The 57,671-nt window shown below is 47.0% G+C and carries 53 protein-coding genes and 1 other RNA gene (1 of these 54 running past the window's edge); 46 read left to right on the top strand and 8 right to left on the bottom strand.

All coding sequences use genetic code 11. The annotated features are described in order from the left end of the window. Positions 1-818, bottom strand: the 5' portion of a protein-coding gene (locus tag B5E64_RS08635) for a sensor histidine kinase (protein WP_087168119.1). Its footprint begins 454 nt before the window's first position; the window shows 818 of its 1,272 coding nt (coding positions 1-818); its start codon is at positions 816-818; the stop codon falls past the left edge of the window. 92 nt (positions 819-910) lie between these two features. Here B5E64_RS08635 and B5E64_RS08630 point away from each other — a divergent pair, with 92 nt between their 5' ends. Together B5E64_RS08630 and B5E64_RS08625 are read left to right on the top strand one after the other, a co-directional pair. Continuing rightward, a complete protein-coding gene (locus B5E64_RS08630) occupies positions 911-1,159 on the top strand; it encodes a hypothetical protein (protein ID WP_087168118.1) in 249 nt (82 codons plus the stop codon). Between the two features lie 70 nt (positions 1,160-1,229). Then, entirely contained in the window at positions 1,230-1,817 is a 588-nt protein-coding gene (locus tag B5E64_RS08625; RefSeq protein WP_087168117.1) for an adenylyltransferase/cytidyltransferase family protein, read from the top strand. Between the two features lie 90 nt (positions 1,818-1,907). Here B5E64_RS08625 and arcC read toward each other — a convergent pair whose 3' ends face one another. Next, positions 1,908-2,843 carry a carbamate kinase gene (gene arcC / locus B5E64_RS08620; protein WP_087168116.1) on the bottom strand — a complete coding sequence of 312 codons (936 nt, stop codon included), beginning with the start codon at positions 2,841-2,843 and terminating at the stop codon, positions 1,908-1,910. 280 nt (positions 2,844-3,123) lie between these two features. Between arcC and nrdD the strand changes: the two genes are divergently transcribed. The 4 genes from nrdD (at position 3,124) to B5E64_RS08600 (ending at position 7,992) form a co-directional block, all read left to right on the top strand. After that, positions 3,124-5,250 carry an anaerobic ribonucleoside-triphosphate reductase gene (gene nrdD, locus B5E64_RS08615; RefSeq protein WP_087168115.1) on the top strand — a complete coding sequence of 709 codons (2,127 nt, stop codon included), beginning with the start codon at positions 3,124-3,126 and terminating at the stop codon, positions 5,248-5,250. Between the two features lie 29 nt (positions 5,251-5,279). Then, complete coding sequence (gene nrdG / locus B5E64_RS08610) at positions 5,280-5,873, top strand: anaerobic ribonucleoside-triphosphate reductase activating protein (RefSeq protein WP_087168114.1); 594 nt, start codon at positions 5,280-5,282, stop codon at positions 5,871-5,873. Between the two features lie 375 nt (positions 5,874-6,248). Continuing rightward, entirely contained in the window at positions 6,249-6,689 is a 441-nt protein-coding gene (locus B5E64_RS08605) for a MarR family transcriptional regulator (RefSeq protein ID WP_087168113.1), read from the top strand. Beyond that, on the top strand, positions 6,679-7,992 hold the full coding sequence (locus tag B5E64_RS08600) for an MATE family efflux transporter (RefSeq protein WP_087168112.1): 1,314 nt from the start codon (positions 6,679-6,681) through the stop codon (positions 7,990-7,992). The genes B5E64_RS08605 and B5E64_RS08600 overlap by 11 nt, the downstream gene beginning before the upstream one ends. Before the next feature lie 26 nt (positions 7,993-8,018). Here B5E64_RS08600 and B5E64_RS08595 read toward each other — a convergent pair whose 3' ends face one another. Next, a complete protein-coding gene (locus B5E64_RS08595) occupies positions 8,019-8,432 on the bottom strand; it encodes a hypothetical protein (protein WP_275532795.1) in 414 nt (137 codons plus the stop codon). A gap of 165 nt (positions 8,433-8,597) precedes the next feature. Between B5E64_RS08595 and B5E64_RS08590 the strand changes: the two genes are divergently transcribed. The 4 genes from B5E64_RS08590 to B5E64_RS08575 are packed head-to-tail and all read left to right on the top strand — an operon-like array spanning position 8,598 to position 11,898. Continuing rightward, positions 8,598-9,137, top strand: coding sequence for an RNA polymerase sigma factor (locus B5E64_RS08590; protein ID WP_162610168.1), 540 nt, complete (start codon positions 8,598-8,600; stop codon positions 9,135-9,137). Then, positions 9,125-9,898: a hypothetical protein gene (locus tag B5E64_RS08585; protein ID WP_087168109.1), complete on the top strand. Its 774-nt coding sequence runs from the start codon at positions 9,125-9,127 to the stop codon at positions 9,896-9,898. The genes B5E64_RS08590 and B5E64_RS08585 overlap by 13 nt, the downstream gene beginning before the upstream one ends. Before the next feature lie 12 nt (positions 9,899-9,910). Continuing rightward, the gene (locus B5E64_RS08580; protein ID WP_087168108.1) at positions 9,911-10,783 is read left to right on the top strand and encodes an ABC transporter ATP-binding protein; all 873 of its coding nucleotides are present in this window, start codon (positions 9,911-9,913) and stop codon (positions 10,781-10,783) included. Beyond that, positions 10,780-11,898, top strand: coding sequence for an ABC transporter permease subunit (locus tag B5E64_RS08575; RefSeq protein ID WP_087168107.1), 1,119 nt, complete (start codon positions 10,780-10,782; stop codon positions 11,896-11,898). Before B5E64_RS08580 ends, B5E64_RS08575 begins: the two co-directional genes overlap by 4 nt. A gap of 54 nt (positions 11,899-11,952) precedes the next feature. Here the strand turns inward: B5E64_RS08575 and B5E64_RS08570 are convergent, their stop codons facing one another. Both B5E64_RS08570 and B5E64_RS08565 read right to left on the bottom strand, forming a co-directional pair. Next, positions 11,953-13,134 (bottom strand): metallophosphoesterase, encoded by a 1,182-nt coding sequence (locus B5E64_RS08570; RefSeq protein ID WP_087168106.1) that lies wholly within the window; start codon positions 13,132-13,134, stop codon positions 11,953-11,955. Positions 13,135-13,188: 54 nt separating this feature from the next. Continuing rightward, positions 13,189-13,737 carry a prolyl-tRNA synthetase associated domain-containing protein gene (locus B5E64_RS08565; protein WP_087168105.1) on the bottom strand — a complete coding sequence of 183 codons (549 nt, stop codon included), beginning with the start codon at positions 13,735-13,737 and terminating at the stop codon, positions 13,189-13,191. Between the two features lie 165 nt (positions 13,738-13,902). On the opposite strand from B5E64_RS08565, the gene B5E64_RS08560 reads away from it, so the two are divergent. The 8 genes from B5E64_RS08560 to truA all read left to right on the top strand — a co-directional run bounded on the left by B5E64_RS08560 (position 13,903) and on the right by truA (position 22,059). Beyond that, a complete protein-coding gene (locus tag B5E64_RS08560; protein WP_087168104.1) occupies positions 13,903-15,660 on the top strand; it encodes an ABC transporter ATP-binding protein in 1,758 nt (585 codons plus the stop codon). Further along, complete coding sequence (locus B5E64_RS08555) at positions 15,653-17,389, top strand: ABC transporter ATP-binding protein (RefSeq protein WP_087168103.1); 1,737 nt, start codon at positions 15,653-15,655, stop codon at positions 17,387-17,389. The genes B5E64_RS08560 and B5E64_RS08555 overlap by 8 nt, the downstream gene beginning before the upstream one ends. Positions 17,390-17,683: 294 nt before the next feature. After that, a complete protein-coding gene (locus B5E64_RS08550) occupies positions 17,684-18,472 on the top strand; it encodes an ABC transporter ATP-binding protein (protein ID WP_087168102.1) in 789 nt (262 codons plus the stop codon). Between the two features lies 1 nt (position 18,473). Then, positions 18,474-19,667: an ABC transporter permease gene (locus B5E64_RS08545; protein ID WP_087168101.1), complete on the top strand. Its 1,194-nt coding sequence runs from the start codon at positions 18,474-18,476 to the stop codon at positions 19,665-19,667. A 132-nt stretch (positions 19,668-19,799) separates the two neighbouring features. After that, positions 19,800-20,057 (top strand): YlmC/YmxH family sporulation protein, encoded by a 258-nt coding sequence (locus B5E64_RS08540; protein WP_087168100.1) that lies wholly within the window; start codon positions 19,800-19,802, stop codon positions 20,055-20,057. Between the two features lie 76 nt (positions 20,058-20,133). Then, a complete protein-coding gene (gene nrdR, locus B5E64_RS08535) occupies positions 20,134-20,589 on the top strand; it encodes a transcriptional regulator NrdR (RefSeq protein WP_087168175.1) in 456 nt (151 codons plus the stop codon). 160 nt (positions 20,590-20,749) lie between these two features. Further along, positions 20,750-21,313: a TetR/AcrR family transcriptional regulator gene (locus tag B5E64_RS08530; RefSeq protein ID WP_087168099.1), complete on the top strand. Its 564-nt coding sequence runs from the start codon at positions 20,750-20,752 to the stop codon at positions 21,311-21,313. Continuing rightward, positions 21,310-22,059, top strand: coding sequence for a tRNA pseudouridine(38-40) synthase TruA (gene truA / locus B5E64_RS08525; protein WP_087168098.1), 750 nt, complete (start codon positions 21,310-21,312; stop codon positions 22,057-22,059). Before B5E64_RS08530 ends, truA begins: the two co-directional genes overlap by 4 nt. Positions 22,060-22,102: 43 nt before the next feature. On the opposite strand, the gene B5E64_RS08520 is transcribed toward truA, so the two are convergent. Continuing rightward, entirely contained in the window at positions 22,103-22,546 is a 444-nt protein-coding gene (locus tag B5E64_RS08520; RefSeq protein WP_087168097.1) for a GNAT family N-acetyltransferase, read from the bottom strand. 117 nt (positions 22,547-22,663) lie between these two features. On the opposite strand from B5E64_RS08520, the gene B5E64_RS08515 reads away from it, so the two are divergent. From B5E64_RS08515 to B5E64_RS08430, 18 genes are all read left to right on the top strand, one after another. Beyond that, positions 22,664-23,419, top strand: a complete 756-nt coding sequence (locus B5E64_RS08515) for an exodeoxyribonuclease III (protein WP_087168096.1) — start codon at positions 22,664-22,666, stop codon at positions 23,417-23,419. A gap of 9 nt (positions 23,420-23,428) precedes the next feature. After that, positions 23,429-25,186 (top strand): DUF4037 domain-containing protein, encoded by a 1,758-nt coding sequence (locus tag B5E64_RS08510; RefSeq protein WP_087168095.1) that lies wholly within the window; start codon positions 23,429-23,431, stop codon positions 25,184-25,186. Then, on the top strand, positions 25,161-25,775 hold the full coding sequence (locus B5E64_RS08505) for a DUF4125 family protein (protein WP_204229570.1): 615 nt from the start codon (positions 25,161-25,163) through the stop codon (positions 25,773-25,775). Before B5E64_RS08510 ends, B5E64_RS08505 begins: the two co-directional genes overlap by 26 nt. A 41-nt stretch (positions 25,776-25,816) precedes the next feature. After that, positions 25,817-26,347 (top strand): isochorismatase family protein, encoded by a 531-nt coding sequence (locus tag B5E64_RS08500; RefSeq protein ID WP_087168094.1) that lies wholly within the window; start codon positions 25,817-25,819, stop codon positions 26,345-26,347. 213 nt (positions 26,348-26,560) lie between these two features. Further along, positions 26,561-27,448: a sugar ABC transporter permease gene (locus B5E64_RS08495; protein WP_330677477.1), complete on the top strand. Its 888-nt coding sequence runs from the start codon at positions 26,561-26,563 to the stop codon at positions 27,446-27,448. Between the two features lie 3 nt (positions 27,449-27,451). Beyond that, on the top strand, positions 27,452-28,327 hold the full coding sequence (locus B5E64_RS08490) for a sugar ABC transporter permease (RefSeq protein WP_087168093.1): 876 nt from the start codon (positions 27,452-27,454) through the stop codon (positions 28,325-28,327). 30 nt (positions 28,328-28,357) lie between these two features. Next, positions 28,358-30,295 (top strand): type I pullulanase, encoded by a 1,938-nt coding sequence (gene pulA, locus B5E64_RS08485; protein WP_087168092.1) that lies wholly within the window; start codon positions 28,358-28,360, stop codon positions 30,293-30,295. 10 nt (positions 30,296-30,305) lie between these two features. Beyond that, positions 30,306-32,234, top strand: a complete 1,929-nt coding sequence (locus tag B5E64_RS08480; protein WP_087168091.1) for an amylo-alpha-1,6-glucosidase — start codon at positions 30,306-30,308, stop codon at positions 32,232-32,234. Positions 32,235-32,260: 26 nt separating this feature from the next. Continuing rightward, positions 32,261-34,519, top strand: coding sequence for a glycogen/starch/alpha-glucan phosphorylase (locus tag B5E64_RS08475; RefSeq protein WP_087168090.1), 2,259 nt, complete (start codon positions 32,261-32,263; stop codon positions 34,517-34,519). A gap of 29 nt (positions 34,520-34,548) precedes the next feature. Continuing rightward, on the top strand, positions 34,549-36,003 hold the full coding sequence (gene malQ, locus B5E64_RS08470) for a 4-alpha-glucanotransferase (RefSeq protein WP_087168089.1): 1,455 nt from the start codon (positions 34,549-34,551) through the stop codon (positions 36,001-36,003). A gap of 6 nt (positions 36,004-36,009) precedes the next feature. Further along, the gene (locus tag B5E64_RS08465) at positions 36,010-37,770 is read left to right on the top strand and encodes a glycoside hydrolase family 13 protein (protein ID WP_087168088.1); all 1,761 of its coding nucleotides are present in this window, start codon (positions 36,010-36,012) and stop codon (positions 37,768-37,770) included. Positions 37,771-38,143: 373 nt separating this feature from the next. Next, positions 38,144-39,262, top strand: a complete 1,119-nt coding sequence (locus tag B5E64_RS08460; protein ID WP_162610167.1) for an Rpn family recombination-promoting nuclease/putative transposase — start codon at positions 38,144-38,146, stop codon at positions 39,260-39,262. A gap of 57 nt (positions 39,263-39,319) precedes the next feature. Next, a complete protein-coding gene (locus B5E64_RS08455) occupies positions 39,320-39,994 on the top strand; it encodes a response regulator transcription factor (RefSeq protein WP_087168086.1) in 675 nt (224 codons plus the stop codon). Next, positions 39,982-41,166, top strand: a complete 1,185-nt coding sequence (locus B5E64_RS08450; protein ID WP_162610166.1) for a HAMP domain-containing sensor histidine kinase — start codon at positions 39,982-39,984, stop codon at positions 41,164-41,166. Before B5E64_RS08455 ends, B5E64_RS08450 begins: the two co-directional genes overlap by 13 nt. A gap of 118 nt (positions 41,167-41,284) precedes the next feature. Beyond that, the gene (locus B5E64_RS08445) at positions 41,285-42,367 is read left to right on the top strand and encodes an ABC transporter permease subunit (RefSeq protein WP_242960132.1); all 1,083 of its coding nucleotides are present in this window, start codon (positions 41,285-41,287) and stop codon (positions 42,365-42,367) included. Beyond that, complete coding sequence (locus B5E64_RS08440; protein ID WP_087168083.1) at positions 42,364-43,020, top strand: hypothetical protein; 657 nt, start codon at positions 42,364-42,366, stop codon at positions 43,018-43,020. Before B5E64_RS08445 ends, B5E64_RS08440 begins: the two co-directional genes overlap by 4 nt. Next, on the top strand, positions 43,017-43,898 hold the full coding sequence (locus B5E64_RS08435; RefSeq protein WP_087168082.1) for an ABC transporter ATP-binding protein: 882 nt from the start codon (positions 43,017-43,019) through the stop codon (positions 43,896-43,898). The genes B5E64_RS08440 and B5E64_RS08435 overlap by 4 nt, the downstream gene beginning before the upstream one ends. 75 nt (positions 43,899-43,973) lie before the next feature. Next, positions 43,974-44,651 carry a hypothetical protein gene (locus B5E64_RS08430; RefSeq protein ID WP_087168081.1) on the top strand — a complete coding sequence of 226 codons (678 nt, stop codon included), beginning with the start codon at positions 43,974-43,976 and terminating at the stop codon, positions 44,649-44,651. 86 nt (positions 44,652-44,737) lie between these two features. On the opposite strand, the gene B5E64_RS08425 is transcribed toward B5E64_RS08430, so the two are convergent. Further along, positions 44,738-45,619, bottom strand: coding sequence for a YitT family protein (locus B5E64_RS08425; protein ID WP_087168173.1), 882 nt, complete (start codon positions 45,617-45,619; stop codon positions 44,738-44,740). Between the two features lie 202 nt (positions 45,620-45,821). Here B5E64_RS08425 and eno point away from each other — a divergent pair, with 202 nt between their 5' ends. The 8 genes from eno (at position 45,822) to B5E64_RS08385 (ending at position 52,528) form a co-directional block, all read left to right on the top strand. Next, a complete protein-coding gene (eno, locus tag B5E64_RS08420) occupies positions 45,822-47,126 on the top strand; it encodes a phosphopyruvate hydratase (RefSeq protein WP_087168080.1) in 1,305 nt (434 codons plus the stop codon). A 113-nt stretch (positions 47,127-47,239) separates the two neighbouring features. Next, a complete protein-coding gene (gene secG, locus B5E64_RS08415) occupies positions 47,240-47,482 on the top strand; it encodes a preprotein translocase subunit SecG (protein WP_087168079.1) in 243 nt (80 codons plus the stop codon). 94 nt (positions 47,483-47,576) lie between these two features. Continuing rightward, positions 47,577-49,715, top strand: coding sequence for a ribonuclease R (gene rnr, locus B5E64_RS08410; protein WP_087168078.1), 2,139 nt, complete (start codon positions 47,577-47,579; stop codon positions 49,713-49,715). Positions 49,716-49,718: 3 nt separating this feature from the next. Then, on the top strand, positions 49,719-50,186 hold the full coding sequence (gene smpB, locus B5E64_RS08405) for an SsrA-binding protein SmpB (RefSeq protein WP_087168077.1): 468 nt from the start codon (positions 49,719-49,721) through the stop codon (positions 50,184-50,186). Positions 50,187-50,216: 30 nt separating this feature from the next. After that, positions 50,217-50,459 carry a hypothetical protein gene (locus B5E64_RS08400; protein WP_087168076.1) on the top strand — a complete coding sequence of 81 codons (243 nt, stop codon included), beginning with the start codon at positions 50,217-50,219 and terminating at the stop codon, positions 50,457-50,459. A gap of 29 nt (positions 50,460-50,488) precedes the next feature. Next, positions 50,489-51,310 carry an alpha/beta hydrolase gene (locus tag B5E64_RS08395; protein ID WP_087168075.1) on the top strand — a complete coding sequence of 274 codons (822 nt, stop codon included), beginning with the start codon at positions 50,489-50,491 and terminating at the stop codon, positions 51,308-51,310. 87 nt (positions 51,311-51,397) lie between these two features. Beyond that, positions 51,398-51,751: a transfer-messenger RNA gene (ssrA, locus tag B5E64_RS08390) on the top strand. Between the two features lie 258 nt (positions 51,752-52,009). Further along, positions 52,010-52,528 (top strand): hypothetical protein, encoded by a 519-nt coding sequence (locus B5E64_RS08385; protein WP_087168074.1) that lies wholly within the window; start codon positions 52,010-52,012, stop codon positions 52,526-52,528. Positions 52,529-52,629: 101 nt separating this feature from the next. Here B5E64_RS08385 and B5E64_RS08380 read toward each other — a convergent pair whose 3' ends face one another. Continuing rightward, a complete protein-coding gene (locus B5E64_RS08380; RefSeq protein ID WP_087168073.1) occupies positions 52,630-53,004 on the bottom strand; it encodes a PH domain-containing protein in 375 nt (124 codons plus the stop codon). Between the two features lie 159 nt (positions 53,005-53,163). On the opposite strand from B5E64_RS08380, the gene B5E64_RS08375 reads away from it, so the two are divergent. Next, on the top strand, positions 53,164-55,626 hold the full coding sequence (locus B5E64_RS08375; RefSeq protein ID WP_087168072.1) for a glycoside hydrolase family 3 protein: 2,463 nt from the start codon (positions 53,164-53,166) through the stop codon (positions 55,624-55,626). Between the two features lie 85 nt (positions 55,627-55,711). Continuing rightward, positions 55,712-57,304, top strand: a complete 1,593-nt coding sequence (gene hcp / locus B5E64_RS08370) for a hydroxylamine reductase (RefSeq protein WP_204229571.1) — start codon at positions 55,712-55,714, stop codon at positions 57,302-57,304. Positions 57,305-57,671: the final 367 nt, after the last annotated feature.

The following is a 57,671-nucleotide window of genomic DNA, read 5'->3' as shown; positions in this document are numbered from 1 at the left end:
CCGAATTCCAGGCGGAGAGGGCCATCTTCTGTCTGCAGCGCATCGGAAAGTCCACGCAGGATCAGATAGTATTCTTTCTTGATTTCATGAATATCATTCGCGATAATCAGGGCATCTTTGGCTGCATCCTTTGTACTTGAATCCGAACGAAGACGCTCAAAGAGCTGATATGCAGAATGCATGGTCGACTCTACCAGGGAGGTGTTTTTCTCCATCCAGATGACTTCCTCCTGAAGGCGGGCTGTCAACAGAGAAAGATTCCGGTAGTAGTCCTGCTGCTCCTTTTTCAGAAGTACCAAATGGTATCTGCGGAACACCGTCATGAAAATCAGAATCAAAGCAGTCCGGAACATAGCGGTCATCAAGATTCCGGATTGCGAAGAAAGGGAAAATGCATTAATATTAAGACGTAGCATCAGTTCCCCGAAATTTGCCGCATAGTCACAGAAAAGCAAAGCGGCGGTGTCCATCAGGACCGAGGATTTTCGGATTTTCACGATATAGACAGTCAGAAGGACACCATAAAAAAGATAAAAAAACAGTTCCGGGACTGCCAAAGAAAAGGAAATATTGAAAGATGATTCCCTGAAGCTGCCCAGAAAAGCCCGTGAAAACATTACAAGGACGCCTGAAAGAGCAGACACCGGGAGAACCGGAAAATCCGGGGCAAGCATGGCAAAGGATGCCAGAAAGACGATTCCCAGTGAAACGCTGAATTCAGGAGAAAAAATATTGATGTAAAACTGTGCTGCCGCCACCGTGATCAGGCTGTAAAACAAGGTGTGCAGAAAAAGATCAAAATATTTCGGAGATTTCATTGATGCTTTTCCTCCGTTTCGTTATTCTGTCATAATTGACAGGATCAATGATTGGCATGAAAATATTCTATCATAAAAAGGGAGAAAAGAACATGGTAAAACGGGAAGATTTGTATGGAATCGCATATTATAAAAAAGCTGTGTATTACGGAAGTACCAAACCGGATCTTCGATTCCGGATCGCCTGGAACAAAAAGGACGATACACTGGAGGCGGCGGTATGGAAGGAGCCGTACTGTTATGATGTGACGCCGGAAGAAGAGATCGAAAGAAAAGTGTTTTCCGCAGATGACGAAGGACTGTGTCAGATTACAGACTGGATCAACGAAAAAGCAAACTAAAGGCTTTACTTTTCGGAAAGCTGTGATATAGTAAAAAAGATGTGAAATGAGCGTAAAGGAAGTTTGAAAGATGGCAGAGAAAACAGGAGTAATCCACGGCAGGTTTCAATGCCTGCATCTGAAACATATGGAGTATCTGCTTGCGGCAAAAAAGCAGTGCGACAGACTGATTATCGGAATATCCAATCCGGATGCAGGTTTTATCAGAACCAATATTCATGATACAAACCGTTCCAGACCGGAGAATAATCCGTTTACGTATTTTGAACGGTACGAAATGATTCGTGAGGCAATGCTGGAGTTTCACGTTCCGCGGGAAGAGTTTGAGATTGTTCCGTTCCCGATCAATACGCCGGAGCTGATTTTCCAGTATGCGCCGAAAGATGCAGTGTACTATATGAGTATCTGCGACGGATGGGGCGAGGACAAGTACCGGACACTGACCGGACTGGGACTTCAGGTGGAAGTTCTATGGAACCGCCCGCTTGAAGAAAAAGGAACGACCGGAACGGAAGTGAGGCATCTTATTATTGAAGGAAAGCCATGGGCCCATCTGGTTCCAAAGAGTGTGTACCGGTATATTACGGAACATCATCTGGATGAACGGATCATCCGCCTGGCCAGGGAAGCGGAAGAAAAACAGAATAAAACGAAATAGTACAAGCCGGACGGGCAATGCAGAGAATGCATTCCTTCCGGCTTGTTGCAGTTTACGGACAAAACTGTCCGTGATTACGTGATGAATTTTCTAATCCTGACAGATCACGGTTCCGGTGCGGCCTTTCAGAGCATCGCGGAGAGATTCCTGGCAGGTGATAAAGGCACGGCGTCCTTCTCCCTTCTCGATGAAAGAGACAGAAGCACGGAATTTCGGAAGCATATTGTAGACGCCGAAATGTCCCTCTTCCATATACTGTTTTGCCTGGGAAACCGTAATTTCTCCAAGCTGTTCTTCCTGGTCAGTTCCCCGGTTGATAAATACCTTTTCCACGCTCGTCAGAATGATCAGAGCATCGGCACCGAGTTCTTCCGCAAGCTTTCCGGCAGTCAGGTCCTTCTCAATTACGGCACTTGCACCTTTCAGATGATGATCCTGTTCCAGAACCGGAATACCACCGCCGCCGCAGGCAATAACTACCTGATCTGCGTCGGAGAGAGTGCGGATCGCATCCATCTCTACAATCTTTACCGGATTCGGGGCAGATACGACACGGCGGAAACCTTTTCCGGGCTCCTCCACAACGTAATTGCCTTTTTTACGCTCAATGGCGGCATCTTCCGCGGACATGTAACGTCCGAGTACCTTGGTAGGAGTATAGAACGCCTCATCGTACGGGTCTACCGTTACCTGGGTCAGTACTGTGCTGACCGTGCGGTAGATTCCACGTGTCAGAAGCTCCTCGCGGATGGCATTTTGAAGGTCAAAACCGATATATCCCTGTGTCATTGCAGAGCAGACTGACATCGGGGCCGGTGTATAGTCCGGATGATTCTTGCCGAATTCGTTCATGGCAGTGTGGATCATGCCAAGCTGAGGGGCATTGCTGTGTGTGATGACAACCTGATAGCCGTCCTGTACAAGATCCGCGACGGACTTTGCCGTTTGCTTGACCGCAACCTGCTGCTCCGGCAGAGTCGTTCCCAGTGCCCGGTGTCCCAATGCTACAACCACTTTCTTTTTCATACGCATTACCTCTATTTCTCTATGATGTTTCGTGTCTGTGATACAGAAATTATATAATTTTTCCATGGAAATTGCAACCTTCAAAGGGGCCGCAGACCTTGATTTTACAGGGAAAAAGAAATAGTTAGAAAATTGTATGAAATACCATATATAGTGGAATAATAGAAAAATCACAAGATATGGTAGAAAAAACGGATGCACTCTGCTATAATGTGGATTGTTGCTGAAAAGATGAAAAAGGCGGCTTTGAGAAATTTACTGATACAGCGAGGTATAAGATATGAAAGTGATAAAAAGAGACGGACGGGAAGCTGAGTACGACAGAAACAAAATCGTCCATGCAATACAGAAAGCGAATAATGAGGTGGAGAAAGAGGACCGGATTTCCGAAGAAAAAATTTACGACATTGTTGCGTCCATCGAAAACAGAAAGCTGGAGAGTATGGCTGTGGAGGATATCCAGGATATCATTGAGCAGAAGCTGATGGAAGAGGAAAAATATCATCTGGCCAAGAAATATATCATTTACCGCTACACAAGAGCGATGGTGAGAAAGTCCAATACAACGGACGATTCCATCCTTCGGCTGATCCGCGGAGAGAATTCTGAATTAAAGACAGAGAATTCAAACAAGAATTCCACGCTGGCATCCACCCAGAGAGATTATATTGCAGGGGAAGTGTCCAAGGACCTGACAAAGAGGGTGCTTCTTCCGGAGAAAATTGTAAAGGCTCATGAGGACGGTGTGATCCATTTCCATGATATGGATTACTTCCTTCAGCCGATTTTCAACTGTTGTCTGGTCAATATCGGCGATATGCTGGACAATGGCACAGTTATGAACGGCAAACTGATTGAGTCTCCAAAAAGCTTCCATGTCGCATGTACTGTTATGACGCAGATTATCGCGTCTGTTGCGAGCAGCCAGTATGGCGGACAGTCTGTCGATATCCGTCATCTTGGAAAATATCTGCACAGAAGCTATGAAAAATATATGAGAAAATACAGAGAAAAATATACAGGCATCATTTCCGAAGAGATGATGGAACAGCTGGCCAACGACAGACTTCAGGATGAGCTGAGATCCGGTGTACAGACGATACAGTATCAGATCAACACCCTGATGACAACAAACGGACAGTCTCCGTTCGTGACCTTGTTCCTGAACCCGGATAAGTCTCATCCGTACGCAAAGGAAAATGCCATGATTATTCAGGAGATTCTGCGCCAGAGAATCGAGGGAATCAAAAATGAATCCGGCGTCTATGTGACACCTGCATTCCCAAAGCTTGTCTATGTTCTGAATGAAGATAACAATTTAAGCGGCGGCGAGTATGATGATCTGACAAGGCTGGCAGTGAAATGCTCAGCCAAGAGAATGTATCCGGACTATATTTCCGCAAAGAAGATGAAAGAAAACTACGAAGGAAATGTATTCTCACCGATGGGATGCCGCTCCTTCCTCTCACCGTGGAAAGATGAGAACGGAAATTACAAATGGGAAGGACGCTTCAATCAGGGCGTTGTCAGCCTTAACCTTCCTCAGATTGGAATTCTGGCCGAAGGAGACCAGGAGAAGTTCTGGCAGATTCTCGATGAAAGGCTTTCCCTTTGCTTTGAGGCTCTGATGTGCCGTCATAAAGCGCTGGAAGGAACAAGTTCCGATGTCAGCCCGGTACACTGGCAGTACGGAGCGATCGCCCGTCTGGAAAAAGGCGAAAAGATCGACAAATATCTGCATGGAGGATACTCTACATTAAGCCTTGGATATATCGGACTTTATGAAGTGACCAAACTGGTGACAGGAGAAAGCCAGACGACAGAAGAAGGACAGAAGTTTGCTCTAAAGGTGATGAAGAGGCTCCGTAACGCGACCGATACATGGAAAGAGACAACAGGACTTGGATTCGGACTTTACGGAACACCGGCAGAGAGTCTGTGCTACCGTTTTGCCGAGATTGACAAGAAAAAATTCGGAAGCATCACAGATGTGACCGACAAAGGATACTATACGAACTCTTATCATGTGGATGTACGTGAAAAGATCGATGCGTTCGACAAATTTACATTTGAAAGCCAGTTCCAGACAATCAGCACCGGAGGATGTATTTCTTATGTAGAGATTCCGAACCTGAATAATAATCTGGAAGCGGTGGCGGAAGTTGTGAAGTTTATCTATGACAACATCCAGTATGCAGAGTTTAATACGAAGTCTGACTACTGTCAGGAATGCGGATACGATGGAGAAATCATGATCAATGATGATTATGAGTGGGAATGTCCGGTCTGCCACAATAAAGATCAGTCAAAGATGAATGTCACAAGAAGGACCTGCGGATATCTGGGAGAAAATTTCTGGAATCCGGGAAAGACAAAAGAGATTAAAAGCAGGGTAATGCATCTGTAAGAATCAGGCGGTAAAGGAGTATTTGCGGTATGTATTATGCAGATATAAAAAAATGGGATGTGGCAAACGGACCCGGTGTAAGAGTATCCCTTTTTGTCAGCGGATGCACGCACCGGTGTAAAGGCTGCTTTAATGAGGAGGCGTGGGATTTCCATTATGGAAATCCCTTTACCGGAGAAACAGAAGACGAAATTTTGAAAGAGCTGGAAAAAAGTTATTATCACGGATTTACCCTTCTTGGAGGGGAACCTTTTGAGCACGAAAATCAGAAGGTTCTGGCACCGTTTTTAAAACGGGTCAGAGAAAAGTTCCCGGGGATCTCCATCTGGTGCTATTCCGGGTATGTCTTTGACAAAGAGATTCTTGCGGACATGCTCCCGAAATGGGAAGAGACAAAAGAAATGCTCCGGTATATTGATGTCCTTGTGGATGGAAGATTTGTGGAGGAGTTAAAACAGGTCAATCTTTTGTTCCGGGGTTCCGCAAACCAGCGCCTGATCGATGTGAAGAAGTCTATGGAGAAAGGCAGCGTGGTTCTCTGGGAACAGCCGGAATATGTTCATGTGGAAGTGAAGGAAAATCCGAATGCTGTAGGAATTCCGCCGGAAGTCAGCGGGAAATAACAGAAGATAAAATACAAAGAAAACAGGGGATGTCATCCGGACGGTTCACGGAGAACCGGGGAGCATCCCCTGTAGTGCGTAGGAAACAAATCCTATCAGGATGCGTATTTCAAAAGAGAGTATTTTTACCGGACTGAACAATTTGAAGGTACACACGATTTCAGATCCCCGATATGATGAGTACTTCGGATTCACCAGTTCGGATGTAAAATCACCTTACCACGCACACACAGGACAAAGATCGAGGACAGGAAGTGAGATGTGATATTGTTTCTTGACATCCTCTTTTTTTACTCTTATAATAGTCTGTGGACATACTATTATGGTATAAAAAACGAATGATTAAAAATAAATGTTTTGAACGGAGGGAATGCTATGAATGTCAATGCGCAGTATTACGCAGCCTGGGCAAAGGGGAACGGGCTATATGTACAGTGGGCGGCCAGAGAGGGGATCGGTTATCCGGAAATGATTGTCCTGTATTCCCTGTACACCATGGGACGTCTGACTCAGAAGCAGATCCGGGAGGATTTTGGGCTGCAGAAGCAGACGGTGAATACTGTGATCCATGATCTGAAAGAGAGGGAGCTGGTGATGCTGACAGCCAGTGAGATGGATCGAAGAGAGAAATGGGTGGATCTGACAGAGAGCGGCAGACGGTACGCCGGGGAGAAAATCGATCCGCTCCTTCATACGGAGGAGGAGATTTACCGTAAAATCGGGATAGAACGGATCCGGCAGATCAGTGAGACGATGGAGCTGTTTAATCTCATGTTTGAAAGGAAGTTGAAGGAGGACAGGAAACATGAGCGATAGAAGAGTTTTTCTCAAGTATGTCATTCCGGCGGTACTGTCCTTTGCCCTGTCCGGCGTCTATTCTATCGTGGACGGCTTTTTTGTCGGGAACAGTATCGGCGATATGGGACTTTCGGCCATTAATGTGGCCTATCCGATCGTGGCAGTTATTCAGGCGTCCGGAACAGGGATCGGCATGGGCGGTGCGGTGTATTATTCGATCTATATGGCGGAAAAGAAAGAAAAGCGTGCGCGTGAGTTCAGTGCCTGTGCGCTTTGGATGCTGATTCTGGGAAGTATCCTTCTGACGGCCCTGACATTTCTGCTGACAACGCCGCTTCTCAGGCTTCTGGGTGCGCAGGGGGAACTGTTAAGACTTGGTGAGGACTATATTTCTGTCATTGCACTGGGAGCGGCTTTTCAGGTGCTTGGTACGGGGCTGGTACCGTTTATCCGAAATCATGGAGGACCGTTCTATGCGATGATTTCCATGATTGCAGGATTCGGAAGCAATATTGTACTGGATTATCTTCTTGTATGGGTTTGGAATGGAGGCATCACAGGGGCGGCGCTTGCGACCGTCATAAGTCAGGGAGTGACGATGCTGATTGCGTTGATCTACCTGATCCGGAAGAAGAAGCTTACGGTAAAAATATCCCGTTCAGGTGCAGGGTCTGCAGCCGCAGCCATAGTGAAAATCGGGATTGCCCCGTTCGGACTTTCCATGACGCCGAATATTTCTCTGATCATCATAAACCGGTTTTCCATCCATTATGGCGGGGACGAAGCAGTGGCAGTGTATGCCTGTATCGCCTATATCATCTGTATTATTTATCTGATTTTACAGGGAGTCGGTGACGGAAGCCAGCCATTGTTCAGCCGTTATTATGGAGAAGGAAACAGGGAAAAGATGAAAAAGATGCGGAGATACGCCTACGGATTTGCCATGCTGCTGGCGCTGGCAGGCTGTGTGGTCATGTTTGCTGTCAGGGGGAGTGTTGGAAATATGTTTGGATCTTCCCGGGAAGTAAACCAGGAGATTGCGAAGATTATGCCGGTCTTTCTTGTTTCGGTTCCGTTTGTGGCGGTCAGCCGGATCACCACGGCTTATTTTTATGCAACGGAAAAGACGGGAATGTCTTATGTGCTGACGTTTATGGAGCCGGCGCTGATGCTTGTACTGATGCTGATTCTTCCGCCGCTGCTGGGAGGGCAGATCATGATCTGGTGGAGCACAGTATTTGCAAGAGTGCTGTCCGCATGTCTCGCGCTGCTGATGAAGCAGCATGAAGATCAAAGAAATATGCCGCCTCAGATGTTTTGAGGCGGCATATTTCGATGAAAAGGTATTTATCGAAAAGATGTCTGGTTTTTGAAAAACTGCGGAAGATATTCTTTGTGTGCCTCCAGAAGTTCATCCACAACGATATTTGCGAGTTCATCACTCGGACAGAGCGGATTGAAGTTCAGGGCAGCAACAGCAAGGTTCCGGTCACCTTTTACGGCGGCTTCAATCGTCATGCGTTCGAACGCTTTAATCATATGCACATAACCGCTGATGGAAACTTTCAGTTCCCCGGTTGCAAGCGGTTTTGGTCCGTCCGCTGTGATACGGCATGCAACTTCAACTGCGGAATCAGCCGGGAGATCCAGGATTGCTCCGTTGTTTCTGACGTTGACATACTGGATATCTCCGGTGTCATGGTAGAGTGTACGATACGTGATATGGTAGGACAACTGGTTGCGATTGCCAAAATGTACCACAATCCCAAAGAAAAGATTATTGAAATGACACTATAACTACAAATGGAAGAAGAAAAATTTCAGATGCCGGTCAGGCGGAGAAATTTTTCTTCTTTTTTTAATCCTTTTTCTCTTCTGATTCGTTATACAATATGTAAGACGTTTTATAAAAATGAGGCTATAACCATGACAGACAGAGAACGAATACGGCGTATTCAATCCGGGGAACCGGAGCAGATGAACGAGTTGATTGAAACATATTATCAGGAAATATTTCAATATTGTTATTCCAGAACAGGACGGGAAAGCGCGGCATATGACTGCGCGCAGGAAACGTTTCTACGTGTCATCCGGTACCTGAACCGCTATGTGGAGCAGAAGAAATTCCGGGCGTATTTATTTGGAATCGCAAGGAGTGTCTGCATTGATTTTTTCCGGAAAAAGGCGGAGGCTGAATTAGGATATGAGGACGGTTACGAAGAACGGCTCCGGGAGGAAGACTTTGCCGACCAGGTATCAGAGCAGGTGATGCTGCAAAAGGCAATGCAGTGTCTGAAGCCGGAACAGAGAGAAGTGCTGGATCTTTCGTATTTCCATGGGCTGAAAGCAAGAGAGATTGCCTATGTAACGGGAGAAAAGACAGCAACCGTGAAGAGCAGGATCCGCCAGGGACTGAAAAATCTGAAAACTATTCTGGAAGAGGAGGGATACAGATGGAACGGATAAAAGAAGTAGAGAGGCTTCTGCGACAACAGAAAAAACCGGAGCCGGAAAGGGAAGCACTTGAAGCGTGCAAGATGCAGATGGCAGAAGAGTTAAGGCAGAATGTAATTCTGCCGTCCCGTCCGATTCTTGTGAGACTTTGTGAGACGGCCGCATATTGTTCCAGGTGGACATGGGGAGCGTTGCTCTTTTTCTGTGCGGCGGCGGTCTTTCTGATGTTTGAGGTACCATATGAGAATGCCCTTGTGGTATGCTCCCTTCTGACTCCGCTTCTGGGAGCGCTTCTTGTGCCGGAACTGGCAAGGAGCTTTTCGGAAGGAATGTGGGAGATGGAGCAGGTATGTTTTTACAACCTGGGCGAGATCATGGCGTTTAAAATGGTAATTCTCGGAGGGGTATCCGGAATACTGATTGCATTCGGTGCAGCGGCAACCCGGATGGAAACCGGAAGCTTTCTGGACTTTGAACTGTGGATCTGTCTTCCGTTTCTGGCAGTCAGCTCTCTGAGCTTTTTTCTGCTTCGGAAAATCAGGAACAGACAGGCAGAGTACGGGATTATTGGAATCGACATTATGGCAGCAGGGATCATTGTCTGTATGTGGAGCGCGAAAGAAGATATTTACCGTCTGATGGAAAAACAGCAGACAGGGATGATATTACTTTTGATTCTGGCGGCTCTTTTTGGGAGTCTGATTATAAATGGAATGAAATTTTTCCGGTCAGTACAAAACGGTGAACTGTTGTGGGAAGAAAAGATTGGTTAGAAGGGAGAAGGCATGGAACTGAAATTACAGCATGTGACAAAACGATATGGGACAAAAACAGCAGTGGATGACATAAACATGACGCTGCGGGAGGGGATCTATGGTCTCCTTGGAGCAAACGGAGCGGGCAAGACTTCTTTGATGCGTCTGATCTGCCTGATTCAGAACCGGAGCGGCGGGGAGATTACCCTTGACGGAAAAGAAATCATGGAACTGAAAGAAAAATACCGGAGCTTTCTTGGCTATCTCCCGCAGAATTTCGGCTATTATCCGGAATTTACCGCACAGAAGTTTTTGCTTTATATGTCTGCTCTGAAAGGACTGAACAAACATGCGGCAAAGCGGAGAATAGAAGAACTGCTGGACGTGACGGGCCTTGAGGGAGATCGAAATAAAAAGATCAAAACCTTTTCCGGCGGTATGAAGAGAAGGCTTGGAATTGCCCAGGCAATGCTGAACAATCCGAAAATCCTGATTCTTGATGAGCCAACAGCAGGGCTGGATCCAAAGGAACGGGTGCATTTCCGAAATCTGATCAGCTCTTTTTCAAAGGATAAGATTGTTCTTTTGTCTACTCATATTGTGTCGGATATCGAATATATTGCGGATGAGATACTGGTGATGAGAGAAGGAAAACTGATCCGAAACGGAGAGCCGGGAAGATTGCTTGCGGATCTGCGAGGGAAAGTCTGGGAGTGCCTTGTGCCGTTTGAAGAGGCAGCAGAGATGGAACGGCGCTTTACGGTAGGGAATCTGAAAAATGAGGAGAATGGCTGTCTCCTTCGGATTGTGTCGGAGACGTGCCCGGTTAATGGCGCGAAAGAAGTGACGCCGTCACTGGAAGATATTTACCTTTATGATTTTCAGAGGGAGGAAGAAAAATGATTTCGATTGTGAGTCTGGAAATACAGAAAATACTGAAGCGTAAGTTTATTTTGATTCTGCTTGCTATTTACAGTGCTATCCTGCTTTTTATGGCGTATGCAGGACATCCGGACCGTTATACACCGATTCTGACGTCGGAGGGGAAGGTGCTGGAAGGAACGGAAGCTGTGCAGTATGAAAAGAAACTTGCGGAAAAATACGACACGCTTTCTGATGCGGATGTGCAGGAAATTCTGGCGGAGAATGCAAGAATTCTCGCAGAATACACGGATGAAAATCAGATGATAGGCGATGACTACTATCGGTACGCAAACGGATTTTACGGCGCTGTGGCGTCTGTTTTTACCGATGAAAATGGAAACTACAATCACCTTCCGGCGGATCAGGTCTATCCGGGCCAGGACGGGCTGATGCAGGGCGGTTTTACAAATGGAATGGATATGCTGCTGAGCTTTCTGGCAAGCTTTCTTCTACTGGCCCCGCTCCTTTTGATTGTTATGATTTCTCCGGTGTTTGCGGAAGAATATACATCGGGAATGGATTCGCTTATTTTGTCCTCGCGTTTTGGGAAAACACGGTGCGCAAGAGCGAAGATCCTGGCGTCTTTTCTCTGCTCCGCCGGGATCTTTGCAGTGACAAGTCTGTATTTGACGCTGCTTACGATTGGCTATTTTGGAACGGACGGACTTTTTGTGGACGCGCATCTTTGTGCAACCGGAATGATCGGAAATGCACCGTTTGATCTGCCTTACTGGAAAGCAGTTCTGATTCTTGCGGTTATGGGATTTGCAGGCCTTCTGATGATCACCGGATTTGCGCTTGCGGCATCGGCGCTTGGAACGTCTTCTTTTGTCAGCGTTCTTGTCACTCTCGCGTTTTTTGCGCTTCCAATGTTTTTGTGGGGCGTATGGGATATTCCGTGGCTTAACCACATTCTGGAAATGTGTCCGGTTAATCTTCTGTCTCCGGCCAAGATTTTCAATCTCCCGGCCTATGAGATCGGAACAACGAAGATACAGGTTTATCAGATGGGAATAATTGCTGCTGTCTGCTTTACGCCGGTCTGTGCAGTCTGTTCCTATTTCGGATTTCAAAAACATCAGGTGCGCTCCTAGGAGACACCTGATGTTTTTTGTTTTAACAGGAAACGTCGTTCCCTGTAAAAAATGTTAAGACTGAAAACGGACATCAATCATACAGATTTCGCTTTTGGTAGCAACCCGCATGTTCGGACCAAAGACTCCCACACCGGAAGTTACAATATTATGCATGGAGCCTTTTTGAAGGTAACCACAGGAATTTTCCCATACAAGGTTTGTGATCAGATTGACCGGAAAGATCTGGCCGTCATGAGTATGGCCGCACAGATCCAGATCAACACCGGCATCCGAAAGCTCAGACAGTTCCCGCGGTTCATGATCGATGACGATAACCGGCTTATTCGTATTCAGATCCCGTGTAATCTCTTCCGGGGTTTTCCGGCTGGTTATACCGCGCCCGGGACGTTCATAATCCGGTCTGCCATAAAGATAAAAGGCATCATCAATCAGAACACTCTCATCTCGAAGCAGGGTGATCCCGGCTTTTTCAAGAAAAACATCCATTTGAGGATCGCTCATTTTTTTACCATCCTGAGGAAAGGTAAATCCGGCCAGAATCGGCTCCTGAATATCGTGGTTTCCGTAGCAGGCATAGGTGCCGTAAGTACTCTGAAGTCCGGAAAGGATTTCAGCCAGTTTTTCCGGCTTGTCAAGCGCTTCATATTCGTTGTCAAAAATATCCCCTGCAATGACAACCAGATCCGGATTCTGGGCATTGATTTTGTCAACCATCTGACGCATCTGGGAAGTGCCGACACTGTATCCGAGATGCAGATCTGCCACAAGGGCGATCTTAAGAGAATCCAGATTCCCGGCCTTCTTATCAATCGTCACCTCATATGGAGTGATCCGGATGAAACGTGCATTGAACATTCCATAAATGCTGATCGCGGCAATCAGAAAAAAGCAGATCGTTCCGGCAAGTGCAGGGCGGAGACGGTGAAATGTTTTCTTTCGTACTTTTCTGACAATGAGACGTATCAGGTCGGCTGCGATGACAATCAGAGCCGTATAGAGCATGATGCCCATCCAGTAGTAACCGAGCCCTTTTAGAATTCTCTGAGCTGTTCCGGCAGGAACAAGGAATCCGATCCCCGGAGAAAACGCGACAAAGAAGTAGCAGATCCCAAGTACGATCCGCACCGCGCGTTTTTCAAAAAATGGATGGATATCGGTAAGCCATGTAAAGATCCGGTGCAGAAGGTACAAATTGACTGCAAGGTAGAGGGGGCTTAAATAAACTGCAAGCATAAAAACTTCTCCATTCTTTTGTAAAATCCCTTTTCATAATCGCGAAACATGTGGCTAAAGGCGCACAAGTGTCGGGCGGTGTCCGGTATGCTTCAGAAAAACATTCAGAATATCGGCTGTCCGGATTTTGAGTGTCGAGGTGTTGATACACGGGTGACATCCGATATATTCGTCTTTGAGAAGATCCTCATCGATCAAAAGATTGACTTCCCGATCCGGATCATTCATCAGTCCAAGGACACTTGCAGATCCCGGTGTCAGGTCCAGATACTCCTCCATGAATTCCGGCTCCGCGAAGGAAAGACGGGAGATTCCAAGCTGTCCGGAAAGATCCTTTGTTACAAATTTCTTATCTCCCGGCATCATGAGAAGATAGAAAGTCGTCTTCTGACGGTTTCGCAGGAACAGATTTTTACAGATCTTCACACCAAGCTCCGCCTCAACTGCCTCACAGTCTTCGATCGTATTGGCAGTATCGTGGTCAACTCCTTCGAAGGAAATGTGGAGCTGCTCCAGCAGATCATAGACACGCTGCTCCTTTTCAAGCCGTCCGGTGTAGTCCGGCCGTTCGGTAAAATGGGTTGTATGTACAGTAATACTCATTGTAAAACCTCCTGAAAATGATTTCTTATAGTATAAAAAGAATTGAAAAAAAAGACAAGAAGGTTCAAAAAGAATTAAGAGAATACATAGAAAACTGTGTTCATACTTGCGGGGGCAGGTCCAAGACCTTATAATAAAGAAAGCATCGAATAGGAGATCAAAGAAATGAGAAAATTGTTGAAGTATCTGAATGATTACAAAAAGGAGAGTGTCATCGGTCCGTTGTTTAAGCTTCTGGAGGCCTGCTTTGAGCTGGTGGTGCCGCTCATTATGGCGAACATGATAGACATTGGAATCCGAAATCAGGACACAGGATACATCCTGCGGATGGGGAGCATTTTGATTCTGTTTGCGGTACTTGGACTGGCATGTTCGCTGACAGCCCAGTATTTTGCAGCAAAGGCATCCGTCGGATTCGGAACGGCCCTGCGACATGATATGTTCCGGCATATCCAGAGCCTTTCCTATGCGGAAATTGACCGGGCAGGGAGCGCGACTCTGGTAACAAGGATCACGAGTGATATCAACCAGGTGCAGTCCGGGGTCAATCTGGTTCTGCGGCTCTTCCTTCGTTCCCCGTTTATCGTTGTCGGTGCGCTGATTATGGCGTTTACCATCAGTGTGAAGCTTGCGTTGATTTTTGTAGTTGCGGTGCCGCTTCTGGCGCTGGTGATCTACGGGATCATGGTGGTATCGATTCCGCTTTACCGGAAGGTACAGAAACTGCTTGACCGGATTTTACTTTCTACAAGAGAAAATCTGGAAGGAATCCGCGTCATCCGGGCTTTTGGCATGCAGGGAAGAGAACGGGATGAATTCAAGGCGGAGAATGCAAAATTTCTGGCAGCACAGATGCTGGTCGGAAAAATTTCGGCTCTTTTAAATCCGGCAACCTACATTATCGTCAACGTGGCGACCATAGCCATTGTCTGGTTTGGAGGCCGGGAAACATACGCGGGTGGCATTACACAGGGAGAGGTCATCGCCCTTGTAAACTACATGACACAGATTCTCACTGCGCTGGTGGCGTTGTCCAATCTGATTGTCAGCTTTACAAAAGCGCTTGCCTGTGCCAACCGTATCAATGAAGTATTTGCACTGGAACCGTCCATTCAGGATGGAGACGGAGTTAAGAAAGTGACAGATAAAGAGGGGGCAGAGCAGGAGCAGACAAGGGAAGCGGCAGCATTCCATCAGGTGTCGTTTGCCTATCCGGAGAGTAAGGTTTATGCGGTCACCGGTCTGGATTTCTCTGTGAAAAAGGGAGAGATGATCGGGGTAATCGGAGGAACCGGTTCCGGAAAGTCTACGCTTGTACAGATGATTCCGCGCTTTTATGACGTGGCGGAAGGAAGTGTGACCGTAGACGGAGAGGATGTCCGTAATTATAAGATTGAAGAACTAAGAAAGAAGATCGGTATGGTTCCGCAAAGAGCAGTTCTTTTCCGCGGAACGATCCGTGACAATATGAAAGTTGGAAATGAAGATGCAGATGATGAGCAGATCATGGAAGCGATCCGCACTGCCCAGGCACTGGAGGTTGTGGAAGGAAAGCCGGACGGTCTGGACACACTGATTAATGAGGGAGGAAAAAATCTTTCCGGCGGACAGAAACAGAGACTGACGATTGCCCGTGCTCTTGTACGAAAGCCGCAGATCCTGATCCTGGATGACAGTGCATCTGCACTGGATTTTGCAACGGATGCCAGGCTTCGGAAAGCTGTCAAAGGCCTGAAAGATATGACGGTCTTTGTTGTATCACAAAGAGCGGCATCTGTCATGCAGGCGGACCGGATCATTGTCATGGATGATGGAAAGATTGCCGGAATCGGCACACATGATGAACTGATGAAATCATGCGAGGTTTACAGAGAAATCTGTCTCTCTCAGCTTTCAGAAAAGGAGGTGGGCCAGCATGCATAAGCAGGACAGTACATGGAAAAAGGTACTTTTTTATATCAGACCATATTCGTTTTATGTGATTTTATCGCTCCTTTTCGCAGTCTTGACAGGAGTGCTGACCCTGTATGCACCGATTCTGGTTGGTGATGCTATTGATTTTATTATAGGAAAAGATCAGGTACTGTTTGACCGGATTCTTGATATTCTGAAAAAACTTGCCGTTATCATTGCGATTACAGGTGTGGGACAGTGGCTGATGAATCTGTGCAATAATCAGATTACCTACCGGGTAGTAAGAGACGTACGGCTAAAAGCATTTAAAAAACTGGAAAGACTGCCCCTTTCTTATGTGGACAGCCATGCAAATGGAGATACCATCAGCAGGATTATCACAGACGTGGAGCAGTTTTCGGACGGACTTTTGATGGGATTTACCCAGTTTTTCTCCGGAGTAGTAACAATTGTTACGACATTGATTTTCATGCTGACCATTGATGTGAAAATTACTCTGGTTGTCGTGCTGCTCACACCATTGTCCTTCTTTGTTGCGGGATTCATTGCAAAACGGACATACCAGATGTTTAAAAAACAGTCGGAAGCAAGGGCGGATATGACATCGCTCGTTAACGAGATGGTAGGAAATCAGAAAGTAGTACAGGCATTCGGATACGGAAGCACCGCTTCCGAACGGTTTGACGAAATCAATGGAAAACTGAAAACCTACAGCCTGAAAGCGATTTTCTTTTCGTCCATTACGAACCCGAGTACTCGGTTTGTCAATAACCTTGTCTATATGGGGGTTGGAATCACGGGGGCGTTAAGCGCGATGTCCGGGATCATCAGCGTCGGACAGCTTTCCTGCTTTCTGACCTATGCGAATCAGTATACAAAACCGTTTAATGAGATTTCCGGTGTCGTGACGGAACTCCAAAATGCACTTGCCTGCGCAAAAAGGGTGTTTGATTTTATCGAAGAAGAACCGGAGCCGAAAGATGATAAGGACGCCGTGGTACTGATAGATGCAAAAGGAAACCTGGATCTGGAACACGTAAGCTTTTCTTATAAGAAAGAAGTACCGCTTCTGAAAGATCTGAATCTGAACGTAAAGCCGGGGCAGAAGATTGCGATTGTCGGTCCGACAGGATGCGGAAAGACGACTCTCATCAATCTTCTCATGCGTTTCTATGATGTAGATGCAGGGGTTATCCGTATGGAAGGTGAGGATATCCGGCATATTACAAGGGATAGCCTGAGAGAAAATTATGGAATGGTACTTCAGGAGACCTGGCTGAAATCCGCGACGATTGCAGAAAATATTGCCTACGGAAATCCGGATGCAACGAGAGAAGAGATCATTCATGCGGCGAAAGAAGCGCATGCCCACGGATTTATCACAAGAATGCCGGATGGATACGATACGGTAATCTCTGAAGAAGGCGGCAATCTTTCACAGGGACAGAAACAGCTTTTATGTATTGCCAGAGTCATGCTCAGACTGCCTCCGGTACTGATTCTTGATGAGGCCACCTCTTCCATCGATACACGGACTGAGATCCGGGTGCAGCAGGCTTTTGAGAAGCTTATGGATGGACGAACCAGTTTCATCGTGGCACATCGCTTATCCACGATCCGCACGGCGGACCGGATCCTCGTCATGAAAGACGGAAATATCATTGAGCAGGGAACACACGAAGAACTGCTGGCGAAAAATGGATTTTATAAGCAGCTGTACGAAAGTCAGTTTGCATAAAATATGTGAAAACAAATCAATTACTCCCGGTTGACAGAAGATCAGAATCTCTGTAAACCGGGAGTATCATTTCATAGACCGCAAAATCATAATCAGCGGTCAAACACATTTCTGAACAAAATCAGGGCTGATCAGCCGGAGAATCCAGAAAATGAATGAAAATACTTGACAAAAAATTATCGGGGGAGGGTAAAATTGTCATAAGATTTTACTTGACAGAAGGCAAAAGAGATGCAATTATGATAAAGAGTCAAGAAAATTCATGACACTGAATGACAGATGGAGGAAAAGGCTATGAATGAGAGTGTTCAAATTGAGATTCATGACCTGACAAAGATTTACAAGCTGAATAAAAAGCAGATGCAGGAATCTCACACAAAGAATCCGAAAAAGACAGCGGTGGATCACCTGACGTTGACTGCAAAATCAGGGGAGATCTATGGGCTGCTCGGCCCGAACGGAGCGGGGAAAACGACGACGCTGCGGTGTATTGCGACGATCATCAAACCGTCTTCGGGAGAGATTTATGTAAATGGAAACGAGGTGCAGAAGAACTCGGAGGCAGTCAGAAAGAGTATTGGGTTCCTGACAAGTGATATTAAGCTGGATCCGCAGTTCTCGGTAGATTATCTGTTTGATTTCTTCGGAGAACTCAGAGGGATTGCACCGGATCAGATTAAAACGAGAAAAGAAGAGTTATTTACATATTTTGGAATTAATGACTTTGCGCATAAAAAGATCAAAGAACTTTCCACAGGTATGAAGCAGAAAGCGGCCATTGCAGTCAGCCTGATTCATGATCCGGAAGTGGTGATTTTTGACGAGCCGACGAACGGACTTGATATTATTACAGCGAGAAGTGTAACCGACTATCTGAGAAAACTGAAAGAAGAAGGAAAGCTTGTCATTATTTCTACCCATATCATGTCCGAAGCAGAAAAGCTCTGCGACCGGATCGGGATTATTATTGACGGGAAAAAGAGAGCAGAGGGAACGCTTGCCGAAATTCTGGAGGAGACAGGTACTCACGATCTGGAAGATGCTTTCTTCGAATACTTTAAAAGTGTAAAGGGGGAAGCGTAAGATGAAAACGATATACAAAAAAGAACTTGCACGTATTTTCAAAGATAAAAAAATGATCTTTTCGGTCTTTCTGCTTCCTGTCCTGATCATGGTAGGAATTATGGCACTTGTGGGAAATCTTGCAACACGTCAGGCAGAGGATATCCAGAGCCATAAGTCGATTGTATACATGATCAATAAGCCGGACAGTTTCAGCGCATTTCTGGAAGCTGCTGATCTGAATATGGAGGTCAATACCATAAAAACAGACAGTGAAAGAGAAAATGTTATGGATCTTCTGCGGAACGGAGATGCGGATCTCCTGATTGAATTCCCGGAGAATTTTGATTCCATAATTCAGGAATATCAGACAGGAGATGAAGTGCCGCAGATCAAGACGTATTACAATCCGTCCGAGGATTATTCTGCCAGTGCTTATGAACTGATTTCCAATCAGACGCTGGAAGCATACCGTCAGACCTTGCTGTCCCAGAGAGTGGCAGATATGAACGGGCTTCAGATCTTTACTGTCAACAGCGACAATAAAGATATGATTGTTCAGGATGATCAGAAAGCAAGCGGCAAAGCACTCGGTATGATGCTCCCGTATTTCATCACAATTCTGCTCTTTGCAGGGGCGATGGGAATCGGAACTGACATGATTGCCGGAGAAAAGGAGAGAGGAACGATGGCGAGTCTTCTCGTGACTCCGGTCAAGAGAAAATCCATTGTACTCGGAAAAGTATTTGCACTGATGACGATTTCCGGAGTCTCTTCGGTTATCTACATTGTCGTGATGGGTGCGACATTCCCGAAGATTCTGGGCGGAGACAGCGGGCTGGACATTGAGATTACACCGGAACAGATTGCCATGATCGGTGTACTTCTGGTGGCAATTTCGTTCCTTTACTCGGCGATTGTCATTCTGATCTCTGTGTTTGCGAGAGATCTGAAGGAGGCAAGCACCTACATTACTCCGGCATACATGGTAGTGCTGGTAATTGGAATGATGACCATGTTCACGACAAGCGAGGCCGGAATGAAAGATTATCTGATACCATTTTATAATACTGCGCTCGCTTTAAAAGGGATTCTGACATCGGAAGTGACGATGGCACAGTACGGTGTGACTCTTGTTATGACATTAGTGCTTGGCGGCATTTTGACGGCAGTGATCGCAAAAGCATTTGAAAGTGAAAAAGTAATGAATCTGTAATAGATTTTGATATGTAGCAAAAGAAGAATGGACGCATATGCTGGTGATAAGACCGGTGTATGCGTCTTTTTTGTCCGAAAAGGCGATAGACGTTCTGCGCCGCAGGATTCCGGGTAACGGGAGGGAAATAAAATGAGGCTTTGTGATCTGAGAGAAAAAGAGGTCATCAACACAGTGAACTGCAGACGCCTTGGCTGTGTGGCAGATCTGGTGGTGGATATGAAAAAAGGCTGTGTCCAGGCGATTGTTGTACCGGGTCCTGGAAGACTGGGAGGCCTGTTTGGATATGACAGTGAATATGTGATTCCATTTGAATGTATCTGCAAAGTGGGGCCGGATATCATTCTGGTGGATATTTGCGAGGAAAAATTCTTGTGTGAGTGCAGATAAAACGGAGAATATGTTGACCGCCTAAAATGGTAATGGTATACTGATACCAGATTTTGGAGAAAGGATGGTACATGAGATGAAATGTCCATACTGCGGCAATCCGGATACAAGAGTGATTGATTCCCGCCCTGCTGAGGATGGATCTTCAATACGCAGGCGACGCTCCTGCGATTCCTGTGGAAAGCGGTTTACGACCTACGAGAAAGTAGAGACAATCCCTCTGATTGTCATTAAAAAGGACAATAACAGAGAGCAGTACGACCGGGAAAAGATCGAAAAGGGCATTCTTCAGGCGTGCTATAAAAGACCGGTTCCGGCTGAAGTGATTGAAAAGACGGTTGAGCAGATCGAGAATGAGATTTTCAATCGCGAGGAAAAAGAGATTCCGAGCAAGGTGATCGGTGAGATTGTTATGAGAAGACTCAAAGATCTGGATGAGGTTGCCTATGTGCGCTTCGCATCTGTTTATCGTGAATTTAAGGACGTCAATACGTTCATGGAAGAATTGAAAAGTATACTGGATAAAAAATAGGAGGATCCGAAAGGATTCTCCTGTTTGCGTTATGGGAAGAGTGTGAGCAGCAACATCCAATGACATAAATTACGGAAAATACTTGACGAAAAAAGAAAACACCCTTATAATAACTAATGTTATATAACGTATGATATTAAAAAGGAGGGAGGAACTTTTCATGCCGCCGAAAAAGAGAATTACAAAGGAACTGATTTTGCAGAAGGCATTTGAGATCATTCACGAGGAAGGTATTGAAAGCCTGAATGCCAGATATCTCGCGAAACAGCTGAACTGCTCTACAATGCCGATTTTTCAGTCTTTTCAGGATATGAATGAACTGAAAGCGGAGGTAAAGCTCAGAATCGACGAGTACTATACTGAGTTTATCAATCAATATATTGATAAGGCAGACTATCTGTTTACGATCAGCTTTGCCTATATCAATTTTGCCAGAAAAGAGCGGAATTTCTTTGGAGCTCTCTTCGTAAATCCGCTTCTTGGGTCTCGTACAGTCCAGGAGGTCATTGATTCTCCGTGGAACCGAGAGACAATCGAGTGTACGGCCGAACAGTTTAAAATTTCCATTCAAGAAAGTGAAGGCTTGTACCGGGATGTCCGTTTTTATGCCCATGGAATTGCGACGCAGCTTTATGGAGGGAACATGAGACTTTCTGAGGAGGAAATTCAGACACTTCTCAGAAATGTGATGGAGAAGTTCTTGAAAGGAGAGGCAAGGATATGAGAACGTATAAACTGACGATCTCCTATGACGGTACCCGTTACCAGGGATGGCAGCGGCAGCCGGGAGCAGAGAATACGATCCAGAATGTGATAGAAGATGCCATTTGCAAATTGACCGGATATGAAGTGAAAATCCAGGGATCCGGGAGAACGGATGCCGGAGTCCACGCCAGAGGACAGGTGGCAAGCCTGAGGCTTTCAGGGAAAGTGGAGGAAAGAGAATTCTTAAGAAAACTCAATGCAGGTCTTCCGGAGGACATTCGGATCCGCAGAATGGAACTGGTCCCGAATACCTTTCACGGACGCCGGAGCGCCAAAGGGAAATGTTACGAGTATCATGTAGACTTGCGGGAAAAGCAGCAGGTATTTTCCAGAAGGTATACGTGTCATTATCCGGAAAAACTGGATATCGAGGAAATGGAACAGGCCGCGGGATATCTGCTCGGAAGACATGATTTTTCCAGCTTTACCGACCGGAAAGATGAGAAAGGATGCACGAGAAGGATCGATGAGATACGGATAGAAAAAAGTGGAGATTCCCTTTGCATGTCCTTTCGGGGAAACGGATTTATGTACCATATGGTGCGGATTCTAAGCGGGACTCTTCTGGAAGTGGGAAGCGGAAAGAAGAGTGCCAGGGACATACCGGAGATTCTGAAAGCGAAAAGCCGGGCCTGCGCCGGATTTCTGGCTCCGGCACAGGGACTGTTTTTAAAAGAAGTTTATTATCAGGAAGAAAAGAGATAATGGGAAGGAGGATCATGCCGCACGGCAGGATCCTCCTGTGTTTTTACAGTTCTTTTTTCAAATAGACCATATCCACGAGCTGAATTCCGCATTCGAAAATAGGATGATCGTAGTTGTCGGTAAAGAAGTTTTTCACCCGGTGGGATTCGGTGAAGCCGCATTTTTTATAAAACGGGACAGTCAGCGGGCTGTCTCCGGTTCCGACATACATGGTATGATACTTTCCGGAATAAAGTCCGCAGACATAATCGATCATCTTCCTGCCATATCCAGATCCCTGACAATGTTCGTAAACCGCGATATTTTTCAGCTCGCAGGTGCCGTCATCACTGCATGTCACGACACAGACGCCTTTGAGATCTTCATCATAAAGCGCATACATGTCGCCGGCTTCCAGATAACGGTCAATCATGCTTTCCTGCTCATCGGCAAGCAGAAGCAGGTCCAGGAACTGCTTTTTGTTTTCTGTGATTTTTTTGATTCTCATGATAACTTTCCTTTCCTGACAGAAGTAGTTATAGTTTACCACATGGATTCATGGTATACTAGTCTGGTAATGATGAATTTAAAATGAAAATCAGATAAGATACAGGAGGAAAGTTACATGAAGTTTATATCATGGAATGTAAATGGAATCCGCGCATGTGTGCAGAAAGGATTTCTGGATTTCTTTCAGGAGGCGGATGCAGATATTTTCTGTATTCAGGAGACAAAGATGCAGGAGGGACAGTTGGATCTGGAGCTTCCGGGATATCATCAGTACTGGAACTATGCGGTACGGAAAGGATACTCCGGAACTGCTATTTTTACGAAACGGGAGCCGATTTCGGTACAGTACGGCATCGGCATCGAAGAGCACGATCAGGAAGGGCGTGTGATTACTCTGGAGTTTGAGGACTTTTATTTTGTCACGGTTTATACACCGAATTCCCAGAGTGAACTTGCAAGACTGGATTACCGGATGCAATGGGAGACGGATTTTCTTGCATATTTGAAGCGCCTGGAAGAGAAAAAACCGGTTGTTTTCTGCGGAGACCTGAACGTCGCAGCCGAAGAGATTGACCTTAAGAACCCGAAGACCAACCGGAAAAACGCCGGATTTACCGATGAAGAGCGGGACAAATTCCGGACGCTGAAAGCTGCTGGCTTTATCGATACTTTCCGGTATTTTTATCCGGATCAGGAAGGAATTTATTCCTGGTGGTCCTACCGGTTCAGCGCAAGAAAGAAGAACGCAGGGTGGCGTATTGACTACTTCGTAGTGTCAGAAGCGTTGAAAGACCGTCTGGAAGATGCGAAGATTCTGACGGAGGTCATGGGAAGCGATCACTGTCCGGTGGAACTGGATATGAAAGGATAGGAAGAAGAGATGTTTGATCTACAGCGATTTTTAGAAGGACTGGATCTGCTCTATGCATCCGGGAAAGGCCGTGAAGCAGAAGGGTACCTGAAACGGGGACTGAAAGAGGCGGCATCCTGCGGGGATGACGGAGCGATCCTTGCAATTTTGAATGAACTGATGGGATATTACCGGGCGGCAGGAAGGTATGAGGAATGTCTGCTCTGCACCAGACAGGCCATGGAGCTTGCGGACGAGCTGGGGCTTGACGGCACGATGCAGTATGGCACGATGCTGTTAAATGCTGCGACGGGATACCGTGCCGCAGGGAAATATCAGGAGGCGGAAACGCTCTACGGACAGGCATACGAAATTTACCGGAGGTATATTACAGGGCCGGACTACCATATGGCATCGCTTCATAATAATCTGAGTCTTCTGTACAGTGAAACGGGACGTCTGAAAGAGGCGAAACGGGAGCTGGAGCGGGCAATGGAGATTGTCAGAAAGCTGGATGATGCAGACGTAGAAGTGGCAATTACCCATACGAACCTGGGAAATCTCTGTTTCCAGATGAACGAGACGGCCGAAGGAAAAGCGCATATGGAACAGGCGGTCCGGATTTTTGAAAAGATGCCGGACGGGAAGGATTCTCACTATGCGTCAGCGCTGTCCGGACTTGGCGAAGCGTATTTCCATGAAGGAAATCTGGAGGCATCTCAGGCATGCTATCAGAAAGCCCTGGATGAAATTTTCCGGTTCTACGGTGAAAATGAGTACTATCAGGTGACAAAACGGAATCTGGAAATTGTCTCGGATCTGCTGAGAAGACGGCAGGCGGCCGAGAAGAGCCAGATGAAAGGTCTGGAACTTGCAAAAGCTTATTATGAGGAATATGGAAAAACGATGATCGAAGAGCAGTTCCCGGAGTATGCCGGACGGATTGCGGCCGGGCTTGTAGGAGAAGGCTCGGAATGTCTGGGGTACGACGACGCCTGGTCCACGGATCACGATTTTGGACCGGGATTCTGTCTGTGGCTGACGAAAAAAGATTATCGGAAAATCGGGCAGAAGCTGCAGGAAGCCTATGATGCGCTGCCAAAAGAATTTATGGGCTATGCGTCAAGAAATACGACGGAGCAGGGGAAGCGGCGTGTCGGCGTCTTTGAGATCGGGACCTTTTTCCGGAATCTGACCGGATATAAAAAAGCACCGAAGGAAGACAAAGACTGGCTTCCCATTTCTCAGGAATCTCTGCGGACCGCAGTAAGCGGCGAGATCTTTGATGATCCGCTCGGGAAATTTACGAAGAGAAGAGCGGCGTTTTCCATGGAGCCGGAAAGTGTCCGGCTGAAAAGGCTCTATGTTTCCCTCGGGAAAATGGCTCAGGCGGGGCAGTATAATTTCCCGCGGGCCAAAAAGAGAAATGCTCTTGGAGCCATGTATTTTTCCCTGTCAGAGTTTCTTTCTGCGTCGGTGGAGACCGCATATCTTCTGAACAAAACCTACATGCCGTTTTACAAATGGAAAATGAAAGGCATGGAAGAATTCCAACGGATTCCGGAGATCCGGGTGCTTCTGGAAGAACTGATGGAAAAAGAGACGACAGATAAAGATATAGAAGAGAAAATCGAACAGATCTGCCGGATTGTGGCAGGCGAGCTGAAAGAGCAGGGAATTTCCGGCAGGGAAGATGATTTCCTGGAAGCCCACAAGGCATCCGTGCTGGAAAAGTTGATGGAAATAGAAAAGGACAAGGGACATGATGGACAAAAACCAGTTGATTAAAGAGATTGTGGAAATGGAATGGCAGCAGTTCCAGAATGTTCACAATGAGGGCGGCAGGGCCTCCTGCCAGGATGACAAAGAGACCTTTGAGATTATGAGAAACAGCCAGTTCCTTGTGTGGAATGAGGAAGTATTGAAGAGTTATCTTGCGGATCTTCAGGATGCATGGGCGGACGGCTGGAATCTGCTGACGGAAAAGTACGCCAGAATGATGGAAAGTACAGCGCCAAAAGAATATGAAGCTTTCCGGGATATTCTTCCAAAGCGGAGTGAAGAACGGATTTGTCTGCAGGAAGAAGTGATCCGGCAGGAAATTGCGTGGGCGGAGGACTTCGCCCGGAGATATCCGAAGCTTGGCAGTACCGGAAGAAAGATCCATACCTCGGAAGACACACCATGGGATACTTCCCAGGAGACTTATTTAAGAGGTGAAATCGGCACCTTTTCGGACCGGACCATCAAACTGTATGCACGGATGATTCGGGAGATGGCCGAAAAAGGGGAAAACCTGACGGAGAAGAATCTCGGATTCATGGTCCGTTTCTATGGATACCAGTCTCTGGAAGAAGCGGAGCAAATGCAAAAATAACAAATAGAACCATAAAGACAGAAGAAAAGGAGACAGAGCAGATGTTGATGAAACGGGAAGATATGGCGGCAGTAGCGGTAGACTATCAGGAACGGCTCATGCCGGTTATGTATGAAAAAGAGGAACTGCTGGCACATTCAGTGATTCTCCTGAATGGACTAAGAGAACTTGGAATTCCGATTTATATCACGCAGCAGTATACAAGAGGACTTGGAATGACAGTGCCGGAGATTACAGAAGCGGCAGGAACCGGTGACTATCTGGAAAAGATCAGCTACAGTGCGGCTGAGGAAGTCATTCCGAAACTTGGAGAGAAGCGCACGGTAATTATCTGTGGAATCGAATCACACATCTGCGTGCTGCAGACGGTGATCGATCTGAAGGCAAAAGGATATACGCCGGTTCTGGTGACGGACTGCATTTCCAGCAGAAAGCCGCGGGATATGGAGATGGCTCTGGAGCGGGCAAAGATGGAAGGTGCCGTTCTGACCACCTACGAAGCGCTGCTGTTTGAGATTCTTGGAAAAGCAGGAACGCCGGAGGCAAAAAAAATACAAAAACTGATTAAATAAAAAACGATGCTTTTGGCAGACTGAAAAACTCCCCGCAGAAATGCATGGTACATAGTAGTACGGTGATTTCTGTGAGGAGTTTTTTGTTAGAAGTTCTTTTCCGATGCCTTTCCTGTAGAATTTCTCACCATCAGCTTTGCGTGAAGCAGCAGCGTTCCGATGGAAACATCGTTCATCAGGCTGTCCAGTGCATAGTAGCCGCATTTTCCGCCGATGATCTTTATCGGTGCGCTGACGATTCTGCCGTTGATCTTTATGATCTGTATGGCATTTACGAACTACAGTAAAATCGACAATCATCTGATGCTGTTTGACTGGGTGGGACTTGACAACTTCAAAGCGCTGTTTGATTCCAGCAGTATCCTGGGAAGCACGTTCTGGTCTGTACTTGGATGGACACTTGTGTGGGCGTTCTTCGCAACATTCAGCAACTATATTTTCGGTATGATTCTTTCTATTGTAATCAACCGGAAAGATACAAAGGCAAAGGGATTCTGGAGATTCTGCTTCGTACTCTCCTGTGCGGTTCCGATGTTCGTTTCTCTTCTGATTATGAGAACGATGCTTCAGCCGGAAGGCGCGGTCAATGTCCTGCTTCGTAATCTGGGACTGATTGCGCAGGATGCAAGCCTCCCGTTCTTTACGGATCCAACGTGGGCAAGAGTAACGGTTATTGTAATCAATATCTGGGTTGGTGTACCATATACACTGCTTCAGCTGACCGGAGTCCTTCAGAATATTCCGGGTGAGCTTTACGAGGCCGCCAGAGTGGACGGCGCCAATGCAGTGCAGATCTTCTTTAAGATCACACTTCCGTACATGCTGTATGTGACGACACCATACCTGATTACAACATTTACAGGAAACGTCAACAACTTCAACGTTATCTACCTGTTGTCGGGAGGAGATCCGGTTACCAATCTGGAATCCACGGCAGGAAGCACTGACCTGCTTGTAACATGGCTGTACAAACTGACCGTAGACAAACAGTACTACAACATCGGTGCGGTTATCGGTATCCTGACATTTATCATTCTGGCGATTGCGGCGCTCCTTACTTACCGCAACAGTAAATCATATAAAGAAGAAGGGGGATTCTAGATCATGGCTGCGAAAACAAAAGTACGCTCAGCTAAAAAGAGACGTTTTATCAATAATACGATCGTTCATGTCGTACTTGCCATACTGGCGTTTATCTGGGTATTCCCGATTATCTGGGTAATACTGACGAGCTTCCGGGCGGAAAAAGGATCCTATGTTTCCACCTTCTTCCCGCAAAGCTTCACACTTGACAACTATGTGAAACTGTTTACGGATACATCAATCCTGAACTTTCCGCAGATGTTCATGAACACGTTGTTCATCGCAGTATGTTCCTGTATCTTATCTACCTTTTATGTTCTGGCAGTTTCCTACTGTCTGTCCAGACTGAAATTTAAACTGCGGAAACCATACATGAACATGGCGATGATTCTTGGTCTGTTTCCTGGATTCATGTCAATGATTGCGGTGTACTTCATCCTGAAGGCAATTGGCCTTACAGAAGGCAATCTGATCAAACTGGCTTTGATCCTGTGTTATTCAGGAGGAGCGGGCTTAAGCTTCCAGATCGCAAAAGGATTCTTTGATACGGTTCCGATTGCGGTGGACGAGGCGGCGCTTCTCGATGGATGTACAAGGTGGCAGATTTTTACGAAGATTACACTGCCGCTTAGTAAACCGATCGTTATTTACACGGTACTGACATCTTTCATGTCACCATGGCTGGATTTCATTTTCGCAAAGGTAATCTGCCGTGCAAACTCCGACCAGTATACAGTTGCGATCGGACTTTGGAATATGCTTCAGAAAGAATATATTGACAGCTGGTACACAAGTTTCGCTGCAGGAGCGGTGTTGATTTCAATTCCGATCGCGATCCTCTTCCTGTTCATGCAGAGATACTATGTGGACGGTATGTCCGGTGCTGTAAAGGGCTAAAACAATCAGATTTGAATGAGGGACAGACAGATGAGAAAGACAGCAAAAGAATGGAAAACATTTTATTCAGATCCGGAATTTGAACAGAACTATACCTATGAAGGGCATGACCTCGGGGCAGCCTGCACGGAGGATGGAACTTCCATCCTCCTGTGGAGCCCGGTGGCCGAGTCTGTAACAGTCCGCTTCTATCATGATGGAGAATCAGAAGATTCATACCGGACGGAAGCGATGGTAAAAGAGGGCAAAGGTGTCTGGGCATACCGGACAAAAGAAGTGCTTCACAAAGTATACTATGATTTTGAACTTTCCATAGAGGGAAAGATGATATGCTCGGCGGATCCTTATGCGAAAGCCTGCGGGATCAACGGAAAGAGGAGCATGATTGTAGATTTAAAAAGAACAGATCCAAAAGGATGGGAGGAAGATGTTTCCCCCGCTTATCAGCAGGAACAGATTATTTATGAGCTGCATATCGGGGAATATTCCTGGGATCCGTCCGGAGGATTCCCGGCAGCCTTCCGGGGGAAGTATAAGGCATTTACCTGTGAGAATACGACACTAGACCACGACGGCGTGCATCCCACGGGCTTTTCTTATATGAAGAAACTCGGTATCACCCACGTGCAGCTGATGCCGGTCTACGATTATGGATCTGTGGATGAAAGCAAGACAGAAGGGGAGTTCAACTGGGGATACGATCCGGTGAACTATAACGTTCCGGAAGGCTCCTACTCGACGGACCCAAGAAACGGAGAGGTCCGGATCAAGGAATTCAAGGAGATGATCCAGTTTCTGCATAAAAACGGGTTCCGGGTCATCATGGATGTGGTTTATAATCATACCTATTCCCTTGATGCCTGGTTCCAGAAAACGGTGCCGTGGTACTATTACCGTGTCCATGAAAACGGGGAGACCGCAAACGGTTCTGCCTGTGGGAACGATGTGGCGAGCGAGCGGAGCATGTGCGCAAACTACATTCTGGACTCCGTTCTTTACTGGGCTGAAGAATACCACATCGACGGCTTCCGGTTTGACCTGATGGGGCTTCTGGATACGGGGCTGATGAACCGGATTGAGAAGGAACTTGCGCTCCGGTATGGTAAAGGGGAAAAGATGGTATTCGGAGAACCGTGGTCTGCAGATGAAACTCCGATGGAAAAACAGGCGGTTCCGGCACTGAAATGCCATGTGGACCAGCTGGATCCGCATGTAGGCTTCTTCTGTGATGATACACGGGATGCGGTAAAAGGTCATACATTCGAAGGGGAGGAGCCGGGATTTGTCAATGGGGGAGAAGGCCTGGAGGAGGAAATTCTTGCTTCCGTTCGCGCCTGGTGCGGGCCAAAGTCGAAGGTGAAAGCACCTTCCCAGGTCATCACCTATGTATCTGCCCATGACAACTGGACATTGTGGGATAAACTCTCCCTGACAATCCCGGATGAGAAAGAACGGATGCAGGCCAACCGCATGGCAGCGGCCATCTACATGACCTGCCAGGGAAATCTGTTCTTCCTTTCCGGAGAGGAATTTGCCCGCACGAAGGACGGACTGGAAAATTCCTACAATGCGCCGATTGAGATCAACCGGCTGGACTGGAAACGGGCTTATGAACAGTATGAACTAACAGAGTATTACAGCGGGCTGATTCATCTGAGAAAACAGCTTCCGGGACTTTGCGACAAGTCTGAGAACGCATGGAAAAGGATTCAGAACCGGTGGAAAACAGACGGAGCAGTTGGGTTTACGGTGGATAATCGAAACGAAAGAGCACCGTCAAGATGGGAAACGTTATGTATTATTTATAATAGTAGAAATGAAAAATTTGCGGTTGAGCTTCCGGAAGGAAAATGGGAAGTCCTTCTGGATGGATACAGCAGCAATCTGTGGAGAGATCCATTTGTTACAGAAGGAACGGTAAAGGTGGACAGCCACAGTGTATTAGTACTAGGACAAACAGGAAAGTGAAGACAGACTTATGAAATGGATATACGGAAAACAGGATTTTAAAACACTTTCAAGAGGACAGGAAAACTGTTATCTTCTGACAAACGGACTGGGAGGTTTTTCCTCTCTGACGATGACCGGTTCGGTTACGAGAAATGACCATGCGCTATTGATGGCATGTACGAAGGCACCGAATCATCGATACAATCTGATCCATCGTCTGAAAGAAGAGATCCGGATCGGAGAAGAGAAACAGATTCTCTCGACGCAGGAGTTTGCGGACGGGACAAAAGAAGAAGGATACCAGCATCTGTCCGCATTCTCCTTTGAGGATACTCCGGTCTGGCGCTGGGAGACAAAAGGCGTCCGGATCCGGAAAGAACTCGGGATGGCCCAGTTGGAAAATACGGTGGCAGTTGTCTATGAGATGAAAAATCAAAGCCTGTTTGATGCAGAGCTTGTCGTTACACCTTTTTTACAGTTTGTAAGAAAGGGAGAGGATCTGACGGAGGAGCAGGTGTTTGAACGAAAAGGGAATACCGTTTCTTCAGACGGATTGACTCTCTATTTCGAGACGGACGGGGAAATCCTCCCGGAGGAGCAGACAGAGACGTATTATTACAGCTATGATGCCTGCGACGGCAGAAGGGAGAGCGGAACGGCAAAAGCGGTGCTGAAGATCCGGATGCAGGTTCCGGCAGGAGAAAGAAGGACACTTTCTATCGTCTGCTCGATGGAACAAGGCAGAAACGATGCGCAGGCAGTGATTGCGGAGACAAAGAAGTACAGAAAAGCGCTGGAGGAAAAAGCCGGATTTGCGGATCCGATGGCAAAGGTTCTTGTAAAGAGTGCGGCACAGTTTGTGGCAGACCGGGAATCTACAGGAGGAAAAACGATTCTTGCAGGCTTCCCGTTCTTTGAGGACTGGGGCCGGGATACGATGATTGCTCTTCCGGGTGTTTGCATTTCAACCGGGCAGTATGAGACGGCAAAAGAGATCCTGAGGACCTTTGCAGCAAACGAGCGTGACGGTCTGATGCCGAATCTGTTCCCGGAAGGAAAGAATGAGCCGAGGTACAATACAGTGGATGCAGCTCTTTTGTTTATCAACTGTGTGTATCTGTATTATCAGGCATCGGGGGATATGGACTTTGTCAAGGAAGTCTGGCCTGTGATGGAACGGATCATCACAAAATACCGGGAGGGAACGAGACACGGCATCCGGATGGAAGAAGACGGCCTGATCCGGGCAGGAGAAGGCCTGGACCAGGTGACCTGGATGGATGTCCGGGTGGGAGAAATCCTTCCGACGCCAAGACATGGCAAACCGGTGGAGATCAATGCCTACTGGTATAATGCACTTCGGATTATGGAAATATTTGCATCTGAACTTGGATTGGAATATACTGGGTATGGGGTGCTTGCGGACAGGACACGCACTTCTTTCCGGGAACAGTTCTGGAATGAAGAGAGAGGATGCCTGAAAGATCTCGTATCCGGAACAAAGGCGGACATGCAGATCCGGTGCAACCAGATCTGGGCCGTATCCATGCCGTTTACCATGCTGGAAAAAGATCAGGAACGGCAGGTGGTGCGCACTGTCTATGAAAAACTGTACACCCCTTACGGACTGCGCACGCTGGAAGAAGGGGACGAAGAGTTCCACCCGTTTTACGGGGGAGAGATGATAGAACGTGACCTGGCATATCATCAGGGAACGGTCTGGACCTTCCCGCTTGGCGCTTATTATCTGGCATATCTGAAGGTATGCGGATACAGCGAAGAGGCGAAAGAAGAAGTCAAAGAACAGCTGGAAGTCATGGAAAGCGCCATGAGGGAGGGCTGTATCGGACAGCTTCCGGAGATTTACGACGGAGGAAATCCATCCTCGTCAAAGGGATGCTTCGCCCAGGCGTGGAGCGTAGGAGAAATTCTGCGTGTATATGAAGCAGTCAAATAAGAACACACATCGAAAGGAGAACAAAGATGGAACAGTTATTACAGGAGATGTTACAGAAAAACTATGGAAAAAGCATCAGCGATGCGTCCAATGAAGAAATTTATACAGCGCTTTTATGCATTACAAAAGAGAAAATGGCAGGAATAAAGAGGAATGAAGGAAATAAAAAACTCTATTATATTTCCGCGGAATTCCTGATTGGAAAACTGTTATCCAACAACCTGATTAACCTTGGCCTGTTTGATGAGACAAGAGAGGTACTGAAAAATCACGGCAAAGATATTACAGAAATCGAGGAGGCCGAGCTGGAGCCGTCCCTTGGAAACGGAGGACTTGGACGTCTGGCAGCATGTTTCCTGGATTCCATCGCGACACTGGGACTGCCGGGAGACGGCGTGGGCTTAAACTACCACGACGGATTGTTCCGTCAGACCTTTGTTGACAACAAGCAGAGAGAAGAGAAAAACCCGTGGATCACAGACAACAGCTGGCTGACAAAGACGGAACGCCATTTTGAAGTGCCGTTTAAAGATTTCACTCTGACTTCCACAATGTACGATATTGATGTGCCGGGTTATAAAAACGGCTGCAACAAGCTGCATCTGTTTGATCTGGATTCTGTGGACGAGTCCATCATCCATGACGGTATCCAGTTTGACAAAGAGGATATCAAGAAGAACCTGACACTCTTCCTCTATCCGGATGACAGTGACGAGGCAGGACAGCTGTTAAGAATCTATCAGCAGTATTTCATGGTCAGCAACGCGGCACAGCTGATCCTTGCAGAGGCGGAGGAGAAAGGATACAACCTCTATCAGCTGTATGATCATGTGGCAATCCAGATCAACGATACCCATCCGACGATGGTCATTCCGGAGCTGATCCGTCTCCTGATGCAGAGAGGATTTAACATGGATACCGCTGTGGATGTTGTAAGAAAAACCTGTGCGTACACGAACCACACAATTCTGGCAGAGGCACTGGAAAAATGGCCGATCCATTATCTGGAGAAGGTCGTTCCGCACCTGATGCCGATCATCCGGGATCTGGACGCACGTGTCAGAAGAGACTTCCACGATGAAAGAGTGTACATCATCGATAATCAGGACCGGGTACATATGGCGCACATTGACATTCACTTTGGCTACGCAGTCAATGGAGTAGCGGCTCTTCATACCGAGATTCTGAAAGGATCCGAGTTAAAGCCGTTCTACGACATTTATCCGGAAAAATTCAACAATAAGACGAACGGAATCACGTTCCGCAGATGGCTTGTACACTGCAACCATGAGCTGTCCGATTATCTGGCAGACCTGATCGGACCGGAATTCATGGATGACGCTTCCAATCTGGAAAAGCTTCTCGCATACAAGGACGATGAGAAAGTGCTTGGTGATCTGAGAGCGATCAAGAAAAACGCAAAAACTGCCTTGAAGAATTATCTGATGCAGACACAGGGAGTGGAAATCGATGAGAATTCCATCTTTGATATCCAGATCAAACGTCTCCATGAGTACAAGAGACAGCAGATGAACGCACTGTATGCAATTTACAAATACAAAGAAATCAAGAAAGGCAATCTGCCAAAACGCCCGATTACAATGATCTTCGGTGCAAAGGCAGCGCCGGCTTATACGATTGCAAAGGATATCATCCATCTGATCCTCTGCCTGCAGAAACTGATCGAAAACGATCCGGCGGTACGTCCGTACATGCGGATTGTCATGGTAGAAAACTACAATGTTACCAAGGCGGAAAAACTGATCCCGGCATGTGACATTTCCGAGCAGATTTCCCTTGCTTCCAAGGAAGCATCCGGAACCGGAAACATGAAATTCATGCTTAACGGTGCCGTGACACTGGGAACGGAAGATGGAGCAAACGTGGAGATCCACGAGCTGGTAGGAGATGAGAACATCTACATCTTCGGCGCAAAATCAGAAGAAGTCATCAAACTTTACGATACAGCAGGATACAACTCCGGCGAGATTTATGACAACGATCCGATGATCGAGGAGCTGGTAGACTTTATCATCAGCAAAGACCTGATCCGCATCGGTGATCCGGTGAGTCTTGCAAGACTGTACAAAGAGATTGTATCCAAAGACTGGTTCATGACCCTTCTGGATGTGAAAGATTACATTCAGACAAAAGAGCAGATGCTCGAAGATTATGAGGATGAGAAGACATGGGCAAAGAAAGCGCTTGTCAACATTGCGAAAGCCGGATTCTTCTCTTCTGACCGGACTATCCGGGAATACAATGAGGACATCTGGCATCTGTAGGCCGGATGTGGTATGAAAGGGGATCAATCATGAGAGAAACAGGAATATTGATGCCGGTATCCGCACTCCCGTCCCGTACGGGAGTGGGGGAACTGGGTGCATACGCATATGAGTTTGTCGATGCCCTGAAGGAAAACGGTGTGAAGATCTGGCAGATTCTTCCGCTCAATCCGGTGGGATACGGGAACTCTCCGTATCAGCCGTATTCCTCCTGCGCAGGAGACGAGCTTTACATCAGTCTGGACCTGCTTTATGAGGGGGGGCTGTTGAAAGAGAAGGCGCCTTCCTTCCGGGAAAACGCAAAAACCGTTGACTATGATGCAGTCCGGGCATTCAAAGAGCCGTATCTGAAAGAAGCGTTCGCCAATTTTCAGGAGACGGAAGAGTACCGGGAATTTACAAGACAGACGTGGGTGTACGAATACGCGGTATTCCGTGCCCTGAAAAAGGCAAACGGCAATGCCTGCTGGAATGAATGGAAAGCAGAAGACAAAGCCTGGCCGGAAGTGCCTGCACCGCTCGCAAAGGAGCAGGAAGACGAGGCGGCCTACCAGATGTTCCTTCAGTATGAATTTTTCACTCAGTGGATGGCAGTGAAAAAGCATGCCAACGAAAACGGCATCCAGATCATGGGAGATGTGCCGTTCTATGTGGGTGTGGACTCGGTAGATGTCTGGGGCGGAAAGGATAACTTCCTTCTGGACACAGACGGACGGCCGATCTTCATCGCCGGAGTACCGCCTGATTATTTCAGCGCTACCGGACAGCGGTGGGGCAACCCGATCTATAACTGGGACTATATGAAGGAGCATGGATATCAGTTCTGGACCGACCGGATCGGATACAACCAGAAGCTGTTTGACATCATCCGGATTGACCATTTCCGGGCGTTTGACACTTTCTGGAAGATTCCGGCAGAGTGTCCGACAGCCATTGAAGGAGAATGGATCGAAGCTCCGGGATACGAAGTCATCGACACACTGAAAGCAAAGATTGACGGACTCAATCTGGTGGCTGAAGACCTTGGGGAACTCCGCCCGGAAGTACTGGAATTAAAAGACCATTATCATTTGAAAGGGATGAAAATCCTTGTCTTTTCCATCGAAACAGGTGGAAAATATGCCTACGACAGTTTCCACGATGTGGAAAACATGATCATTTATACCGGAACCCACGACAACGATACGCTGATGCAGTGGTATGAGGGATTAAGCGTGGCAGCAAAAAGAAAGGTACGCCGCTTCCTCAAACGTCAGGGCATCAAACAGGGCTCCGTGAAAGGCCGGCTCCTTACCTATACATTCCGGAGCAGGGCAGAGTACGCGATCATTCCAATGGCGGACATTCTGGGCCTTGGAGAAGAAGGGCATATCAATACGCCGGGAACAGTCGGCTCTCCGAACTGGGAATGGAGAATTACGGATTTTACACAGGCAAAGAAGGAACTGAAACACTACCGGAAAACAATGACAGAAAGGGCCTGATGACAGATGGATTTTACAGGAGTTTACCATAGAACAACCGAGCAGATGAGCTACTCGTTAAATGAATCGGAACTGATTGTCAATCTGAAGACAGGATATGATGTGAAGCGGGTGTTCCTCTATTATGGAGATCCCTTTGAAGCGGGAATTCTTGGAGGAAACGAAAAGTGGACCGGAGTCCGGGAAGAGATTGTCTACAAAAAACGGCTGAAACATCAGATCTGGTGGACTACGACTCTCGTACCGAAATACAAGCGCTGCAAGTATTATTTTGAACTGCACACAGATGATGAGGTCTGGTATTATTTTGAAGACGGATTTCTGACAAAAGAGCAGATGGAGATGGACGGCCGGATGCTTCAGTGCTTTACGGTTCCATGGATGAATCCGGCTGATGTGAACCGGACGCCGGACTGGGTAAATGATACGATCTGGTATCAGATTTTCCCGGACCGTTTCTGCAACGGGACGCCGGGAGACGACCGGGAGGGAATTCTTCCGTGGAAAAATGAGGGAGAAGTCAAAAACGAAGAGCGTTACGGCGGAAACCTGGAAGGAATCCGTCAGAAACTTCCTTATCTGAAAGAACTTGGCATTACCGGAATTTATCTGAATCCGATTATGGAGGCAGACTCCAACCATAAATACGATACAAAAGATTATACAAAAATTGATCCACAGTTCGGAGACTCCGAGACGATGAAACGTCTGGTGGCAGAGGCGCACGAACATGGAATCCGTGTGATGGTGGACGCGGTCTTCAATCATTGTGGAAAAGACTTCGCACCATGGCTGGATGTGAAGAAAAACGGAAGAGATTCCGCCTACGCAGACTGGTTCATGGTCAACGACTGGACGATACTGAACAAAGAAGCAAGTACGAGAGACGGGCGGTATTACTCCTTCGCTTTTGCGGATAAGATGCCGAAACTCAATACAAACAGCGAGGCCGTGATCAGCTATTTCCAGGACGTTTGCGAAGGCTGGATCCGGGACTATGATATCGACGGCATCCGTTTTGATGTGGGAAATGAAGTGTCCCACCGGTTTCTGAAACGGATCCGGGATCATGTGAAAGCCATCAAACCGGACATCTATCTTCTGGGAGAGATCTGGCACGACGCCAGCCAGTGGCTGATGGGGGACGAATACGACTCCGTCATGAACTATCCGCTCATGAGCGGTATCCACGATTTCTTTATTGATCCGACGATGAAAAAGGAAGATTTCGAGTACATGATCAACCACTGCTACACGATGTACATGCAGCAGTCCAACAATGTACTGTTCAATCTTCTGGATTCCCACGATACGGAGCGTCTTATGAACCGCTTCCACGATCTGGACCTGTTCTACCAGCAGCTGGCGATTCTCTTTACCATGCCGGGAAGTCCGTGCATCTATTACGGCACGGAAATCGCCATGGAAGGAAGTTTCGATCCGGACTGCCGCAGATGTATGCCGTGGGATCTGATTCAGACCGAAGAAAACCAGCAGAAAATTCATGAGATCCAGAAGCTGATTCATCTTAGGAAGACGGAACCGGCGCTGCGAAGTTTGTATTTCCACTTCCCGGAAGCATATGACGAGCCGCGTCTGGTACAGTATATTAAACTTGATCAGGAGCAGAATAAGATCGAAATCCTTCTGAACTGCACGGAAGAACCGGTGACAGTGAAAGGAGAAGGAGAGATCCTGTTCCAGAGACAATATCAGGATGGACGCCTGGAACCGAAAGGAGTACTGATTCGGAGAATCGGGCGGTAAGAAAATGTCAGTAGCCGGACAATATTTTACTGTAATATCAGGGGAGGTAGTGACTCATATGAGCCATTACCTCCCTGAATTTATGTCAAAGGTTAATAAAGGTTAGAAAAAATTTATCCTTATATTCCTTGATTCAGCAGATTGTTCGTGTTATCCTTTACTCATCGGAAAAGCTCTCTGCTTTTTCATTTTCAAGGCGTTCGCCGTTTTATCCAAGTATTTGACAAGGGAATTATGAGGGCAGCTTTCTGTCTGGAAAATATGTTTTCTTTGGGACGTCTCTTTTCTGGTACCCGGAAATATGGTAGACTACAAGAAACAGAAACAGTTTTCTTATGTCAGAGGCATTGCCGTCACAGAAAGGAGACTGTTTATGGAACGAAACAAAATGGAAAATCGAACTACCGCTGCAATTTCAGAAGAAGAATTTATTATGAAGCCTTACATCGACTGGTGTTTCAAAGAACTGATGCGGAATCCGAATACAAGGAGAGGCTTCATCGCTGAATTGTTGGAGTTTTCACCTGAGCAGATCGGGAATACTATTATTCTGGAAAATGAACTTCCCAAACGGTCGGAGGAGGAAAAGAAGGGAGTGCTGGATGTTCATGTTCTTCTGGAAAACGGCACTCAGCTTGATATTGAGATGCAGGTTGTATATATGGAATACTGGGACGACAGGAGTCTGTTTTATCTGTGCAAGATGTTTTCCAGCCAGCTTTGCAAAGGTGAGGAATATGATCGGCTTCAGAAATGTGTACATGTCAGTGTTTTGAATTTCACCTACTATAAGAAGGATGATATCTGCTACCGTAAGGCACAGGTTTATGATAAAGCGACCGGAGAACTGTACAGCGATAAGCTGGAACTTCAGATTCTGGAGCTTTCCAAGATTCCAGAGGAGTATCACCATCCAGATGGCATCATTGCATGGATGAAATTCTTCCGCGGCGGTAAAAAGGAGGATTTAAAAGAGATGGCAAAGGGAAATACCTATCTGGAAGAAGCCTATGAAGATCTGATGGAAATGAGCCAGGATGAAGAGAAACGCCGAGCATATGAGGCAAGGGAACGTGCACTTCGCGATCAGCTGTCTCTGCAAAGACAGGCTGAACGGGCTTTTCAGCGGATGACAAATGCACAGGAAAAGCTGGAAGAAATTCAGGGGAAACTGGATGAGACGCAGGGGAAACTGGATGAGACGCAGGGGAAGCTGGATGAGACGCAGGGGAAGCTGGATGAGACACAGGGGAAGCTGGATGAGACACAGGGAAAGCTGGATGTAGCTCAGGATAATCTGACTGATATGCAGGAGCGTTTTTCGGAAAGTCAAAAGCAGCTTGAGAAAGCCAGGGCCGAAAAAGATGCCGCACATGATCAGGGGAGGAAAGATGCCGTGATAGAGTTATATCAGAAAGGTTTTCTGAATCTGGAGCAGGCGGCATCCGAATATGGGATATCGATCGAAGATTTTCGAAAACTACTGGTTTAACAGATGAATGATCATCTCGGCAATGTTTTATCGTAAAGAAAGGATGGTATTCGTCGGATGAGCTACAAAATTCTTCTGGTGGATGATGACCAGGATCTGGTAGAGATGCTGTGCCGGTATTTCCGGCTGAAGGGATATGAAATGCTGACAGCGGTCAATGGGCTGGACGCGGTAAAGAAGTCTGGAGAAGGCCCGGATCTCATGCTTCTGGATATCAATATGCCGGGAATGGACGGCCTGGAGGTGTGCCGGAGAATCCGGGATCAGGTGTCCTGTCCGATTTTATTTCTGACCGCACGGGTCGAAGAGCAGGATCGTGTGAACGGGCTGATGATGGGCGGAGATGATTATATTGTAAAACCGTTCAGCCTGAAGGAACTGGAGGCGAGAGTGCTGGCTCATCTGCGGCGGGAGGAACGGCATCAGCAGAAAACGCAGTACCGATTTGGAAACGGAATGATGGTGGACTATACAGCAAAGACAGCCTCCTTTGACGGGCAGGTGCTGGATCTGACGAAGACGGAATTTGGAATCCTGGAGTTTTTGTCCATGCATCCGGGGCAGGTGTTTGACAAAGAGCGGATTTATGAACATGTCTGCGGCTATGACGGACAGGGAGACAGCCGGGGCATCACAGAGCTGGTACGGAGAATCCGCGGGAAAATAGGGCAATATACAAAGGAAGATCCGATTGAAACAGTATGGGGAGTGGGGTATCGATGGAAAAAATAAGAAATCTTTCCCTGAGGAAAAGTATTATTGTCTACATGCTGACAGGAATTGTCATTGGTTTTATTCTTGGGGCAGTCATCGTCCTGGAAGCAGAACGGGCCCAGGAACAGATCTGGTGGAAATATGTGGATCAGGATCGGTTTATCGAAGAAATGCAGAACCGGAATCCAGATGCCTTCGATGTGACGATTCCGCGGGTCAGCAATGAGGATATGAGCCGGACGGATGCAAGGCTTTCCGAACTGTGCGACTTTTTGACTACATACGGGATCCTTGTTCTATGTGCGGCAGGGATTGTTGTGTCCACCTTTTTGTTTTACCGGAATAAGATTCGAAGGCCCCTTCTGGAGCTGAATCTGGCTGCAAAGAAGATTGCGGACAATGACCTGGATTTTGAGATCGGATATCAGAGTAAGGACGAACTGGGCGTACTCTGCAGGGAGTTTGACCACATGAAAGAGGAACTGGCTCAGAACAACCAGAAGATGTGGCGGATGGTGGAAGATGAGCAGGTAATGCGCTCTGCCATTGCACACGATCTGCGGACGCCTCTGACTGTGCTCAAAGGGTATCAGGAAATGATGATGGAGTTTATCCCGGAAGAAAAGCTGGACCGGGAAGCGCTTCTGGATATGCTGAAAGAAAGCATGGGACAGGTGGAACGGCTGGAGCGGTTTCTGGACCGGATGCGGGCCTTCTCCGCATTGGAACGTGAGCCGATTTCCTGCATGGACACGACGGCTACTGAGATTGCAGAACAGATCGAAAAGACCGGAGAGATGCTGGCAGCAGCTTCCGGAAAGCAGTTTGAAATCTTTGCGGGAGGAGAGGGAGAAAAACTTACGCTGGATCGGGACCTGATTCTGGAAGTAGCGGAAAACCTGATTACCAACGCACTGCGTTATGCAGCGTCAAAGGTATCGGTGGTCGTCTGCCGGGAAGCCGACCAGCTGGTACTGGAAGTAAAAGATGATGGAACAGGATTTACCATCAGTGAAGAAGAAGCAAAACAGGCCTTCACTTCGGCCAATCCAAGGGATGATCTGAAACATTTCGGACTTGGAATGTATATCAGCGAAGTGTTCTGTAAGAAACACGGAGGACACCTCGAAGTGGAAAACCAGAGAGACGGGGCGTGTGTACGGGCGTATTTCCGTTTCGTACACGGATGAAAAATGATATTCCTGCTGTAAAAAAATGCAGCAGGAATTTTTTGTCTTTTTTCCATTGTCTTTTCATTGTGAATCTCCTGATACGATAGAAATATCAAAAAAGAAAGAGGGGATGAACATGAAAGCAGTAATGAAACGGGAAGTAAAAAACTACCTGAAGAATCCGTTATTCTGGGTCGGGATCGTGGTTGTGATTTTCGGTTTGTTTCAGATTCTGTCTCCATATCTGGAAGTGAAATATTTCCGCACGGAGCAGGAAGTGAAATCGGCAAAGCCGGAGAACATTGCGGATGCAGATATCATGAACGGATATGTCAAATCCACGAAGGAAGAACAGTTGGAACTTGCCAAGAAAAAGATGATCAGTATGGTTGTAAAGGAGAACGGTGAGGAGGAACAAGTAGTTCGGAACACACTGGATCAGATCTGTTCTTCTGGAAAGAGTATCAATGAAATGTCCGATGCCATCGGAGAGATTTACGGGTATCCGGGCGGTTATAGTCTGAGATATTATTACGAGGACTATGAATATCATCAGGGTACCGTAGATGAAATCAACGCTGAATTGAAAGCAAAACTGTCGGAATACAGTTATTCCTGGTACTTCGGAAGAAAATTTGCAGATTTCGGCGGACTGTATCTTACTTTTTTCAGCGCGGTTTTGCTGGCGTTTCTCTTTATCCGGGATACGAGAAGAGACACTTACGAACTGCTGCACACAAAGCCGGTTTCGGCAGGGAGCTATATCTTTGGAAAAGCGGCAGGAGGATTTCTTTCAGTGGGAATTGTCTGGCTGATCCTTGTGATTGTGTTCTTCTTTGTCAGTTTTGCGGCAGGGATCCGCAATGATCTGCCGGTATCGCTGATCGAATTTCTGATTCCGGCGGTCTGCTATATGCTGCCGAATCTTCTGATGATTGCGAGCGTGTATGTGATCATCGCGCTGATTTTTAAAAATCCGCTTCCGGGAGTACCGCTTTTGTTTCTGTATCTGTTTTATTCCAATATGGGAAGTATCGGGCCGGACGGTGAATTTGGATACTACGGAAGGCCTCTTGCCATTCTGGTGCGGTTTCCGGGCGGATTTCTGGACACGGCGCCGCCGCTGATGGCCATGTGGAACCAGATCTTTCTGCTTGCTGCCTCGGCAGCCTTTCTCTTTGGGGCAGCGGTCATCTGGAAAAGGAGGAGAGTGTATTGAAAAAGGAATGGAAAATCTGTATTGCACCCTATAAACTGGCGTACTCCATCCTGTTTCTGCTTCTGTTTGCGCTGGTACGGGGCGTCACGCTGACTTCAGAGATCGGTCCTGCGCTGATGCCGGGAGTGGCCGTTCTGGCATCCGTATTCTGCGCGGAGACCAGTGTGATGGACCGAAACGGGCAGCGGTGGGAAATCATCTGTCTGAAACCGAAAAAGAACCGGATCCGCATGATTTACCGGAGATGGATTATTCAGGCAGTGTATTTGTATGTGACCGCTCTTGCAGCATATTTTACTTTTTACTGGCAGAAGCCTTACCGCATGATAGAGCGTACCTTTGCTTCCGAGTACGGCGGTTACGCAGCGGCACTTGCGGGAACTGTTTTATTCTGGAGTCTGATCTCGGTTGTCATTTCCAATCTGGCAAAGAGCCAGTGGGCGGGGATTGGAGTATCGGTTCTTCTATGGATTACGACCAATTCCACAACAGGGGAGAGACTGTTTGGGCGGTACAACCTGTTTGCCTATTCCTTCTGTGATTCCATGGGAGCCAAATGGAACGAATGGGCATATGGCACACTGATTCAAATTCTGTTGTCCATTGTATTTCTGGTATTGATTTCGATTATAGAAAAGAGGGTGTCAAAATGAGTGTAAACATAAAAAACGTGACAGTAACATTTAAAAATCAGGTTCGGGCGGTAGACCATGTCAATCTGGAAATCCCCCACGGTGTTTATGGGCTGCTCGGGGAAAACGGCGCCGGAAAGACGACGCTGATGCGGGTACTGACGACGGTTCTGACTCCGTCCGATGGTGAGGTGTATCTGGACGGAATCCGGTACGGGACTGGAAAGGACGAAGTCATCAGGCAGAAAATCGGGTATCTGCCGCAGGAGCTCAACCTCTATCCGGGGCTTTCCGTGCAGGACTGCCTGGAATATCTGGGAGAACTTTCCGGTATCCCGAAGGAGGAATGTAAAAAGCGTATCCGCTATTATCTGGAAAAGACAGGGCTTACGAATCACCGGAAAAAGAAAATGCGTCAGCTTTCCGGAGGAATGAAGCGAAGAGTCGGACTCATTCAGGCACTTCTGAATGAACCGGAATTTCTGATTGTGGACGAACCGACAACGGGGCTTGATCCGGAAGAGCGGGTGCGTATCCGTAACCTTCTGGTGGATTTTTCGGAGGGGCGGACCGTTTTGTTTTCCACTCATGTGGTGGAGGACATCGCGGCTACGTGCAGCCGGCTTGCGGTGATGCGGAAAGGTTCATTCCTCTATACAGGTACGGTACAGGCGCTCCTTTCCCGGGCAAAAGGAAAGATCTGGACAGCAAATGTAGCAGACGACACAGAAGCAAAAAGACTGGAAAAGCAGTACCGTACGACTTCCAAGCAGTACACGGAAGAAGGAATGACGGTGAAAATTATCAGCGATGTGAAACCGGATATTGACTGTACACAGCCGAAGATCACACTGGAAGATGCATATCTGTATTTGATGATGGAAAAGAAGAAGCAATGATCCGGCTTGTGAAATTGCGGAGAAACAGGTATACTGTAGGTAGAAGGAAGAGGATGACCGGAAGGGGGAAGGCGTATGAAAAGACGAATGAAGCGATTACTGGCACTTGGCATAGGAATCCTGATGATTGGAGTGAGCGCCTGTGGCTCCAGGACACCTGCAGATACCGGCGAAGAGCCAAAGACAGAGCAGACTGATCAGGGATCATCCACAAAGGAACAGGAAGAACCGGACGAGACGGATAACGGGGAAACGGAAGAGCAGGAGAAAGAACCGGAGACGGAAGATCCTGAGAATTCAGAGACGGAAAATAACAAGGTGGATCCGGGACAGCCGGAAAACACAGGAACACAGCCGGCTGATCAGAATACGGAAGTAGATGAGGAAGCATTTGGCGAGATGATCCAGTCCCTTTCCCAGTACGAGGAAGGAACAGCAGGAGCAAGTTTAAAGAGGCTGAAAGCAGCTTTCGGTGTGTTGAATTTCTCAGAGCAGTATGAGAGCAGCCAGAAAGAATCATTTACTCAGAAGCTTCAGGCTTATTTGACAGAGAGCGAAGCGATGAGTGCGGAAGATATGAAGCTGAAACTGGAAGGAGTGGATCCGACAGTACAGCAGGTCTTTACAGAGGGAATTGCCTCCATGCAGGATCAGCTCTCGGATGCGGGAAATCCGAACCGTTATGATACCTATACACAGGAAAAGTATCAGAATGTGGTCAAAGCTATGGAAGAAGTGCTGAATGAAAAATAATAATCGGTGACGAAAAAATCCCGGAGAACGATGTGAAATCACATGTGTCTCCGGGATTTTATTTTTTACTATATATTTTACTCCTGTTATACGGTGTGGAATCCGCGTCCGATAATCTCGCTGGTGTTGGAGATCAGGATAAATGCGCCCGGCTCGGTTTCCTTGATGAAGTTACGGAGCCGCACTGCCTGCGGGCGGTTCAATGCTGTCAGAACAATGTATTTCTTCTGTCCGGAGAAGACACCCTGAGCGGAGTAGACAGTAGCCCCCCGGTGCAGATCCCGGATAATGAAGTTACAGATCGGCTCGGGACTGTCGCAGACAACATTGAAACATTTGGAAAGATTGAAATTTTCGATAAAGTTGTCTGTAATGAGTGACCGAAGAACAAGTCCGAGAATCGAAAACAGACCTGTCTCCATGCCAAATACAAATACGCCTGCCACAGCGATTGCCACATCGGAGATCATCAGGACACGTCCGATGTCGTAACCGGTATATTTTTTCAGTATCATCGCCACGATGTCGGTTCCGCCGCTGGATGCGCCCATATTAAAGAGAACTGCCGATCCGAAAGCGGGAACAGCGATGGCAAAAATCAGTTCCAGGACAGGCTGGTTGGTAAGTGGTCCGTCCATCGGGTAAACACGCTCCAGGATAGACAGGAGAAAGGAAAGAAGCATGCTGCAGTAAAATGTTTTTGCTCCAAAGCTTTTTCCCATGATCAGGAATCCCAGAACCAGAAGGACAATGTTGCAGACAAAGTTAAAATCACTGCTGCTGATGGTTCCGGTCTTGGCGACAAGGACCGCAAGACCTGTAATACCGCCGAATGCAAAATTATTTGCAAATTTGAAAAAATAAATACCGCATGCCATGATGGCAGTGGCGGCCGTCATGACCACAAAATCCCGGATTTTGGATTTGGGTTTGATTTTGGATGATGGTTTTGGGATAGAATACTTCATATCCACATGATGTTGACCGTTCATTTTTTCTTCCTCGTTTTCTTTCGTTTTATGAAGAATTTATCTCCAAAATTGTAACCCTCCGGAAAGAAAAAGTCAACGATCCTGAAAGGAAAAGTAAAGGAAATAATATGTAAAGCTTTCTGACGGGTATGCCGGATTTTTTTTTGGGAGATACTATGCCTGGAAGGAGGAAAAAACAATGCATCACTGCAACGCAATTCGAGATATATACGCAAGAGAAATCCTCGATTCCAGGGGAAACCCGACGATTGAGACACAGGTACTTCTGGCGGACGGCACGATTGGAACGGCAAGTGTCCCGTCGGGAGCTTCCACCGGGAGATATGAGGCGAAAGAACTTCGGGATAAGGAAAAGCAGGACCGCTACTGCGGCCGTGGCGTGGAGAGGGCTGTGAATCATGTCAATGACCGGATCGCAAGAGAAGTCATTGGAGTCAATGCGCTGGAACAGACTGAACTTGACCATCTGCTGATCCGGCTTGACGGAACGGAAGATAAGAGCAATCTTGGTGCCAATGCCATCCTGAGTGTGTCCATGGCAGCAGCAAGAGCGGCGGCGATGAGTCTGCATCTGCCGCTTTACCGCTATCTTGGCGGTGTGCATACCAGACGGATGCCGGTGCCGATGATGAATGTTCTGAACGGCGGAAGACACGCGGACAATATCATTGACTTTCAGGAATTTATGATCATGCCGGCAGGGGCCTGCTGCTTCCGGGAAGGACTTCGGATGTGCACAGAAGTCTATCATATGATTAAGGCGCTTCTGAAGGGAAGAGGATATCATACCGGAGTGGGCGATGAAGGAGGCTTTGCCCCGGACCTTCCGGATACCGGGAGTGTCTGTGACATTCTGATGGAGGCCATTGAGACGGCAGGATACCGGGCAGGAAAAGACATTGTACTCTGTCTGGATGCGGCAGCCTCGGAAATTTATGACAGAGATTTCGGGAAATATGTGTTTGTGGGAGAAAGCAAAGGAAAAGAGAAAAAGGTAGTTCGCACCGCGGAAGAACTCATTGACTACTATGCAGAACTAATCGAAAAATATCCGATTGTATCTATTGAGGACGGTCTGGAAGAAGAGGATTTTCCGGGATGGGAACTGATGAATACAAGACTCGGGCTTCAGACACAGCTGGTAGGTGATGACCTCTTCGTGACCAGTACAAAAAGGCTGAAACGAGGGATTGACTGCCGGGCAGCAAATGCGGTTCTGGTAAAGATCAATCAGATCGGTACACTCACAGAAGCCTTTGATACCATCCGGATGGCCCGGGAGCACGGGTATCGATCCATTGTTTCCCATCGCTCCGGTGAGACGGCGGATACAACGATTGCTGACATTGCGGTGGCTTTTGGAACCGGGCAGATCAAGACCGGGGCTCCATGCCGATCAGAACGGGTGGAAAAATACAACCGCCTATTGAAAATAGAAGAAGAACTTGGAGATACTGCCATCTACAAGAATCCATTTTCCTGATCAGGAAGATCTCGAAAAGAAAATAAGGGGCTGAAAAGAAGCGAAAAACTGCTTGCGCAAACCGGAAGGATATGGTAGTATTATATATGGTTTATGCGCAGGAGGTGTAGAAGTTGGAAATTTTGAAAATCGTGATCACAATTTTATTTGTAATAGACTGTATTGCTCTTTCAGCAGTTGTATTAATGCAGGAAGGAAAATCAGCCGGTCTGGGAACGATTGCCGGTATGGCGGATACCTACTGGGGACAGAACAGAGGACGTTCCATTGAGGGAACTCTCGTGAAAGTCACAAAGATCCTTGCCGCACTGTTTCTTATCCTTGCTGCAGTATTGAATTTAAAAGTATTTGCTTAATGAAAGAAGATGCAGAACACTCTATTTCAAAAAATAGAGTGTTCTTTTTTTACCATATCAGATAGAATAGAAGGGAGTATGTGAGGTACAGATAATGGAAAGACAATATGAGAAAAGAAAGAAAATGGTATACCAGTTCATCTGTGACGATTTCTATGTCCCGATGAAGATGAAAGAAATGGCCTCCGTCCTTCAGGTGAAAAAGGAAGAGAGGCAGGAGTTAAAAGAAATTCTGGATGCTCTGGAATCCGAAGGAAAGATCCATAAGACCCAGAAAGGAAACTATGTAAAAGGTCAGGGGAACAGGCTGACCGGAATCTATCAGGCCCATGCCAGAGGATTTGGTTTCGTATCCATCGAGGGATCGGATGACGATGTTTTTATCCCGGAAGAGGAATCCGGCGGTGCCCTGCAGGGAGACGAAGTGGAAATCCAGATCACAAGAGGTGCAGGACCAAAGACAGGACAGCGGCAGGAAGGGAAAGTCATCAAGATCCTGAAACGCGGGATGTCCCGGATCGTCGGCTATTATCAGAAAAATAAATCATTCGGATTTGTTCTTCCGGATAATCAGAAGTTTTTACAGGATGTGTTTGTGCCTGAGGAAAAATCAAAAGGAGCGGTGACCGGACACAAGGTCGTTGTAAAGCTCACTTCCTACGGCGGAGACGGGAAAAAGCCGGAAGGTGAAGTCGTGGAGATTCTCGGACATGTCAACGATCCGGGAACCGATGTGCTGAGTATCGCCATGTCCTACGAACTTCCGATTGAATTTCCGGAGAAGGTAATGAACCAGGCGGAGCGTGTGGCAAAGCCTGTCAGCGAAGCAGACCGCTTTGGAAGAAGAGATCTGAGGGATGTCCGGATGGTGACGATCGACGGCGAGGACGCCAAGGATCTGGACGACGCGGTTTCCCTGGAAGTACGGGACGGAAGTTTTTATCTGGGCGTTCACATCGCGGATGTGACCAATTATGTGCAGGAAAACAGTGCCCTGGACCGGGAAGCAAAAAAACGCGGGACAAGCGTTTATCTGGCGGATCGTGTGATTCCAATGCTTCCGCACACCCTTTCCAACGGAATCTGTTCCCTAAACGCGGGAGAGGACCGGCTGGCGCTGAGCTGCCTGATGAAGATTGATGAAAACGGTACGATCGTGGACCATGAGATCTGCGAGAGCGTGATACGGGTTGACCGCCGTATGACATATACAGCGGTGAAACAGATTCTGGAAGACGAAGATGAAGAACAGTGCCGGAAATATGAGGAATTTGTCCCGATGTTTCGGGAGATGGCGAGGCTTTCCTCCATTTTGAGAGAAAAGCGCCACAGACGGGGGGCGGTGGACTTTGATTTCCCGGAAACGAAGGTGATTCTGGATGAGCAGGGACGCCCGGTCGAGTTGAAAGCGTATGAGAGAAATACGGCGACAAAGCTGATCGAAGATTTCATGCTTGCGGCCAACGAGACAGTGGCGGAAGATTTCTTCTGGAGAGAGATTCCGTTTGTCTACCGGATTCATGAAGCGCCGGATGAGGAGAAGATTCGCAAACTTGCGATTTTCCTCCACAATTTCGGCTATACGATGCATATCGGCAATCATGAAGTGCATCCAAAAGAGATCCAGAAGCTCCTTGCCAAAGTAGAAGGGAAGCCGGAGGAGCCGATGATTGCAAGACTGGCACTTAGGTCCATGAAGCAGGCAAAATATACGCCGGAAAATGAAGGACATTTTGGACTTGCGGCATCCTGCTATACTCATTTCACTTCCCCGATCCGGCGTTATCCGGACCTTCAGATCCACAGGATCATCAAGGAGACGCTTCGCGGCCGGATGGATGAAGAGCGGATCCGGCATTATCAGTCGATTCTCGAGGAAGTGACAAAGCACGCAAGCGAGACCGAACGCCGGGCAGAAGAGGCTGAGCGGGAAACGGTCAAACTGAAAAAAGTACAGTATATGAAAAATTTCATCGGTGAAGAGTACGAAGGTGTGATCTCCGGTATCACCAAGTGGGGCATGTACGTGGAACTTCCGAATACCATCGAGGGACTGGTCCATGTAGTGAATATGACGGATGATCATTATGAGTATATCGAAGACCGCTACGAGATGCAGGGCATCAACACCGGAAAGACTTACCGGCTTGGACAGAAAGTATGCGTCCGTGTCATGGCGGCAAACGAGCTTCAAAGGACAATCGACTTTGAGCTTGGAAAGGAAGGGGACTAGGAGATGGCAAAGACAGGTGTAAAACTGATCGCCAACAACAAAAAAGCATATCATGATTATTTTATTCTTGAGACTTATGAGGCCGGGATTTCCCTTGCAGGAACCGAGGTGAAATCGATGCGGATGGGAAAGTGCAGTATCAAAGAATCCTTCATCCGCATCGAAAACGGGGAGGTCTTTGTGTACGGAATGCATATCAGCCCGTATGAGAAAGGAAATATTTTCAACAAAGATCCGCTCCGGGTACGCAAACTCCTGCTGCACAGGCAGGAAATCAACAAACTGCTTGGAAAAATGAAAGAAAAAGGAATGACACTTGTGCCTTTGAAAGTGTATTTAAAGGGCAGTCTTGTCAAAGTGGAAATCGGGCTGGCAAAAGGAAAGAAGCTTTATGACAAGCGTGCGGATATTGCCAAAAAAGATCAGGCAAGAGAAGCGCAAAGAGATTTCAAAATTCGCAATTTTGGGTAGATTCAAAGTGAAAAGGAAGGTATAATAGAAATGGTACCAGTAACAAAAAAAGATCTCAGAAATCTTGTTTCCCAGACAACGATCGAGACATATGAAGAGCTTACACCGCAGCTGATCCAGCTGATTGATATGACGAAGAAAAATCCTGATCTGACAGACGCGCAGAAGTCGGACGAGATTTCACTTCATATGCTTGGATATGTGAAATCCTGTACGAATGAAATTATCATCGAGGTACTTGCAGAGATTCTGGGACTGGAAGATGAAGAATAAATAAAATATAAAATGGGGAGGACCGGCGCATGGTATACGAGACAATTCCTGTAACAATCAAGGGCGAGGAAACAAACGCGAGGTTATATACATATTTCTGGAGCAATTCAAAAGAGCTTTATGATGGCCGCAAAAGACCCTGTGTTCTGATCTGTCCGGGAGGCGGCTATGCCATGACATCGGACAGAGAGGCAGAAGGTCTGGCGGTACGGTTCATGGAGATGGGATATCATGCGGCAGTGCTCCGGTATTCAACTGTTCCGGATGATGTATTTCCGGATGCATTCATTCAGGCGGCTGCATGCATGAAGATGCTTAGAGAACGCGCAGAAGAATGGTTCATTGATCCGGACAGGATTCTGATTCAGGGATCCTCGGCAGGAGGACATCTTGCAGCCATGGTTTCCACCTACTGGCACATTCCGGAGCTTGCCAACATTCTCGATACCACATCGGAGATGATCCGTCCGAACGGACAGATTTTAAGCTATCCGGTGATCACAGCCGGCACATTCCGGAACGAAGGCTCCTTTAAGAACCTTCTGGGTGCCCAGGCGGAGGAAAGTCTGGAAGAAGCATGTTCTCTGGAACTGAATGTTTCAGAGTACACACCGAAGACGTTTATCTGGCATACATATGAGGATCAGTCCGTTCCGGTTCAGAATTCCCTCCTCTATGTAAATGCGCTCGTAAAGGCCGGTGTTCCGGTAGAGTTCCATCTCTTCCCGAAAGGAGAGCACGGACTTGGAACAGCGACTGAGTTAAGCCTTTCCAGTGACGGAAGAGGCGTGGAAGCTCAGTGCGGCCAGTGGATGGATCTTGCAAAAGCATGGATCGACCACAACATTTAGAAAAAGAGCTGAAAGAAAGACTGCGGGCGGGCCTTGACAAGGTCAGGTCGCCTGCGTATAATAATAGAACAACTGTCTGCAAAACCAGGGCTTGTACTGGTTTCGACGGGGGTTTTAAAGTTGGAGAAGCCATCCGCGGGACGGGACCGCGCAGTAAACCGTAACTTAAAAATAAACGCAGACAATAATAAATTAGCGTACGCTGCCTAATTTCGGCAGCAGTCGGCTCCGGACTTCCCGCGGTCCGGATCACCGGCTTCGACACTTGCGGGGCACTTCGTCTCCAAAGCTTTGAGGAGATGGAAGATTTTATGAAGCTACCGAAGATTGCAGCCTGTCATTAGGCGGCAGTCCGGGGGAATCTTAAAATAATGACTGTGATGGGAGATGCTCCGATGGAGAGGCTTTCGGACGCGGGTTCGATTCCCGCCAGGTCCATAAGAAAAGTGCCGTGTTTACGGCACTTTTTCTATTTCATGTTGCATTTCGTGTTGCATAGATTTGTATATGCGCATCCTTGTTTGGATGGATACTGATATAATTCGGATTCTGTATTATGAATGGGATTTGTCTGAAGCATAACTCATTATAATTGACAATATAAAGGGTGGAAATTATTATATACATAAGAGGTTAGCAAAAGAGTTTCATTAGATTCGTTTGGAAATTTCACTTACAGTTTGAGAGAAGGTCGAATGCATGGCAATATACAAGAAAATTTTAGGACTATTCCCCCTGATGTTAGTCTTAACAATGATTTGGGGATGTGGGAATCATACGGACAAATCCAGTGAATCTTTTGATATAACAAAATTCCCACGAGATGAGCAGGGCTATCCTAAAAGCAATATTGTAATTATCAATGGAAAAGAATTTTCTTTAAAAGATTTATCGGAATCCTATGTAGAAGACACCCTTGATTGTGTAATCGAACTTCCTGATGCTAAAACAGGGGATCGTATTGAAGTAATTCTTCCTCAATATCTTCCGGTTAATTTATGGAGTATTGAAGAAAAGGAGACCATTGATTTAACAAATTACAATAAGAAGGAATTGTCTGTTCGACAGGATGTAGAGGGAAAATCAGCCTTTGTTCAAAAATTTACCTTTACTATGAATGATACAAGTATTTTGTTTAAGTGGTCTAATGTGCAAGAATGTGGCAAATCATTTAGTGAAAAAGAGAAGGATTATTTATTAAAAATAAATCTGACTTAACTCTAATTATATATCTAAAAGGATTAATCCCGCCAACCGGTAATCGGTCGGCGGGATTTTACAGCCCTTTTTATAGTTCGTGCTGAATAGCTTCATTTTTCTTATAAAATACAGGAAGAGATCAGTCTTCCGATTTCTCTTATATCTCCTCCGGCAGAAAACTCAAATGTGACATTGCCAAGGCCGCTGAAGTAGAGGGTCAATTCGGAATCCATATCAAAGGTTCCGGCTGTTTCGATAGAAAATGCCTGAACTTTGGAATACGGAAGGGAAGTAAAATCCTTTTTGGATCCGGTAATGCCTTGTACATTGCAGGCGATCAGTCGTTTGTTTGTGAATACCACATAGTCCCGCAGAGCACTGTAGTACCCGACGATTTCTTCACCATAAATCAAAAGATCCAGGATTTCTTTCGGAAGATGCTTTTCTTTTGCTTTACTGAGTTTGAATACTTTTTTGTTCTGAAAATCAATCATAGTCTGTCCTCCGTTTTTCTTTTATCATAGCATATGGAAGATGTCTGTTCAATTATGAGCAGAGGTATCTTTCGTATTGACAACATAGTAAAACGATGTAAAAATTTATATATAAATCAAGCAAAAAAGAAGCTGAAAATCTGAAACGAGGTGAGGAACATGCACTTTGAAAGAAAAGAAACCATGTTTACAGGAACAACAAGCCGGGAACCGGAAGCATATGAGAAACTTCATGGGGAAATTGCGCGCCGGGCAGCAGAAGAGGGGATTGTCCTTCTGAAAAATGAGGAGCATCTGCTTCCGCTCAAAAAGGGAAGTAAACTTGCGCTGTTTGGTTCTGGTGCGTCCAGAACAGTCAAAGGAGGCACCGGTTCCGGAGATGTAAACGAGAGAAGAAGTATCAGCATCTATGAAGGTTTGAAAGATGCCGGATTTGAAATTATGACGGAGAAATGGCTCCATGAATATGAAGAAGAATATAAGGGAAAACGGTTGGAATGGAAAGAAGCGATTCTTGAAAAAACAAAAAGCGGAATAGATTTTTTCACCGCATATTCCACTTCTCCATTTCATGTTCCGGCAGGACCGGAAATTTATACTGTCGATGCGGATGCGGCAGTTTTCGTCCTTGCCCGGAATGCAGGGGAAGGGGCGGACAGACGGGCAGAAAAAGGAGATTATTTTCTGAGTGATGAAGAGTATACTCTTCTTTCGGATGTCTGTGACAGGTATGAGAAGGTCATTCTGCTTCTGAATTCCGGAGGAGTTGTGGATTTGTCATTCATTGAAAAGCTTCCGCAGATTCAGGCAGTACTGGCGGTATCACAGCCGGGCCAGGAGGGCGGCACTGCCGTGGCAGATGTTATCAGCGGGATTGTTTCTCCAAGTGGAAAATTGACTGATACATGGGCATTTTCTTATGATGACTATCCGAATGCCGCAACATTTTCGCATAACAACGGAAATATTGAGGAGGAGAAGTACGAGGAAGGCATCTATGTGGGATACCGTTATTTTGATACCTTCGAGATTCCGGTGCGTTATGGATTCGGGTATGGAATGTCCTATGCGTCTTTCTCCATAAATACGGCACGTATCGAAACATCAGAAAATGGGGAGGTACGAGTCACAGTCAAAGTGAAAAATAACAGCCGGGAGTTTTCCGGAAAAGAAGTGGTTCAGCTTTATGTATCCCTTCCAGTCGGAAAGATTGAAAAAGAGTTCCGTAGATTGTGCGCGTTTGCCAAGACCAGGATACTGGCTCCGGGAGAAGAGGAGACGGTTGAGATGACTTTTGATGCCGGAACACTGACTTCCTTTGATGAAAGCCGGGCAGCATGGATTCTGGAATCGGGATGCTACGGAATCTATGTGGGAAATTCCCTTATGGAAAGCACACTGGAAGGTATCCTTGATGTAAAGCAGGAGAAAGTGCTGGCAGAAACAGAGCATATCTGTCCACTAAGAGAAACTCTGGAGGAGCTGTCTGTTCCGGCTGAAAAAATCCGGAAGCGGTATGAAGCGCTGATAAACAATATGGAGAATGTGCCGCACTTTTCCTATGATCTGGACGGACTTGATACTATCCGGTATTGTTACGATTATAAAGAGCCGGGGGATGAAGCGGCGGAAATCACCAGTGGGCTGTCCGAGGATCAGCTGATCCTGCTTGCTGTGGGAGATCCAGGAAGCGGACAGGGAAGCAATCTTGGAGCAGCCGGGATTTCGGTGCCTGGATCTGCAGGTGAGACCAGCTCCTGTGCGGCCGGACAGGGAGTAAAAGCGATTGTTCTGGCTGACGGACCGGCAGGCCTGCGCCTGAGTCAGAATTATGTGGTGTCCGATGGAAAAGTGCAGACGATTCCGTTTGAAGCGGCGATTGAAAGAGGATTTTTTTACGATGGGCCGGAACAGGAAGGAGATATTTATTATCAATATTGTACGGCGTTCCCTGTCGGAACACTTCTGGCTCAGACGTGGAATGAAGAATTGATCCGGGAAGTTGGCAATGCAGTGGGCGAGGAGATGGAACGTTTTGAAGTGACGCTCTGGCTTGCGCCGGGAATGAATATCCACCGGAATCCTCTGTGCGGACGGAACTTTGAGTATTATTCGGAAGATCCGTTCCTCAGCGGAAAAATTGCCGCAGCCATGACAAAAGGAGTGCAGAAGCACCCTGGATGCGGAACGACTGTGAAGCATTTTGCCTGCAATAATCAGGAGGATAACCGGAGCGGATCCGACAGTATTCTTTCGGAACGAACCCTTCGGGAAATCTATCTGCGCGGCTTTGAAATTGTTATTCGGGAAACGCAGCCGCTTGCAATCATGACAAGCTATAATCTGATCAATGGTATCCATGCGGCAAACAGTTATGATCTCTGTACGAAAGCAGCCCGCTGTGAATATGGATTTCAGGGATTGATCATGACGGACTGGACAACGACGCAGCTGAGTGAGGACTGTACGGCTGCGGGATGCATTAAGGCAGGAAATGATCTGGTAATGCCGGGAGAACCGGAGGATCAGGAAAGTATCCGGCAGGCGTTGGCTGATGGAACGATATCACAGAAGGAACTCCGGGACTGCGTCACAAGGATTGTGCGGACGACATTAAAATAATATAAAATCTGTTGTACTTACAACATATTTTGCTTTCTGACTCCTGTATACTGGCCATGGAACGAAACAGTAAGGAGGACAGAAAATGGAAAAGCAGATGTTTTGTTATCAGTGTGAACAGACGGCAGGGTGCAGCGGATGTACCGGGAAAGCGGGAGTCTGTGGGAAGACAGCAAGGACAGCAGGCCTTCAGGATGAACTGACCGGGGCGCTGATCGGACTTGCAAGGACGTGTGCGTCCAATCCGAAGACAGAAAATACGGACCGGTTGATTCTGGAAGGTCTGTTTGCTACTGTCACAAATGTCAATTTTGATGATGAAGCCATTGAAAGGCTGATTGATAAAGTAAGAGCAGAAAAAGAGCAGATTGCGCCGGGCTGCGCAGTATGCGAAGCAAAGTGCGGGAACACCGATGAATATGATATGAAACGGATCTGGGAAGCACAGGAGGATATCCGGTCATTGAAATCTCTGATCTTATTTGGAATCCGGGGAATGGCGGCGTATGCTTATCATGCCATGGTACTGGGCTATGTGGATGAGGAAGTCAACACCTTTTTCTACAAGGCATTATCTATACTTGCAGAGGACTGGGGAATGGAAGAACTTCTTCCGGTGGTTATGGAGACCGGAGCAGTGAACCTGAAATGCATGGAACTGCTCGACCGTGCCAACACGGAAACATTTGGAAATCCGGAGCCGTCAGAAGTATCCTGGAAAGTGGAAAAAGGACCGTTCATCGTTGTGACCGGTCATGATCTCTATGATTTGAAACTTCTATTGGAACAGACGAAAGATCTGGGAATCCAGGTTTACACCCACGGTGAGATGCTGCCGGCTCATGCATATCCGATGCTTCGGAAATATCCGCATCTGAAAGGAAACTTTGGAACCGCATGGCAGAATCAACAGAAGGAGTTTGCAGACATTCCGGCACCGGTTCTTTATACGACAAACTGTCTGATGCCGGTAAAGGACAGTTATGCGGACCGGGTATTTACAACGGAAGTAGTAGGATATCCGGGCATGGTCCACATTGGTGAGGACAAAGATTTTACCCCGGTGATCCAAAAAGCACTGGAACTTGGTGGATATGAAAAAGATATGGAATTTACAGGAAGCAACGGCGGCAGCACCACAATGACCGGATTCGGCCATCAGGCAGTTCTGAGTGTGGCGGGTCAGATCATCGCAGGTGTGAAAAGCGGAGCGATCCGGCATTTCTTCCTGGTAGGAGGATGCGATGGAGCCCGCCCTGGAAGAAGCTATTATACAGAGTTTGTAAAACAGGCACCAAAGGATACGGTGATTTTGACTCTGGCCTGCGGAAAATACCGGTTTAACGATCTGGATCTGGGAACAATCGGAGGAATCCCGCGGATGCTCGACATGGGACAGTGCAATGATGCCTACAGTGCCATCAAGGTTGCACTGGCACTGGCAGATGCATTCGGATGTGGTGTTAATGAACTGCCGCTGTCTATGATTCTGTCCTGGTATGAACAGAAAGCGGTCTGCATTTTGCTGACGCTTCTTCACCTCGGCATCAAAAATATCCGGCTTGGCCCGACACTGCCGGCATTTCTTTCAAAAGGTGTGGCGGAGTATCTGATAAAAGAATATGGAATTGCTCCGGTTACAACGCCGGAAGAGGATTTAAAGACAATCTTAGGATAAGAAGCTAAGAAGAAGGATGTTTCCACAATCAGGAGACATCCTTTTTTCTATGCGCAGGAAGAAACCAGAAGTGGTAAGCAGTTTGTCTGCGGTTCAAAAGACGGACTTCAGTATTGGGGCCGTAGTATTTGAGTTTGGAATTCGGCTGAATTAAGAAAAGCCTAAAATTGAGCCGTACAATTTAAACTGAAATACCGGTTAGATATAGAAAAGTGCAAAATGGAACCGTAGTATTTGATCTAAAATGAGCCCTATAAAGAGGACACGGGTAAAATCCTTTTTGTACGTATTTTGAGATTTAATCCTATATTGTGGACACAGATTTGACTGCTGTTATTATGTTGATAGCTTTGAAAACCCAACTGTG

Source organism: Drancourtella sp. An12 (genome assembly GCF_002160935.1).
GTDB classification, from domain to species: domain Bacteria; phylum Bacillota; class Clostridia; order Lachnospirales; family Lachnospiraceae; genus Sellimonas; species Sellimonas catena.
This window is presented reverse-complemented; position numbering and strand designations above follow the sequence as displayed.

Coding starts and splice junctions, on each gene's coding strand:
- B5E64_RS08630 (WP_087168118.1), top strand. CDS start 911: ATGGTAAAACGGGAAGATTTGTATGGAATCGCATATTATAAAAAAGCT.
- B5E64_RS08625 (WP_087168117.1), top strand. CDS start 1,230: ATGGCAGAGAAAACAGGAGTAATCCACGGCAGGTTTCAATGCCTGCAT.
- arcC (WP_087168116.1), bottom strand. CDS start 2,843: ATGAAAAAGAAAGTGGTTGTAGCATTGGGACACCGGGCACTGGGAACG.
- nrdD (WP_087168115.1), top strand. CDS start 3,124: ATGAAAGTGATAAAAAGAGACGGACGGGAAGCTGAGTACGACAGAAAC.
- nrdG (WP_087168114.1), top strand. CDS start 5,280: ATGTATTATGCAGATATAAAAAAATGGGATGTGGCAAACGGACCCGGT.
- B5E64_RS08605 (WP_087168113.1), top strand. CDS start 6,249: ATGAATGTCAATGCGCAGTATTACGCAGCCTGGGCAAAGGGGAACGGG.
- B5E64_RS08600 (WP_087168112.1), top strand. CDS start 6,679: ATGAGCGATAGAAGAGTTTTTCTCAAGTATGTCATTCCGGCGGTACTG.
- B5E64_RS08590 (WP_162610168.1), top strand. CDS start 8,598: ATGACAGACAGAGAACGAATACGGCGTATTCAATCCGGGGAACCGGAG.
- B5E64_RS08585 (WP_087168109.1), top strand. CDS start 9,125: ATGGAACGGATAAAAGAAGTAGAGAGGCTTCTGCGACAACAGAAAAAA.
- B5E64_RS08580 (WP_087168108.1), top strand. CDS start 9,911: ATGGAACTGAAATTACAGCATGTGACAAAACGATATGGGACAAAAACA.
- B5E64_RS08575 (WP_087168107.1), top strand. CDS start 10,780: ATGATTTCGATTGTGAGTCTGGAAATACAGAAAATACTGAAGCGTAAG.
- B5E64_RS08570 (WP_087168106.1), bottom strand. CDS start 13,134: ATGCTTGCAGTTTATTTAAGCCCCCTCTACCTTGCAGTCAATTTGTAC.
- B5E64_RS08565 (WP_087168105.1), bottom strand. CDS start 13,737: ATGAGTATTACTGTACATACAACCCATTTTACCGAACGGCCGGACTAC.
- B5E64_RS08560 (WP_087168104.1), top strand. CDS start 13,903: ATGAGAAAATTGTTGAAGTATCTGAATGATTACAAAAAGGAGAGTGTC.
- B5E64_RS08555 (WP_087168103.1), top strand. CDS start 15,653: ATGCATAAGCAGGACAGTACATGGAAAAAGGTACTTTTTTATATCAGA.
- B5E64_RS08550 (WP_087168102.1), top strand. CDS start 17,684: ATGAATGAGAGTGTTCAAATTGAGATTCATGACCTGACAAAGATTTAC.
- B5E64_RS08545 (WP_087168101.1), top strand. CDS start 18,474: ATGAAAACGATATACAAAAAAGAACTTGCACGTATTTTCAAAGATAAA.
- B5E64_RS08540 (WP_087168100.1), top strand. CDS start 19,800: ATGAGGCTTTGTGATCTGAGAGAAAAAGAGGTCATCAACACAGTGAAC.
- nrdR (WP_087168175.1), top strand. CDS start 20,134: ATGAAATGTCCATACTGCGGCAATCCGGATACAAGAGTGATTGATTCC.
- B5E64_RS08530 (WP_087168099.1), top strand. CDS start 20,750: ATGCCGCCGAAAAAGAGAATTACAAAGGAACTGATTTTGCAGAAGGCA.
- truA (WP_087168098.1), top strand. CDS start 21,310: ATGAGAACGTATAAACTGACGATCTCCTATGACGGTACCCGTTACCAG.
- B5E64_RS08520 (WP_087168097.1), bottom strand. CDS start 22,546: ATGAGAATCAAAAAAATCACAGAAAACAAAAAGCAGTTCCTGGACCTG.
- B5E64_RS08515 (WP_087168096.1), top strand. CDS start 22,664: ATGAAGTTTATATCATGGAATGTAAATGGAATCCGCGCATGTGTGCAG.
- B5E64_RS08510 (WP_087168095.1), top strand. CDS start 23,429: ATGTTTGATCTACAGCGATTTTTAGAAGGACTGGATCTGCTCTATGCA.
- B5E64_RS08505 (WP_204229570.1), top strand. CDS start 25,161: ATGATGGACAAAAACCAGTTGATTAAAGAGATTGTGGAAATGGAATGG.
- B5E64_RS08500 (WP_087168094.1), top strand. CDS start 25,817: ATGTTGATGAAACGGGAAGATATGGCGGCAGTAGCGGTAGACTATCAG.
- B5E64_RS08495 (WP_330677477.1), top strand. CDS start 26,561: ATGATCTTTATCGGTGCGCTGACGATTCTGCCGTTGATCTTTATGATC.
- B5E64_RS08490 (WP_087168093.1), top strand. CDS start 27,452: ATGGCTGCGAAAACAAAAGTACGCTCAGCTAAAAAGAGACGTTTTATC.
- pulA (WP_087168092.1), top strand. CDS start 28,358: ATGAGAAAGACAGCAAAAGAATGGAAAACATTTTATTCAGATCCGGAA.
- B5E64_RS08480 (WP_087168091.1), top strand. CDS start 30,306: ATGAAATGGATATACGGAAAACAGGATTTTAAAACACTTTCAAGAGGA.
- B5E64_RS08475 (WP_087168090.1), top strand. CDS start 32,261: ATGGAACAGTTATTACAGGAGATGTTACAGAAAAACTATGGAAAAAGC.
- malQ (WP_087168089.1), top strand. CDS start 34,549: ATGAGAGAAACAGGAATATTGATGCCGGTATCCGCACTCCCGTCCCGT.
- B5E64_RS08465 (WP_087168088.1), top strand. CDS start 36,010: ATGGATTTTACAGGAGTTTACCATAGAACAACCGAGCAGATGAGCTAC.
- B5E64_RS08460 (WP_162610167.1), top strand. CDS start 38,144: ATGGAACGAAACAAAATGGAAAATCGAACTACCGCTGCAATTTCAGAA.
- B5E64_RS08455 (WP_087168086.1), top strand. CDS start 39,320: ATGAGCTACAAAATTCTTCTGGTGGATGATGACCAGGATCTGGTAGAG.
- B5E64_RS08450 (WP_162610166.1), top strand. CDS start 39,982: ATGGAAAAAATAAGAAATCTTTCCCTGAGGAAAAGTATTATTGTCTAC.
- B5E64_RS08445 (WP_242960132.1), top strand. CDS start 41,285: ATGAAAGCAGTAATGAAACGGGAAGTAAAAAACTACCTGAAGAATCCG.
- B5E64_RS08435 (WP_087168082.1), top strand. CDS start 43,017: ATGAGTGTAAACATAAAAAACGTGACAGTAACATTTAAAAATCAGGTT.
- B5E64_RS08430 (WP_087168081.1), top strand. CDS start 43,974: ATGAAAAGACGAATGAAGCGATTACTGGCACTTGGCATAGGAATCCTG.
- B5E64_RS08425 (WP_087168173.1), bottom strand. CDS start 45,619: ATGAAGTATTCTATCCCAAAACCATCATCCAAAATCAAACCCAAATCC.
- eno (WP_087168080.1), top strand. CDS start 45,822: ATGCATCACTGCAACGCAATTCGAGATATATACGCAAGAGAAATCCTC.
- rnr (WP_087168078.1), top strand. CDS start 47,577: ATGGAAAGACAATATGAGAAAAGAAAGAAAATGGTATACCAGTTCATC.
- smpB (WP_087168077.1), top strand. CDS start 49,719: ATGGCAAAGACAGGTGTAAAACTGATCGCCAACAACAAAAAAGCATAT.
- B5E64_RS08400 (WP_087168076.1), top strand. CDS start 50,217: ATGGTACCAGTAACAAAAAAAGATCTCAGAAATCTTGTTTCCCAGACA.
- B5E64_RS08395 (WP_087168075.1), top strand. CDS start 50,489: ATGGTATACGAGACAATTCCTGTAACAATCAAGGGCGAGGAAACAAAC.
- B5E64_RS08385 (WP_087168074.1), top strand. CDS start 52,010: ATGGCAATATACAAGAAAATTTTAGGACTATTCCCCCTGATGTTAGTC.
- B5E64_RS08380 (WP_087168073.1), bottom strand. CDS start 53,004: ATGATTGATTTTCAGAACAAAAAAGTATTCAAACTCAGTAAAGCAAAA.
- B5E64_RS08375 (WP_087168072.1), top strand. CDS start 53,164: ATGCACTTTGAAAGAAAAGAAACCATGTTTACAGGAACAACAAGCCGG.
- hcp (WP_204229571.1), top strand. CDS start 55,712: ATGGAAAAGCAGATGTTTTGTTATCAGTGTGAACAGACGGCAGGGTGC.